Genomic DNA, 57,671 nt, shown 5'->3' with positions numbered 1-57,671 from the left:
GTGCGATGAAGGAGCACGAGATCGCGTCGGCCGTGCGAGGAAAGGCCGGACTGGAGGACGACGAGCACGCGACCGCGGCCACCAGGGCGACTTTGTCGGTGTTGGGGGAGCGGTTGAGCGGAGCCGAGTCAGGCGGCCTGTCTCCCGCGCTCGCCGAGGCGCTTCCCGTTGCCGACCAGGGCGCCACCTTCGGCGTGGAGGAGTTCTACCGTCGTGTGGCGCAGGTGGAGGACCGCGGCTGCACACACGACGGCGCCCGTGAGCACGCCCGTGCCGTGGTGGCCGCGCTGAAGGGCGGCGTGTCGCCGGGGGAGTTCGACGACCTGACCGCCCAGTTGCCGGCGGACTACCGGCAGGACCTGCTCTCGACGGCAGGCCTCGAGGGCCGGACCTGACCATGGGCTATTCCGGCACGTTGCTGTACGACGGCCGGCAGTGGACGCGGTGGCGGTCCGGTGACACACCGGACGTCGCCGGCCCCTGGCTGGTGGTCGACGTGCACGACAGCGAGTTCACGACGCTCGAATACCACCCGGAAGGGCCGGGGAGCGGTGTCGCTCACCTCGGCGACACGCCCGCTGACGTCACCGTCGACGTGCCCCGTGAAGCGCGTGGCCTGGCAGCGTGGTGGGCGGAGGTGCACGGCGAAACGGACGACGAAGCCGTGCGCCGAACCGAAAGCGTGATCACGGATTACCTCGTCGACCGGCAGGCACGGCGTGGCCACGACGGTGACGAGGTCGACGAGGGCGAGGTCTACGCGGAGATCAGGACGACGCGGCTGCTCGTCGCGCTCGGCCTGCCCGTGCCGGACGAACTGGTCCGCTGACGTCCGCGCTCATTTCCTGATCGTGCCGTCCGGGTTCTTCACGACGTGCTCCAGGCCGAGCCTGCGGGCCATCTCCTGGCCGTGGGCCTCGGCTTCGGCCTTGGTCGAGTGCCTGCTGGAGGCCCGCATGTTGCCGGCGATCCGGTTCTTCCACATGCCTTCCTGGTAATAGGTCTCGACCCTGCGCTTCATGCCCGTGTCTCTCCTGGTGGCCCGCGTGCGGATCCGGTCCACATAGGAGTTACCCCAAGCGCGGGCCGGCACACCGGCCAGTCGTGCAACCATCGCCGGACGGCCGAGACTGCGCGAACCGGACGCCGTCGACGCGTACGCCCGTAAGACCTTGCTCCGATGCTGGATGAACGAGCGTCGGCGTCCGTGGCGTCGGTCCGAGTCACGTGACGGTGTGGTTCCCGACCTGCCTGCCGCCGACGCTGATCCGTCCCTGCGGATCGGGCAGGCGTTCCGCTCACCGCGGACGAGCTGGTCAAGTTCGCCACCGTCTTCACGTACTGAGACAAGGGGCCCTTCGGCTTACTCCGCCTTGATCTTCCGCCGTAGCTCAATGGCTTCCGGTGAACCGATGCCGGTGAAGAGTTCGACTGCTTCCTGCCAGTGCGGCAGCGCGGACCTGGTTCCCTCGACCTGGCACACCGCGTCGCCCAACGTGCGCAGAGTCCGTGCGATCCCCAGGCGGTAGCCGGTTTCCCGGTGCACGGCCAAAGCCTGGCGCGCAAGGGAAACGGCCTCGGCGCCAACGGCGAGGGCGTTGAGCGCCAAGGCGGACAGAGCCTGGCCTTCGAGCAAGCGGTGGCCGGTCTCCAGAGCGCGGCTGAGAGCGAGGTTCGCCGTGGACGAAGCCTCGGCGTACGAACCCAAAGCGACGTTCGCGTTGGCGATGCCGACCAGCGCGTCGAGGTCGCTGGACAGGCCGGCGGTGACGGCGATCTGGTGTGCCTCGCTGTGGCACGCCAGAGCCGCCGAGGGCTCACCTTGGAGGTGGTGGACTGTGCCCAGGGTGTTCAGCGCCGCCGATTCGACGCGGAGGCTGTCGATTTTCCGCGCCAGCTCCAGTGCCTCGGTCGCGGTCTGCCGTGCCTCGCGGTATCGGCCTGCGTCGGCGTGGATCGAGGCGAGGCTGTCCAGGGCGCTGGCTTGGCCGAGGACGTCGTCGGTGCCGCGGTACAGGGCCAGGGCTTCGGTGACGTGCCCGGTGGCGTCGGTCAGCTTGCCGAGCAGCCGGTCCGTGTTGCCCAGGCACTGCAGGACCATCGCCGTGCCGCTGGGGGATTCCACCCGCCGCCCGGCCAGCCACGCCCGGCGGAACGACTCGGCGGCTTGCCGCAGGTCACCCAGCATCGCCTGCGCACCGCCGAGGTTCACCAGATCCAGCACCTGTTTGTGCGGCTGGTCCTGCCGGACGTTGATCTCCAGCGCCTCGGTGAAGCTGTCGATCGCCGCACGCAACCGGCCCGACTCCCGGTAGATGACGCCCAACGTGCCCAACGCGGTGGACTCGGCGTCCAGCCAGCCCGCCTGGCGCGCCAGTGAACGTGCCGCCTCGTGGTGTTCACGGGCTTGAGCGTGCCTGCTGCGGACGGAGTACGCGTCGCCCAGGCTGAGTTCGGCGGCACACGCCAGCATGGGATCCGAGGCGGCCTGCCGTGCGGCAGTGGCCACGGCAAGCCATTCGGAGACGAAGCCGCGGCCGTAGAAGTAGCCGCGCAGGGTGTCCGCGAGCAGGCACAGGGTCTGGTGGTGTCCTTCGCGTGCGCAGAAGTGGATCGCGGCGATCACATTGGGCAGTTCGCTGTCCAGCCAGCGCGAGGCCGTGCCGGTGTCGGGGAACTCGGTGACCACGAGTCCGGGCGGCGGCGCGGGCAGAGGCAGCCGGATCTTGTGCGGATAGAGCCTGCGGGCCGCGGCATCGGCGTTGTGGAGGTAATACGCGAGCAGGCGGTGGACGTCCTTGTCCGTGGCGCGTGCGATGGCGTACAAGCGAAGCAGGTCGTGCAGTCGGTACCGGCCGGGCGCGTGCCGCCGGACGAGGTGGGCGGCTTCGAGCCGGTCCAGCCCGGTCTCGGTGTCGGGCACCGGCAAGCCGGTCAGCACCGCCGCGACCGCTGCCGTGAAATCCGGTCCTGGCACCAGACCCAGCCGGCCGAACAGGTGCTGGTGGTCGGCGGTGAGCGTCCGGTACGACAGGTCGAACGCGGTCTCGACGGCGGCGCGTGAATCCTCCGGGATCGCCAGCATGCCCAGGCGGTTGCCCTCGTCGAGGGCACGCACGTACGTCTCGATCGGTTCCGTCGGACGGGCGGCGAGGTGCGCTGCCGCGATGCGCAGGGCCAGCGGAAGGTGGCCGCACAGCCGGGCCAGGTCTTCCGCCGCGCCGCGTTGGGACTCCACCCGTGACGTGCCGAGAACCCGGCTCAGCAGAGTGAGCGACTCCATGGGCGTCAACGTGTCCAGACGCAGCGGCACGGCGCTGTCCAACGCGGTCAGGCCACGCAGGTCGTCCCGGCTGGTGACCAGCACGGCGCTGCCCGCGGCCCCAGGCAGCAACGGCCGCACCTGGTCCGCTGAGCTCGCGTTGTCCAGGACCACCAGCACTCTGCGGCCCGCCGTCCGCGAGCGGTACAGCAGGACGGCTTCGTTCTCGTCGGCCGGGACCTGGGTCGGCGCGACGCCAAGGGCCCGCAGGAACAGCGCGAGCGCGTCCACCGGCCGCATCGGCTCGCTCTGGTGGTATCCCTGCAGGTCGACGTACAACTGCCCGTCCGGATAGCGCGTAGACACCTGATGGGCGCAGTGCACGGCCAGTGCCGTCTTGCCCGCACCGGCGACGCCCGAGATCACCGTGACGGTCACCGTTGTCGGAGCGCCGGACAGCAGTTCGGTCAACCGCCGTACCTCGACGGCCCGGCCGGTGAAACCCGCGGGCTCAGCGGGCAGATGCGAGGGCAGCGCGACGACCGGGCGAGGACGGGCGGCGGCGGGAGCGGCCAGGGAAGCGTCGTTGCGCAGGATGGCCACTTCGAGTTCGCGCAACGATGGACCCGGGTCTATGCCCAGCTCGTCGTGCAAGTGACGACGTGTACGGCGGCACACGTCCAGCGCCTGGCTGGACTGGTCACTGCGGTAGAGGGCTAGGGCGAGCTGTCCCGCGGTGCGCTCCCGTGCCGGGTCCACCTCGAGCCGCCCGGTCAGCACTTCGACCAAGTCCCTGTGCTGCCCCAGCCGCAGCCGGATTTCGGCCTGTTCCTCCTCCGCGTTCAGCCGCGCTTCCACCAGCTCGGCACACAGCTGACGCCGCACGAAGTCCGACGCCACACCGTCCAGGGGTGCTCCGCGCCAAAGGGTGAGCGCCCGGTCGTACAAGGCAACGGCATGATCGTCCTGCCCGGCGGCCCGCGCCTGCGCCAGCAACGCGGTGAAACGGTGGACGTCGACCAGCGCCGGGTCGACGCGCAGCAGGTAGCCCGAGCCTTCGCTGTCCAACGACACACCGTGATCGGGTCCGTCGGTCGCGGCCAGGACGGCCCGCAGCCGGGAGATCCGGCCGTGGATCGCGGTGCGTGCCGTGGGTGGCGGGGAGTCCGGCCAGGTCAGGTCCACGAGCCGGTCGAGCGGAACGGGCCGGTTCGGGGTGAGCAGGAGCACGGCGAGCACCAGGCGCTGTTTGGGTGGCCCGAGTTCCAGCCGGGTGGTTCCGCGGTACGCCTGTACCGGGCCCAGCAAGCCGAACTCGAACACCGGGCGCACTCCGCCAATCTACGCGACCACCGTGGCCACTTCACGAGAAGCCCAGGTCATCGGGGCCCTCGGAGGCTCATCACACCGGCAGGCGCGGAGCTTGACCGGATCATTGTCGAACACGATAATGACGATCGTTTCCATCTCAACGTGAGGATCGATCGTGAAGCGAGTGGCCCTGTTCGCCCTCTTAGCGCTGGTCGTGGGTTGCTCGGCCCCGGTGGCCCAAGGCGGTGCCCCTGAGCGGCGCGCCGAGACCCCGGTGATCGACCGGACCGTCCAGCCGCTGCAAGCAAGCCTGACGGTGACCGTCGGCGGCAAGCCGCTGACGCTGCCCAAAGCACCCGAACGCATCGTGTGCCTCAACGGGATGTGCGACGACGTGCTGACCGAGCTGGGCATTGTGCCTGCCGCGACAAGCAATCCGACGCTGCTGACGCACCCGGCGCTGCTGGGCGAGCGGGGCGCGGCCGTGCCGGTGGTGAAGGGCACGTTCGGGTCCGAGGACGTCGAAAGCATCAGTGCGCTGCGGCCCGATCTGGTGATCGGCCTGCCGGGCGTGCACGACGGGCTTCGCCCGGCGGTGGAGAAGTTCGCGCCGCTGTGGCTGGTCGAGCCGGCGACCTGGACGGAGTCCGTGGAATCCCTGCGGGCACTGGGCGCGCTCACCGGCCGGACGGACGCCGCGACCAGCGCCGAGCAGCGGTTCCGGGACAGGCTCGCGAGTGCTGTCGCCACCACGCACCAGAACAGCCAGGCGCAGCGGAAGGTGCTGCTGATGTACGGCAGCGCCGACTCGATCGGCGTGGACACCAGTGACTCGCTCAAGGGCCACCTGCTCGGCCAGCTGTTCACGTATCCCTTCCCCGCCAAGGGAACCGACGTCACGACCGCGAGCAACTACAGCGTCGAGGAGCTGCTGGCCAAGCAGCCGGACGTGGTGTTCGTGTACTCGTTGCTGTTCTCCAGCAACGACCGCACGTTGAGCGCCCAGCTCGCGGACAACGCGGTGTGGCGCCAGATCCCAGCCGTCCAGCAGGGACACGTCCACGAGATGCACGCGAAACTGTGGGGTTCCGGCCGGGGCACGCGCAGCCTCACCGCCGTGATCGACGAGGCCCTCGCCAAGGTCCCCGCGAATTGATCCGCGGTTTCCTGGCCGTCCTCGCTGTCCTGCTGATCATCGGCTCGCTCATGCTGGGGACCCCGTTCGTCGGGGTGAACCGGCTTTTCGCGGGCGGCATCGAGCACATCGTCGTCGTGGAACTGAGGGCGCCGCGGCTGTTGCTCGGGCTGCTGGCGGGCGGCGCGCTCGGCGTCGCCGGGCTGATGCTCCAGGAGTCGCTGCGCAACCCGCTGGCCGTACCGGAACTCCTTGGCGTTTCCGGTGGTGCCGCCGCCGCGGTGACCGTCTGTGTCGTTTTTGGACTCACCGTGCCGGGCGCGCCGCTGCTTCCGGCCGTGGCCGGGGCGGCCGTCGGTGCGGGACTGACATTGCTGGCGGTGCGGGGCGCGGTCGGGCCGGAGGCGACGTTGCTGATCGGTGCGGCCGTGAGTGCCGCGCTGCAAGCCGTCCTGCTGGCCGCGTCAGCCCTCGCGGACTCCCGTGATCAGGGCGTCCTGGTGCGGTACCTGCTCGGTTCCCTGACCGGGACGGACTGGGCTGACGTCCTGGTGGTGGGAATCGCGCTGGCCGTGGTCACGCCGCTCGCGGTCCTGTGCCTGCCTTCGTTGAAGGTACTGCGGCTGGGTGACGAGGCGGCGGCATCGGCCGGGTTGAACGCCGGACGCGCCCGGGTCGTGGTGCTCACGGTGTCCTGTCTGCTGATCGCTGTCGTTGTCGGGTTCTGCGGCCCGATCGCCTGGATCGGATTCCTCGCGCCGCAACTGGCCCGCGCGCTCGGGACGGCGTCGGCGTTCTGGTCGATGGTGTTCGGCGCCCTGCTCGTCGTCGCGGCGGACCTGGCGGCACGGACGGTGCTCTATCCGATCGAACTTCCGGTCGGTGGCCTCACCGCCGTCATCGGTGTCGCGGTCGGAATCCTTGTGCTGTCCCGCAGACGAAGGCGGGTGCCGGCATGAAGTGGCTCATTCCGATGGTCGTGGTCACGGCCGTGCTGGCGTTCGTCCAGTTGCTCACCGGGTCGTCGATGTCTCCGGTGACGGCATTGGCGGCACTGTTCGGCGGGGACGGCACCGAGCGGCAGATCATCGTCGAACTTCGGGCGCCGCGTGTCCTCGTCGGCCTGGGCGCCGGAGCGTGTCTCGGAGTGGCCGGCACGATTCTCCAGTCGACGCTCCGCAATCCCCTGGCGTCACCGGAAGTCACGGGGGTGGGTTCGGGCGCGATCCTCGGCGCGGTGGTCGCGACGACGATCGGCAGCGAGTCACCGATCGAGATGGTCGTGCTCGCCCTGCTGGGCGGCATGCTGGGCGGCGGAGTGCTCTGGCTGGTGGCGTCGCTGCGCGGCTCGGATCCGTTGGGGCTCGCGGTGATCGGCGTCCTGCTGTCGGCGATGCTCGCGGGCGCCACACTCATCCTGCTCACCGCGCGTCCTCAGTTGGCCGGCGCGATGACTCAATGGCTTGTCGGCAGCTTGAACGGGCGAACCTGGGAACACTGGTCGGCGTTGTGGCCGTTCCTGGTGATCGGCCTGGCGGGCGCGTTCCTGGTGACGGTCGTGCTCGGCGTTCTCGCCGTCGACGACGACCACGCCAAGGCTGTCGGCGTTTCGGTCACGCCATGGCGCATCGTGGTGTTGATGCTGGCCGTGCTGACGACATCGGTGGCCGCGGCGACCACCGGCGCATTGGTGTTCGTGGGCATGCTCGCACCGCACGCGGCACGTGCGCTGGTCGGTAGTGACCAACGGGTCGCTCTGCCTCTGTCCGCTCTCATCGGCGCGGCGACTGTGGCGGCGGCCGACATCGTCGCCCAGAACGCCAGTCTCCCGGCAGGCGCGGTCACGGCGGTCGCCGGTGCGGTGGTCATGATTCACGTGGCGAAGCGGACATCCGCGGCGACGGTGGGAGGTATGCGGTGATCGAGGCCGAGGACATCACTGTCCGCTTTGGATCCAGGACCGTCCTCGACGAGGTCTCGGTCACGGTGGAACGCGGGGAATGGCTGGCCTTGGTCGGCCGCAACGGATGCGGGAAGTCCACGTTGCTGCGCGTGCTCGCCGGTCTGCTCCCGCCTGCGGACGGTGTCGTGAGAATCCAGGGCGATCCGCTGAAGTCGCTGTCGCGCAGGGAGATCGCCCGCCGGGTGGCCATCCTGTCGCAGTCGATGCCGCCTGTCGGCGCGATGACCGTCAGCCAACTCGTCCGGCAGGGGCGATACGCGGTGCGCGGGCCGTTGGGCATGCTGGGCAACGGCCAGGATGCCGCGGAGCGCACGGCGATGGCCGACACCGCGGTGCTGGACCTGGCCGACGCCCAGGTGGATCACTTGTCGGGCGGGGAAAGGCAGCGCGCGAGGCTGGCGTTGGCGCTCGCCCAGGACGCTCCGGTACTGCTGTTGGACGAGCCGACGACCTACCTCGATGTCCGGCACCAACTGGAAGTGCTGGAGCTCGTGCGCCGGTTGCAGCGGGAACGTGGGCTCACCGTCGTCACGGTCCTGCACGATCTGAGCCAGGCCGCGCGGTACGCCGACCGGATCGTGGCGTTGCGCGACGGAGTGGTCCACACGCAGGGACCTGCCGACGAGGTCGTCGACGCCGGCCTGCTGCACGCGGTCTTCGGAGTGAAGGGACGGGTCTGGCTGGACGACCTCACCGGCAAGCCGATGTGCTCCTATGACGCCGCTTCGAGCTGACGCGGGGTACGACCCGTCTTCTTTTCCGCATGTGGATGAAAACGGTAACTGTTTTCGTTAGGCTGCTGCTGTGACACAGGACGCCACGCGAGTCGATCTCCGCACCGACAGGGACTTCCGGCGCTACATCGGGGCACGGGCGGTGTCACTGGTCGGGAGCCTGGTCTCCATCGTGGCGCTGCCGGTCCTCGTCTACCAGCTCACCGGGTCGTCCGCGTGGACGGCGGCGGTCGCGGCGAGCGAAGCGGCGCCGTACCTGGTGTTCGGGCTGGTGGCCGGTGCGGTGGCCGACCGGGTACGGCGCCGGGAACTGATGGTGCGCATGGAGATCGTCACCGGAGTCGCGCTGGCGAGCATCCCGATCGCCTGGTACAGCGGTGTTCTGACCGCCACGCAGGTGATCGTCGTCGGCTTTGTCGTGCAGACCTGCTTTGTCTTCTTCGACGCCGCCAACTTCGGCGCCTTGCCCACGCTCGTCGGCAAGGAACGCCTCACCTCCGCGTTCTCCACGCTCTACGCCACCACGACCTCCATCGAGCTGGTCGTGCCCGCCTTGGCGGGCGTGCTTGTCGCGTCGTTGGCCCCGGCGGCGCTGGTCAGCGTGAACGTGGTCACCGCGGTGGCCGCGGCGATGCTGGTCGCCGGTATCCGCGCTCCGCTGTCCGTGCCCACTCGCGGGAAGGTGGACATCGCCACGGGCCTGCGGTTCCTCTGGCAGAACAAGGTTGTCCGGACGCTGACGTTCGTGGGCACGACCCATGCCGTGGGGGCCGGGGCGTGGGTGGCGATGCTCGTTCCCTGGGCGGACAAGGTTCTGGGGATCGCGCCGTCGGGCGATGTCAGGCTTGGCGCGCTGTTCAGCTGCTGGGGCGTGGGCGGGCTGGCCGCGTCACGCCTTGTGCCGATGCTGAGCAGACGGTTCCGGCCCGCGCGGGTGACGCTGGGTGCGTTGCCGATCTCGCTGGTGTGCGGGCTGCTTGTTCTCGCCAGCTCGTACTGGCTCGTCGCGCTGCCTGCGGCCGTGCTGTGGGGCGCCGCTCATTCGACGGTCGTGCTCAACGCGATCACGTACCGGCAGCAGGAGATCCCGGTGGAACTACAGTCACGCGTCAACACCACGTGCCGGATGTTGTCGTGGGGCATCGGCCAGCCGCTGGGGGCCGCCTTGGCAGGCTTCGTCTCGGTGTCGGCGGGTCCCCGTGGCGGCCTCGCCGCGGGCTTGTGCGTGCTCGCGGCCGGCGTGGCGGCCGCGTGGATCACGCCCGTGCTGCGGCGTAACGCGTGATTCCCGGCTTGGCCTTCGTCCGGCCGACGACGCGACGCCCCTCTGGAGCGAGGCAGGCAGGGCCGAAGGCCACCCGCCCGGTCGCCTGATCAGGGGATTATCCGCCCCCGTTGCCTCCGTTGCCGATATTCTGGCAACAGAGGGAACATTGGCAACTGACGGCGGCGGAGGGGCGAGTGGAGGCCACAGCGTGCCGTATCGGGACAGCAAGGTGCTTGTGGACATCGGTGACGCTTCCGGGAATTCCTGTCAGATCGCAGCCGGTGTGGTCGCCGTCCCGCCCCGCACGAGCTTGGCTCACGTCGTCGTCGATCGACTGATCAGCACGCCCAGAGACGACCGCGATGTGCTCGTCCGGGCACTCGCCGGACTTCATCGCCGGCGACGGCTGCCTGGCCGCCATGGGTGTTGTGTTCGTCGTTGAGGTCATGTCATGGCGATCCGCGTCGTGCGGCGCCCAAGTCTCCGGGAACGAACTGCCTTCGAACGAGGTGCATCTGATGACGTACGTATTCGCCGCGGTGATGAGAGACGCGATGACGGAACGTCTTGCCGGGCTGGAAAGACTGGCGAGCAATGCCGACTTCGCCACGAGTGTGACACCCGCGACGACCGAGCTGGGAACCCTGGCCTCGGCCATGCGGGAGATCCTGGACCTGCATCAGCCCGACCGCAAAGGCCGGTGCCGCAGTTGCGCCGGGCTGCTGCGCAATCACAGGTTTCCCTGCCGTATCTGGCGGATCGCGCACCACCACCTGCTTATCCCCTCGCAGTCTTCGTTGCTTCACGCAGGGCGCTCGACGTGGGAAGCGTCGGATTCGGTGCCGTGGCCGACGAACACGTAACGGCTACGTGGCAGGACGAGACGTGGTAAGCCCCGTCCCACCACCCGTTTCCGTGGCGCCGCGATGGACGGGCCGTCAGCCGCCGACGTAGCCGGCGAGATGCTGACCGGTCAGAGTGGACCGGGCGGCGACCAGGTCCGCGGGCGTGCCCTCGAAGACGATCCGGCCGCCGTCGTGGCCGGCGCCGGGGCCGAGGTCGATGATCCAGTCGGCGTGCGCCATCACGGCCTGGTGGTGCTCGATCACGATGACCGACTTGCCGGAGTCGACCAACCGGTCGAGCAGGCCGAGCAGTTGCTCGACGTCCGCGAGGTGCAGGCCGGTTGTCGGTTCGTCGAGGACGTAGATGTCGCCCTTGTCGGCCATCTGCGCCGCCAGCTTGAGCCGTTGGCGCTCGCCGCCGGACAGGGTGGTCAGCGGTTGGCCGAGGGTGAGGTAGCCGAGGCCGACGTCGGCGAGGCGGTCGAGGATCTTGTGGGCGGCCGGTGTCCGGGCCTCGCCTTCGCTGAAGTACTCCAGCGCCTCGATCACCGGCATCGAGAGCACTTCGCTGATGTCACGGTCACCCAGCTTGTACTCCAGCACCGCCGGTTGGAACCGCTTGCCCTCGCAGTCCTCGCAAGTGGACTCGACGGTGGCCATCACGCCGAGCTCGGTGTAGATCACGCCCGCGCCGTTGCAGGTGGGGCACGCGCCCTCGGAGTTCGAACTGAACAGCGCCGGTTTCACGCCGTTGGCCTTGGCGAACGCCTTGCGGATCGGGTCCAGCAGCCCGGTGTACGTCGCCGGGTTGCTGCGCCGGGAACCCCGGATCGCGCCCTGGTCGATCACCACCACGCCGTGCTGATCCGCGACCGAGCCGTGGATCAGCGAGCTCTTGCCTGAGCCCGCCACGCCGGTGACGACGACCAGCACGCCGAGCGGGATGTCGACGTCGACGTCCTGAAGGTTGTGGGCGTCGGCACCCCGCACCTTCAGCACGCCGGACGACGCCCGGACCGACGGCTTCAGGGACGCGCGGTCGTCCAGGTGCTTCCCGGTGAGCGTGCCGCTGGTGCGCAACCCGTCCACAGTGCCCTCGAACACCACCTCGCCACCGGCGGTACCGGCGCCCGGGCCCAGATCGACGACGTGGTCGGCGATCGCGATCGCCTCCGGCTTGTGCTCCACCACGAGCACGGTGTTTCCCTTGTCCCGCAACTGGAGCAGCAGGTTGTTCATCCGCTCGATGTCATGCGGGTGCAGGCCGATCGTGGGCTCGTCGAAGACATAGGTGACGTCGGTGAGCGACGAGCCGAGATGACGGATCATCTTGGTGCGCTGCGCCTCGCCACCGGACAGCGTGCCCGCGGGCCGGTCGAGCGACAGATAACCTAGCCCGATCTCCGTGAACGAGTCGAGCAGGTGCTGCAGCTTGGCGAGCAGCGGCGCCACCGACGGTTCCTTGACGCTCCTGACCCAGCCGGCCAGGTCGCTGATCTGCATCGCGCAGACGTCGGCGATGTTCTTCCCCTTGATCTTCGACGACAGCGCCTCTTTGCTCAGCCGCGTGCCGCCGCAGTCCGGGCAGGTCGTGAACGTCGCCGCGCGCTCGACGAAGGCCCGGATGTGCGGCTGCAACGAGTCGATGTCCTTGGACAGGTACGACTTCTGGATCTGCGGGATCAGACCGGCGTACGTCAGGTTGGTGCCGTCGATCTTGATCCTGGTCGGTTCCTTGTACAGCAGGTCGTGCAGTTCCCGCTTGGTGAACTTGCGGATCGGCTTGTCCGGGTCGAAGTAACCGCAGCCACGGTAGATGCGGCCGTACCAGCCGTCCATGCTGTAGCCGGGAATCGTGAGCGCGCCTTCGTTGAGGGACTTGCTGTCGTCGTACAGCGCGGTCAGGTCGATGTCGTTGACCGAGCCCATGCCCTCGCAGCGCGGGCACATCCCGCCGAGACGGAAGAAGGTCGCCTTCTCCGCCTTGGTCTTGCCGCCGCGTTCGACGGTGATGGCGCCGCTGGCCTTCACCGAGGGGACGTTGAAGGAGTACGCGTTGGGCGAGCCGATGTGTGGCTTGCCCAACCGGCTGAAGAGGATGCGCAGCATCGCGTTGGCGTCGGTGGCGGTGCCCACTGTGGAGCGTGGGTTGGCGCCCATCCGCTCCTGGTCGACGATGATCGCCGTCGTCAGGCCTTCCAGCAGGTCGACGTCCGGCCGTGCCAGCGACGGCATGAAGCCCTGCACGAAGGCGCTGTACGTCTCGTTGATCATCCGCTGCGACTCCGCGGCGATCGTCGAGAACACCAGCGAGCTCTTGCCCGAGCCGGAGACACCGGTGAACGCGGTCAGCCTGCGCTTCGGGATCTCGACGCTGACGTCCTTGAGGTTGTTCTCGCGCGCACCCTGCACGCGGATCAGGTCATGGCTGTCGGCGGCGTGCGGCGCAGGCGGCCGCGTGGCCGCCTTCTTGGGCTTGCTCATCGTGTCTCCTTCTTCGTCCCCCTCGTCGCGGCGGCTCAGCCGGCCTGCTGAATACGGAGGAGGTTGCCTGCGGGGTCGCGGAACGCGCAGTCCCGGATGCCGTACGGCTGGTCGGTCGGTTCCTGGACCACCTCGGCGCCGTTGGCCTGCAGCCGCTCGAAGGTGGCGTCGACGTCCTCGGTGGCCAGGTTGACGCCCGCGAACGTGCCCTTGGCCATCATCTGCTCGATCATGCTGCGCTCGTCGTCGGTGATGCCGGGGTCGGCGGCGGGCGGCTGCAGGACGATGGAGGTGCCGGGCTGGCCGGGCGGTCCGACGGTGATCCAGCGCATCCCGTCGTACCCGACGTCGCCGCGGACCTCGAAACCGAGGACGTCGCGGTAGAACGCCAGCGCCGCGTCCGGGTCGTTGTGGGGCAGGTACGCCTGGGCAATGGTGATGTCGGTGCTGTTCATGGCGGCCACCCTAGGTGCGGGCGGATGGCCGCGCTTCTCGATTCCTGATCGGTCTGGTGACCTTCTTGGCGTCGCACGGCGGCATGCCCGCGGTCGCGTGCACCGCCTGCTCGCGGTAGCAACTGGGCGGCATGCCGACCAGTTCGGTGAAGCGGGTGCTGAACGTGCCCAGCGAGGAGCAGCCGACCGCGAAACACACCTCGGTGACGCTCATGTCGCCCCGCCGCAATAACGCCATCGCACGCTCGATGCGACGCGTCATGAGGTAGCCGTACGGCGACTCGCCGTAGGCACGCTTGAACTCACGGCTGAGGTGCCCGGCGGACATGTGCACGCCGCAGGCGAGCGCCTGGACGTCCAGCGGCTGCGCGTACTCGCGGTCGATCCGGTCACGCACGCGGCGCAGCAGCGCGAGGTCTCGCAGGTTCTGCGGTGTGGCGGGTTTGCTCGTCACGTGGCGATGGTGCCACACCGTCAGATCCCGCGGAGGGGCGTTGACTGGCCGTAGTCAGGCGGTTTCGCGCTTGCTGAGCGCGTAGCCCGGGATGAGCTGGTCGCGCAGTTCGAGCTTCTGCTGGCGGCCGTCGGCGAACGGGATGGCGTAGTTGACCACGCCGAGCCAGTCGCCTTTGACGGTGCGCCACCACCCGGAGACGTGGCCGTGCACCCGCCCGGTCATGTCGAGACCGTCCGCGACGGTGTGCACAGGCACGTCCGCGCTACGGACGTAGATGGCGTCGAGCTGCACCCACGCGGGCGTCACGATGGGTTGCCAACCGTGTAAGGCGTCGCCGCTGAAACGGGTGTACGGGCTGTTGATCACGGGATTGTTGGTCATGGTGCCGTCCGCAGCAAGGAGTGGTAGGGCTGGTCGTCGAACTCCGCGGAGAGTGCCTTGCGGCCGTGGGTGGTCAGCGACCACGTGTGGTCCACGATGGACTGGCCGGCGCACGACCGGCACGTGACGTGCAGGATGGTGCCGGTTTCGTAGATGCGGCACCCGTCGGTCGACAGGACGTGCCTGCCGCTGGGGCACCGGGTGGGGATGACGACTTGAAGCCCGTGCGCGGTGGTGCGGTACCGGGCCTGACCGTGCGGACGAGGAGCGTTGTTGCTGGTCATGGGGGTCGTCATGACCATGGATCGTAACGCCATTCGAACATATATTCGAGTCGGGCCGGTGTGTCGTGACCGGCCCGCTGGCCGATCGGCGTGTCGTGTCAGGGTAGCGGAGCGCGGGCCGCACTCAGGTCGGCGAAGAGGTCACCCAGCGTGTCGACCCGCTCCAGGACCTCGTCCGCGGTGAACGTCAGCGTGTCCCCGTTCTCGATCTCGGTCCACGTCAACGGGGTGGCCACGGTCGGCGTGCGGCGGCCGCGCAACGAGTACGGCGTGATGGTCGTCTTGGCCGGGTTGTTCTGGCTCCAGTCGATGAGGATTCGACCCTGCCTCAAGGACTTGGTCATCTTGGCGGTGACGTGGCCCGGTGTCTCGCGCGCGAGCCGCTCCGCGAGCGTCTTGGCGTAGGCGGACGGCGCGGCCGGGGAGTCGGTGTGGATGCCCGCGTACAGCTGCATGCCCTTGGAACCGGAGGTCGTGGCGAACGGCGTGAGACCGTCCGCGACGAGGATGTCACGCAGCCGCAGGGCAACGGCCGCGCAGTCGGCGATGGTGGTGCCCTCACCGGGATCGAGGTCGAAGACCAGCCGGTCGGGCAGGCCGCGTGTGCCGTCCGGGGTGACCGTCCACTGTGGTACGTGCAGCTCCAGCGCGGCGAGGTTGGCGGCCCACACCAGGGCGGGCAGATCGTCGATCAGCGGATAGTTGATCGTGTCACCGCCGCCGCGCGAGCCGCTGCCGGTCAGGGGCACCGTGCGCAGCCACGGGGGAGCGCCGCGGGCGGCGTTCTTCTCGAAGAACTGCTCACCGTCGACCCCGTCGGGGTAACGGATGAACGTCACCGGCCGGCCGGCCAGATGCGGCAGCAGGACCGGGGCGACCCGGGTGTAGTAGCTGATCACCTGGGCCTTGGTGAACCCGGTCGGATACAGCGGCTTGTCCAGGTTGGACAGCCGCATCCGGCGGTCGCCGACGCGGACGGTCACCCGTTGGGGTGGATCGGGGTCGCGCGGCTGGGCGCGCGGGGCGACGACTTCGTCAGGCGTGCGGTCGTGGCGCAGGCCGCGCCAGCTGGTGTGCCGCAACCGTCCGTCGCCGCGCGTGAACTGCCGGTACTCGACCTCGCCGACCAGCATCGGTTCGACCCAGCGTGCCCGCGCGACGTCCTCGCGCGGCGGAGTGGTGGCGAACGGGTGCGTGCGCCGTTCGAGTTGCTGCAACTGGGCTTTCAGGTCGTCGCGTTCCCGGTGGGAGAAGCCCGTGCCGACGTCGCCCAGGTACACCAGGTCGCCGGTGGCCGGGTCGTGCCCGCCGAGCAGCAGCCCGCCCAGGGTGTTGTCGAAGCCGCGCTGGCCGGGCCGCCAGCCGCAGATGATCACTTCCTGGGTGTGCGTGAGGGCGTGCTTGAGCCAGGCGTCGGTGCGGCGGCCGGGCACGTACGGCGCGGTGCGGTGCTTGGCGATCAGGCCTTCCTGGCCTTCCCGCGCGACCCGGTCCAGCAGTTGCGCCGGGGTGAGCCGGTCGGCGGAGAGCTGCTCGAACGTCACGGCGGGCACGATCGAGACGAGGTACGGGTCGGGCATGGGGATCTGGGTCAGCAGGGCGCGGCGCTGCTCGTACGGCTCGTCGAGCAGACCGCGGCCGCCGAGCTGGAGCAGGTCGAACACCAGATACCGGACCGGCAGGTCCTCGAACCGCTCGCCCGCCCGCAGTCCGTTCGCGTGCTTGCGATAACGGCCGCGCCGGTCCTGCATCAGCCCGAAATCGACCAGGCCCTCCTGGTTGTAGACCACGATCTCGCCGTCGAGCACGGCGGCACGCCCGTCCAGCGCCTCGTCGAGGACGCCGACGAGGTCGAGGAACTCGTCGGTGAAGTCGATACCGTTGCGGCTGGTGAGGATCGTGGTGCCGTCCGGGGCGACGCGCATCGCGGCCCGGTAGCCGTCCATTTTGTACTCGTACACCCACTCGGGACCGCTGCGCAGGCGCCCGCCGTCGGGCTTGGCCAGCATCGGCTCGACCCAGGCAGGCACCTGAGCCGGATCCCCGGTCGCTGATCGAGCCACGTGCAGACGGTAACTCGAATGGCCTAGAGCCGCCGGGTTATCCCAGGTAAATGGTGGTTTTGGCGGCCGGTCGGCGGCCGGGAGGGTCCGCTCGGAGCAAGGCTCGGCTCCGGATGACGGATGTGGTACGCCACCGCCCGGTTCTACAGTGGACGCCGGACGGCGTGGGGCGGAACTCGGTGGCGACAGCTGAAGCGGTGCGGGGCTCGGCGGAGCGTGCGCTGCTTCGGCAGGGCATGCGGTACGCCCTCTGGTTGCGGCTGGTCCTGGTCGCCGTGTCCAGCCTGGCTTCGCTTTTCCTCGCGTCCGCGCCGAACCAGGCCGTCACGGTCGCCGTTGTGCTCGGGCTCAACGCGTGGAACGTCCTGTACGCCTTCCTGAGGCTCCGGGGCACCGGGCCGTGGGTGATCCTCGTCGACGTCGCCGTGATCAGCGGCGTGTGCCTGAGCCAGGTCTGGACGGTCACGTCCGATCCACGCGCCGGTGGGACCTGGGTGCTCATCGCGATGGCGATCACGCTGATCACGTACCCCTGGCTGGTCGGCGGACGAGCGCTTGCCGTGATGACCGTGGTCGTCGTCGGCCTGCACTACGCCGGTACGTGGCTGGCCGATCCCGGCGGCTGGCTGGTCAGCGAAGCGGTCGTGGTGTGGACGGCGGCGGAAGTCCTGCTGTCGTGGGGTCTCTACCGGTTCGTCCGGCGCAGTGCCCATGCGGCGGACCGGATCGTCGAACGTGAGGAGAACGCGCGCCGGGAAGCCGCCGTCGCCGGTGCGCGACGTGCGGACGAGCGGGAGTACCTGGCTGCCTTGCACGACACCGCGTCGGCCACGCTGCTGATGGTCGGCGCCGGGGTGGTCGCGGGACGGCAACGGTGGCTGGCCGATCAGGCGAAGCGGGATCTGCGGGAGATCAGCGAGCCGGAGGTGGCGCCGACGGCCGACGTGAACCTGCTCGATCTGCTGCGTGAGGTGGCCGGGCACACGCCGCTGCGGATCTCCTGGCGTGGCGCGGAATCCGTCCGGTTGCCCGCCGTCGACGCCGTGTTGCTCAGCCGGGGTGTCCGTGAGGCGCTCACGAACGTCGTCCGGCACGCCGGCACCGATGCGGCCGAAGTCCACGTCAGGCTCGGAGACGACGCCGTCACGGTGGAAGTCGTCGACAGCGGCAAGGGATTCGCCGCCGACCAGGTCCCTGACCACCGGTACGGCGTGACGCGGTCGCTCGTGGAGCGGATGAGCCGGGCGGGCGGCAGCGCGGAGGTCGTCAGCCGTCCCGGCTCGGGCACCACCGTCCGGATGACGTGCCCGCTGCGGCGCACGGAACCCGCCGACGACGACGCGAAGATGATCGGCACGTCGTTCCAGCGGGGCCTGCGGTGGGGCGTCGTGGTGATGAGCCTGGCGATCCTGCTGTTCCTCGACCTGCCCCGGCTGCTGGCCAGCCGGGACGCGTACCTGGCGCTGTGGCCGCAGTACGTCACCTGGCTGGGCCTGCTCGGCGTGACACTGGTGGTCGCCGGGGCGACCTGGCGGAACAAGCCACTCGGCCGCTGGCGGTGGCCGTTGGTGGCTGTGGTGTTCGCGTTGTCCGTGCTCGGTGCCGTGTCCGTACGGCCGGAGTACCGGCTCGGGCCCGCGCACTGGTCCGAAGGCGACGCCGGGTGGCAGGTGGTGCTGCTCATGCTGGACAGCAGGGTGGTCGTGTTCGCCGTCGTGCTCGTCGCGCAGTACCTGATGACGTTCGGGCTCGCCGCGTTGGCCGGACAGGCGGCGTTGACGGTCGCGGGCGTCGTGAACGCGACCTGGGCCGTGCTCACCTACCAGTTGGCGATCGCCATGATCGCCGCGGTGCTGCGCGAGCTGGCGGTCACGTCGGCGAAGGTGGCCAGGGCCGAGGAACAGTTGCGCACGGCTGAGGCCGTCGCCCAGCAGCTGCATCAGGACCGCAAGCGGCGGTACGCGGAACTGGGGCAGACGACGGTACCGCTGTTACAGGGACTGGCGTCGGGTGATCTGGACCCGGCGGCGGAGCCGGTACGGCGGTCGTGTGCCGTGGAGGCGGCGAGAATGCGCCGCCTGTTCGCCGAAGGGTCCACAGTGGCTGATCCGCTGCTGCACGAACTGCGGGCGTGCATTGAAACGGCTGAACGTCTTGGCGTGCCGGTGTCCTTCGCCGAGCGGGGGAGCAGGCCGCGGTTGCCCGCGCAGGTTCGCAGGCGCCTGACCGAACCCACCATCGCGGCATTGTCGACCGCGCGGGGCAAGGCTCGGGTGACCGTCGCCGGTAACTCGGAGACGGTCACCGTCAGCGTCATCGCCGAATGCGAGCCGCCACCGTCCACAGTGGACAGTGACGGCGTCAGTGTTTCCGTTCTGCGGAACGGTGCCCGGTGGTGGATCCAAGCGACATGGCGATCGCACCCAGAATGAGCACGACAGCCACCAATGCCGCGCTGACCACCAGCGACGAACGGAATCCCCAGCCCGCGCCGATGGCGATCCCGCCGAGGACGGGACCCGCGGCCGCGCCGACGTTGAAAGCCGCGGTGGCGAATCCACCGGCCAGCGTGGGCGCGTCCGCCGCCGTGTAGAGCACCTGCGTGATCAGCGTCGAGCCGACAGCGAACGAAAGCACGCCCTGCACGAACACGAGCACCAGAGCGGCGATCGGATTGCCCGCTGTGAAGGCGAACAGCAGCCAACCGGCCAACAACGCCGTGGAACCAACGGCGATGACCTGAGTCGCACGGGTGTCGGCCAGCCTGCCGCCCAGTGTGACGCCGGCGAACGAACCGATGCCGAACAACGCCAACGACACAGGCACCCAGGCCGTGCCGAGACCGGCCACAGTGGTCATTACCGGTGCCAGGTAAGTGAACGTGCAGAACGTCGCACCGTTGACCAAGGCGCCCAGCAGCAACGTGACGAGCGAACGTGGCGTTCGCAACGCCCGCAACTCATGCCGGGCGCTCGGCGCCGACGGATCGGTGGGCGTCGCGGGCACGGCACGGAGAATCGCGATCACCGCGGGGGCGGAGATGATCGCGACGCCCCAGAAAGCCGAGCGCCAGCCCCAGATGCCGGCGAGCACGGCCCCGAGCGGGACCCCGGCGACGCAGGCGAGTGTCACGCCGCTCAGCAGCACCGAAGTAGCCCGGCCTTTGGCGTGGGGACCGGCCAGGCTCGCCGCGGTCGTCAGGCCGGCGGCCAGGAATCCCGCGTTCGCCAGTGCGGCGATCACGCGCGTGACGAACAGGACTTCGAAGCTGGTGGTGATCGCGCCGACCACATGCGCCAGCAGGAAGGTGGTCAGGAAGGCCAGCAGGGCGCGACGGCGTGGCCACCGCATGCCTGCCAGCGCGGCCAATGGCGCGCCGACGACCATGCCGATGGCGAACGCCGAGGTCAGGGTCCCGGCCGCGGGAACGGAGACGTGCAGGTCGGTGGCGATGCCCGGGAGCAGACCGGACAGCATGAATTCGGACGTTCCCTGGGCGAACACGGCCAGCGCGAGAACGTAGACGGCAAAAGGCATGAACAGGCTCCACACACGACATCACGGACAGGAAACGTGACGCGGTGGCCCGATGGCGGGTGATCAGGCCGGGCGATTACGCCGGGTGTTGACACAGCAGCCACCGGACGACCGGTGGCCTGCCTCTGTCTGCCTCGGGGCTGAGCACGTCGCGGACCCTAGCAACACCGTGGCCGCCGCGTCCAGCCACTTCCCGGCCTGCCGGATCGTCGGCCGCGCCCGGTTCACAGGTACAGCTGCACGGCGGCGATGAACAGCAGCAGCAGCGGGCCTCGGACCAGTTGGCGGATCAGGTCGGGCTGGACCATGCCGAACGGGGTGTCCACGGCGGCCCCGGAGTAGTCGGTCGGCGGCTGGGTCGCCCGGCGGTACGCGAAACCCACCGCGCCGACGGGCACGATGAGCGACGCGACCACGAAACCCGTGGCGGGGCTCGTGATCAGCGTCCACGCCACGGCTGACACCACCGGTGCGACGAGATGGACCAGACGCAGGCCCGCGTCGCTGCCGCCGAGGTTGCGGCGCAGTACCGCGGACCGGCCGATGTCGCGCAGGCCGGCGGCGAACGGGCTGACCGCGATCGTGCACATCACCAGTTGAACCGTGGGGACAAAAGCTTGCGGCAGCAGGCGATCCGCGGCGTACGGCGTGAGCAACAGACCGGCCCAGACCAGGAACGCTGTCCGGTTACGGGACAGCCGGCGGATGTCGGCGAACAACATTGCCTGGTAACCAGTTCCGCGGATCGGCCGGCTGGCGACCCGGCCGATCCGGCGCCACTTGCGAGCCGCGGCGATGCTGGTGAACATCGAGATGTCCAGCCAGCTGACCGAGACCCGGGTCGCGGTCAGGATCTCCGTGCCACTCGTGAGCGCGGCGCGGTCCAGCGTGCCGAGCGTCCGGTAGGCCTGGATGACCGCGATGACAGGAAAAATCACGACCGCGGCGACCACAACGGGAAGGTCGATGACCGGCGGCGTGACGAACACCGCGGCGGCGACCGTCAGGACGCCCACCGTTGTGAGCACAGTGGACACATCGCGGCCTTCGTTCCGGTTCGCCTGGAACAGAACACACAGCGCGACGATTCCGGCCGTCATGCCCGCGCCGAGAGACGTGCTCAGCAGTTTGCCGGCCGAATCCGCGCGCAGCAGAGCCGACGACGCCAGCCCGAACAGGCCACCGGCGACCGCGGCGGTCACGACCGTCCACCAGAACCTGCGGCTGAGCAAGGACTGGCGCCGCAACGGGGTGGCCAGCAGCCAGAACTGGAACGGGCCACCGGCGACGACCGGGCCGAAGACCAGCGACGCCCGGATCAGCAGCCCCAGCCCGAGCACCGCGCAGCCCACGAACAGCCATTGGGCGACCGGCAGGTTCGGCGGCACCGGCCCGGCAGGCGGCACGGCGATCATCCGGCGCACCGCCTGCACCAGAATCCCGCCGTAGATCAGGATTCCGAGCAGGACCAGGTAGACGTTGTCGCTGCGTTCCCGCCGGGCCTGCACCGGCCGCGACCGCAGCCGTGCCGCCCTCATCTCCCGGCGGATCGCCCGGACCGTGCTCATCAACCCAGCTCGATCCGCGTGTCCGCGACCGCCTCGACCAGGTCCGGATCGTGCGAGGCGAGCAGGATCGCGCACCCTTCGGCCTTCTCGTCCCGCAACTTCTCCGTCAGCCACGCCCGGCCGGCGACGTCCAGCCGCTGCTCCGGCTCGTCCAGCACCAGCAGCCTGCGTGGCCGCACCAGGCACGCGCCGAGCGTGAACCGCCTGCGCTGTCCGCTGGACAGCGTGGCGGGCAACTGGTCCCGCTGGTCCCGTAAGTCCAGTTCGGACAGCACTTCCTCGACGACCGGGCCTGGTTCGGCGACCCCGTGTGCCCGGGCCAGCAGCTCCAAGTGCTCGACGACGGACAGCTCGGCGAAGAAGTCCGCGTCGTCCAGCGCGCAGGCCATCGCCGCCCGCACGTCCGGGTCGCTTTCGGCGAGGTGCTCGCCCTCGAACAGCACGTCGCCCTCGTCCGGGATGTCCGCGCCGACCACACACCGCAGCAACGTCGTCTTGCCGGAGCCGTTCGGCCCGGTCAACGCCACCGCCTGGCCACCGCTGAGATCGAACGAGACGGCGTCGAGCACCACCAGGTCGTCGAACCGCCGGGTCAGCCCTTGGACTTCGAGCAGAGGTCGCACTCCGCCCAACATACCGTGGACCGGCTGGGAACGATCTCGGGTTTCGTCACCGCTCGGTGACGAAACCCTCACGGACCAGCCAGTCCCTGGCCACGACGGCGGGGTCACGCCCGTCGACGTCGACCTCCGCGTTGAGCTTGCGGATGGTGTTGTTGTCCAGCTTGGCGATGATCGGCGCCATCACCTGGGCGACCTGCGGGTGCGCTTCGTTGAAGTCCTTGCGCAGGGTGACAGTGGCGTTGTACTGAGGGAAGAACTTCTTGTCGTCCTCCAGCACGACCAGGTTCAGCGCCAGAATCCGGCCGTCGGTGGTGAACACCTCGCCGAAGTTGCAGTTCCCGGTCGACGTGGCGGTGTAGATCGTGCCCGTGCCGAAGACCTTCACCTGCACGGCGCGCGGGTCGAAACCGTACGTCGTGGCCACGCCGGGAAAGCCGTCCTGGCGGCTGACGAACTCGGTCTCCAGGCAGAACACGGCCTTCGACGGATCTTTCGTGATCAGCTCGACCATGTCGCTCGTGGTCTTCAGACCGTGCGTACGGGCGAACTCCGCGGTGACCGCGAAGGCGTACGTGTTGTTCACGGCCGAGTACGGCAGCCACACGACACCGTTCTGGGCGAGATCGGCGTCCCGGACCGCTTCGTACTGGCCACGTTCGTCCGGGATCGGCTCGGTGTTGCCGAGGTAGGAGATCCAGCCCGTCCCGGTGTAGTCCCACGACAGGTCGATGTCGCCGCTCAGCAACGCCTGCCGCGCGCTGTTGGACCCCTGGATGTTGGTCATGTCGCGCACGTCGGCACCCGCGGCGGTCAACGCCACTTCCGAGATGTAGCCGAAGATGTGGCTCTCGGTGAAGTCCTTCGACCCGACCGCTATGTCCACACCGGACAACTCGGGGACCGGCCTGATCGAGCCGGGGCCGACCTCGAAGGGCAGCGTGTACGTGGTTTCCAGGCCGCAGCCGGTGAGCAGCCCGGCCGTGGCCACCAGAGCGACCAGACGTTTCACCGCAATCCCTTCGGTCCGAGGTACGTCTCCGCGACGGTGCCCAGCCAGTCCACGAGCAGCGCCAGCGCGACGGCGAGAACGGCGCCGGTGATCAGCACCGTCAGCCGGGAGAGCTTGTAGCCGGTGTCGATGAGCAGCCCGAGCCCGCCGCCGTTGACGAACACCGCGAGCGTGGCGACACCGACCGCGTGCACCAGGGCGGTTCGCAGACCGGCCAGGATGAGCGGGACCGCGAGGGGCAGCTCGATCCGGCGCAGCACGGCGAACGCCGACATGCCGATCCCGCGTCCCGCGTCGACCAGCGCCGGGTCGATCTGCTGCAGACCGACCATGGTGTTGCGCAGCACGGGAAGCAGCGTGTAGAAGGTGATCGGCAGCGCGGCCGCCCACAGGCCTTCCCAGCCGGACAACAGGAAGAACAGCACGAGCACGCCGATCGCGGGCGAAGCCTGGCCGATGGTCGCGATCGCCAGGAACACGGGCGCCGCGGGCCGGGCCCACCGCCTGGTCAGCACGATGCCCAGCGGCACCGCGATGATCAGCACGAGTGCCGTCACCACGACGCTGATCACCAGGTGGTCCCACACGGCGTCGAGCAGGACCGGGCCGTTGATGCTCTGCCGTTCGATCGCGTCCAGATCACGCGTGAACGCCCACGCCAGCACCGCCGCGACCAGCACGACGACCGCGATCGGCTGGGCGAACATCCGCAGGCCGGTCGCCCGCTTCGTCTCCGCGGCCGCGGTCACGCGTTCTCCCGCAGCTCACGAACACTGGCCATCACGGTGTCGATGTCGACGAGACCCACGTACTCGCCGCGGGCACCGGTGACGACCGCGTTGCCGCCGTCGGTGAGGATCGCCTCCAGCGCGTCCTGCAGCGTGGACTCCCGCGACACCATGTCCCGGATCGGCCGCCGCATCCGCGGTTCACGAACATGCACCCACGCGACCGGCCGCCGCCGCGTGTCGAGCATCAGGGCGAAGCTCGCGCCGGCCTCCTGCAGGCTTCGCCGGATGTCGGCCGGTTCGTCCGAAGTGGACACGGTGACGGCCGCCTGGCTCAGTTGGACGTCCCGGACGCGCCGCAGGGTCAGCTGTTTCAGGGAAGCGCCCGCGCCGACGAACCCGGCGACCGTGTCGTCGGCCGGATTGGCCAGCACCGCTTCCGGTGTGTCGTACTGCAGAATCCTGGACTGGTCGCCGAGCACCGCGATCCGGTCGCCGAGCTTGACCGCCTCGTCGAAGTCGTGGGTGACGAACACGATCGTCTTGTGCAGCTCGGCCTGCAGCCGCATCAGTTCGTCCTGCAGGTTGCCCCGGGTGATCGGGTCGACCGCGCCGAACGGTTCGTCCATCAGCAGAACCGGCGGGTCGGCGGCCAACGCCCGTGCCACGCCGACACGCTGCTGCTGGCCGCCGGACAGCTGGCGGGGGAAGCGGTCACGGAACTCGGCCGGGTCGAGGCCGACGAGGTCGAGCATCTCCTCGACCCGGTCGGCGACCTTGCCGCGGTCCCAGCCCAGCAGGCCCGGCACGACGCCGACGTTCTGCGCCACGGTCATGTGCGGGAACAGCCCGGCCTGCTGGATGGCGTACCCGATCTTGCGCCGCAGCTGGTCCGGGTCGAGCTTCGAGGTGTCCTCGCCGCCGATGGTGATCAGGCCGGACGTCGGCTCGATCAGCCGGTTGATCATCCGCATGGTGGTCGTCTTGCCGCAGCCGGACGGGCCGACGAAGACCACGATCTGGCCCGCCGGGATGGTGATCGAGAAGTTGTCGACGGCGGGTGGCCTGCGGCCGTACCGCTTGGTCACCTCGGTCAACTGGATCTCACTGGCCACGGAGCCCCCTGGATGTGGTGTAACGGCCGATCAGCACGAAGATGCCGTCGAGGATCAGGGCGAGCACCACGATGCCCACCGTGCCCGCGATCGCCTGGTTGGTGGCGTTGGCGCTGCCCGCCCTGGTCAGTCCGGCGAAGATCTCCACGCCGAGCCCCGGTCCCCGCGCGTACGCCGCGATCGCGGCGATGCCCATCAGCATCTGCGTGGCGACCCGCATGCCCGCCAGGATCGCCGGCCACGCCAGCCGCAGCTCGATGCGCGTGAGCACACCGAGCCGGTTCATCCCGATCCCGCGGGCCGCGTCGGTGACCGCACCGTCCACACCGGCCAGGCCGACGATGGTGTTGCGGACGATCGGCAACAGCCCGTACAGCACGAGGGCGGCGACCGTCGGTGGTGCGCCGAGCCCGAGGACGGGGATCAGCAGGCCCAGCAGGGCGAACGACGGGATCGTGAGGATCGCGCTGGTGAGGGCGGTCGCGACGGCCGAGCCGAACGGGCTGCGGTACACCGCGATGCCCACGGTCACGCCGACGATCGCGGCCAGGATCGTGCACTGCACCACCGCGCTGACGTGCAACAACGACTCGCTCAGCAGTCTGCTCCAGCGGTCGCTGACGAACTCCCAGAAGCTCACGGCCCTCCCCGAGGTCCCTTGAAGATGCGACAAGGTCCCCGTGTGGACGTGGCGCTAAACATCGTAGTCCGAAGAGGAGCGAAGACGTGACCTATTCCACAGTGGACCACGGGATGTCCGGTCTTATGCGCTGTGGCATATGTATCCGGCCGTGTACTGGCAGTGACGGCTCACGCGAACTGTTCGACGAACCGTGTCATCCGGTCGGCGAACCCGTCCGCACCGCCGAACCACACCGCGACCGCGGCGGCCCCGGCCTCGGCGAACGCGTGCGTCTGCTCGACCGCCTTGCCCAGCCCCACCCGATCGCCGTTCCACGCGACCCGGACCGTCGGCCGGACCTCCCGGTCGGACAGGCCGCGCAGCCGGGCCAGGCGTTCGGCGAAGCCCGCGGGGTTCACCCCGACTGCCTGCCACTCGTCGGCCAAGGCGGCCGCACGGCGCAGCGCGGCGTCGCTCGTGCCGCCGACCATGATCGGGATGGGCCGCCGGGGGCGGGGCTGGAAAACACCGGTCTGGTAGCCGTAGTACCGGCCCTGGAAGGGGCCGCTGCCACCGAAGAGGTGCCGCAGCAGCGCGATCGCCTCGTCGGTCCGGGCGGCCCTGGTCCGGTAGTCCGCTCCGACAGCCGCGAATTCCTGTGCGTCCCAACCGATGCCGACACCGAGCGTGAGCCGCCCGCCGGAGATGACGTCCACAGTGGCCGCTTGCTTGGCCACCACGAACGGGTTGCGCATCGGCAGGATCAGCACTGAGGTGCCGAGACGGATCGTGGTCGTGTGCGCGGCCAGGTACGTCAACGTGACCAACGGCTCGTAGACACCGCCGTAGGTACTGCCGTACGGGGCCGGCGGCAGCAGGTGATCCGGCAGCCACGCTGCGCGATACCCGGCCTTCTCCGCGGTCGTGGCCAGCTCGGCGATCCGCTGCGGTCGCAGCGAGGGCGACTCGTTGGGCAACACGACTTGCAGCTCCATGATTCCTGCGACAGTACCCCGCGACTCCCAGTGCAGGACACGCTCACCGTGTGCAGCAGGTGCCCAGGTTGCTTACGGTCGTTCGCTGGTCCGCGAAACGCTCGGCGTGACAGTCGTGACCAGTCCGCGCGGCTGATCATTCCAATGTGGGCACTCGAACCGTACGGGCCGAGGTGAGGTACCTGGGGTCAGTCGGCGACCAGATGCCAGGGCTGGCCGTGTTCGGTGGTGATGGCGATGACGAGCCGTCCGGAGACGTGCGCTGACAGTGTGTCGTCGTCGTACTGGTACGCCGGTCGCAGCCGGGCGCTGACCTCGGGCGCCGGTGGCCTTTCGAGCACACCCAGCAGGAACGACCCCGACGGCGCGCCGAGCAGGTCGAGGGGCGTCCACGCGCCGCGGAGGGGCACGTCACCGACCTTCATCCCCGGATCGGGAGCGGTCGCGTACAGCTGGTCGGCGACGTCCTCGACGCGCCGGCCGACGCGCAGCGCGAGTTCGCGGGGCGAGCCCCGGTCGAAGTCCCGTTTGCCGACGCGCCGGGCCGGGCCGGCCGGGGTCTCCTGGCCGGCCGCGGGCGCGTCGAGCCGCTCCTGGTCGAACAGGTCGGTCTGGGTCGGCATCGGGGACGGCAGCGGCTGGCCGATCGGGCCGGCCATCCCCGGCAGCCGCCCCGATCGGGTGAAAAGGTCGACGGTCACGCCGGAGCCGGTGGCGTACGCCCACGACATCGCGAACGGGTACGTGCCGTGGTGCTGTGACCAGGGCAGGAGGCTGTTGAGGCGGTCGCGTTGCGGCACGGTCACGCGCGTCGGCGGCGCTTCCGAACGGCCGCGTGCCTCCCCGGCCAAGGTCAGGTTCGGCATGTCGAACAGCAGGTCGGGCCGGGTCCTGGTGGCGCTGACGTGCCCGGCCAGCGCGGTGGGCAACGCGCCGACATGGGCGTCCGGGTCCTGCCAGTGGTACGCGGCCTGCACGGTCGCGCTGAGCATGCCGAGCCCGATGCACTCGCTGACGAACCGGCGGATGTGCGCGGAGCTGGCCCGGAACGGATCTTCGCGCAGGCGCAGCGGCTGGCCGGGCTCGCTGTCGAGATAGCACAGCACCAGCCGCAGCTCGTGCTGTCGCGTCTCGTACCTGGCCGGTGGCACGAGGGCGTTCACGCCGACCACGTAGCTCAGATCGATCGGCAGCAGCCGGTCGGCGGCGACCCGGTGGATGCCGTCCACCTCGGGGTGCGGATCGACATGCGCCCGCCGTTGGGTCCAGGCGAACTGCCGCAAGGTGATCCAGGCCATCAGCGCAGGTTAACCACATCGGCCACCGGGAGAAAACCGCAAGACGGGTCCGCTCTCATGGTCACGCTGAAGTGGACAGGAGGCATGATCGATGCGGGTGCGGGTTCTGGTACTGGTGGTGGTGGCCGGGCTGCTGGCCGGTTGCGACGACAAGGCACCGGACGTCTACACCCCCGCGGCGCCTGAGCAGGCGAACCCCGCGCTGGCCGAGCGGTTCGCGCCGCTGGTCTTCCTGGCCGAGGGCGAACCGAACCTGCCGATGGACGCCACGCACTACGTCGGCAAGTCGTCGTTGTGGTTCGACGACGGATGTGATGACAGCGACGACAGGCTGGTGGCCGAGAAGATCGACCTGCGGCGACTGTCCGGCAAGACCGGCGCCTACGAGCAGCAGGCGAACTGCTCCAAGTCACGAAAGGTGACCGACGGACCGGACGGCTTCCCCGAGAAGAGCGGGTTCTACCTCAGGCCGCCCGAGTCCGCTCGCCAGGGCGAAGGGACACAGGCGCCGGTCTACTGGGAGTACCACGTGGATTCCGGCCGGGCCGCGTACGTCTACTGGTTCTTCTACGGCTACAACGACCTGACAGCGGGCAACAAGCACGAAGGCGACTGGGAACGCGTCGCCGTCCAGGTGAACGGCACCACGCCGGTCGGGGTCACCTTCTTCAAGCACGGCGGCGACCCGTGCATGGTGCCCTGGCAGGACACGCAGCTGGGCAAGAACGGGGACCATCCGCAGGTCTACGCCGCCAAGGGGTCGCACGGGTCGTACTCCAGCCCGGGCAACGAGTACCTCGCGGGTGCCGCCTTCGACCGCAGTTCGGCAGGCAGCCAGTGGAACACCTGGGCCACGCTGCGCCAGGCCGACCGGGAGCCCTGGTGGGGCTACCGCGGCACGTGGGGCTCGCCGAGTTCGCTGCCGGTGTCCGGGTTCGACGGTCCGGCCGGGCCCGGTCCCGGGCGGCTGCTGAAGAACGTCCTGACCGACAAGGTCTGCGAGGTGTCACAGCGGACCATCACGTCGCAACTGCCGGACGCGTTCGTCGGCGAGTGGGAGACGCGCGAGCCCGCGACCCAGAAACCGCCGGTGACGCCGTACCACATCCGCGCCAGCCTGCGGAAGGACAGGAGCACGGTCCACTACCGCACGACATGGACCGAGCCGGACCCGAAACTCGACTGCCAGGGCACGTGGTCGGTCACGGCCGCGCTGCAGATGGCCGTCGCGGTGCACGAGAAGATCACCGGCACGTCGCGGGGAAAGTGCGTCATCGAGGGATCGATCCGGCTGACGATCGAGGGGGACGCGGTGGGCGTGCTGTACGACAGCGGCTCCTTCGAGATGCAGGCCAAGCTGTACCGGCGCACCCGGACCGATCCGCCGCCACCTGCCGATGTGCCCGCCGACACGACCGAGGCGGCCTTGAAACGGTTCGAGCAGTACCTGCACGCGGTGGGCAACGAGGACCTCGGCACGGTCTGTGAGATCGCCGGGCCGGCCGCCAGGAAGGCCGAGGCACAGGGCTTCGGCACGTGCAGGCAGACGATGCCGGTGATGTTCCGGATGCTCTCGCCCGCGCAGAAGACCGCCCTGCGAACGGCCACAGTGGACACCAGGCAGATCACCGCGAGACCCGGCACGGTCGAGGTGCCCACGAAGGCCATCCTCGCCGGCGACGTCAGGTTCTCGTCGTCCACCCTCGGCGACTGCACCCTGACGTTCATGAACGGGCAGTGGTTCGTCACCGACTGACCGCCAGGGCCGGACGCCGCCAGCAAGTAACCGCTCGCCCGAATGCCCGCCGGACCGGCTGGTCCGGCGGGCACTCGCATGGCCGGGCTCACACGACCGGCGGGAAACAATCCGCCGCCCGGCCGGGTTCAAGTAGATGCAAATGCATATACTTCGCTGGACGGTGACCCCGGGTACAGCGGGGACGTGAGGAGGAGCCATGCAGTTCGGAGTGTTCTCGGTCAGCGACATCACGCGTGACCCGGTGTCCGGCGAGACCCCGAGCGAGGCCGAGCGGATCGACGCCATCGTGCGCATCGCCCAGAAGACCGAGGAGGTCGGGCTCGACGTGTTCGCCATCGGTGAGCACCACAACCCGCCGTTCTTCTCGTCCTCGCCGACGACCTTGCTGGCGCACATCGCGGCGACCACCAAGCGGCTGATCGTCACCACGGCGACCACGCTGATCACCACCAACGACCCGGTGCGCATCGCCGAGGAGTACGCGATGCTCCAGCACCTGTCCAAGGGCCGCGTCGACCTGATGCTCGGCCGGGGCAACACCGCGCCGGTCTACCCGTGGTTCGGCCAGGACATCCGGCACGGCCTGCCGCTGGCGCTGGAGAACTACAACCTGCTGCACCGGTTGTGGCGGGAGGACGTGGTCGACTGGGAAGGCAAGTTCCGCACGCCGCTGCAGGGCTTCACCTCGGTCCCGCGCCCGCTGGACGACGTGCCGCCGTTCGTGTGGCACGGCTCGATCCGCACGCCCGAGATCGCCGAGCAGGCCGCGTTCTACGGCAACGGCTTCTTCGCCAACCACATCTTCTGGCCGAAGGAGCACTACATCCGGCTCATCAACTTCTACCGGCAGCGCTACGCGCACTACGGCCACGGCAGTGAGAAGCAGGCCATCGTCGGCCTCGGCGGGCAGGCGTTCCTCGCCCGGAACTCGCAGGACGCGAAGGACCAGTTCCGGCCGTACTTCAACGAGGCACCCGTCTACGGGCACGGCCCGAAGATGGAGGACTTCATGGAGATGACGCCGCTGTCGGTGGGCAGCCCGCAGGAGGTCATCGACAAGACGCTGACCTTCCGCGAGTACTTCGGCGACTACCAGCGTCAGCTGTGGCTGATGGACCACGCCGGTCTGCCGCTCAAGACCGTGCTCAACCAGCTGGACCTGCTCGGTGAGGAGGTCGTGCCGGTGCTGCGCAAGGAGCTCGAGGCCAAGCGTGACCCGGAGGTCCCGGACGCGCCGACGCACGCCAGCCTGGTGAAGGCGAAGTACGGCGACACCCCGCCGCGTCAGCCGCGCCCGAACGCCAACCGCGGTGACAACGTGACCGGTGCCTCGCCGTACCAGGACAGCGAGCTCGAAGCCAGCTACCCGAGCCTGTGATGGCGAACGGTACCCGGCTGGCCAACACCGCGTGGGAGTCGTTGATGTCGGCCCACGCGGTGTTGATGCGGCAGTTCGCCGCGCAGGACATCTGGCGTGAACTGTCGATGCGCGAGTACGACGTGCTCTACCAGTTGTCGAAGTGCCCCGAGCCGCAGCGGATCGGCGAGCTGCACAAGCACCTGCTGCTCAGCCAGCCCGCGCTGTCGCGGATGGTCGACCGGCTGGTCGAGCGGGGCTTCGTCGAACGGCTGGCCGCCCCGGAGGACGGCCGTGGCGTCCGGCTCGCGCTGACCGACACCGGCCGGGACGTGCAACGCCGGATCGGCCGTCACCACGCTCGTGACGTCGCCCGCGCGGTCTCCGCGCGGCTGGACGCCGACGAACTCAGGCAACTGGAAGCGATCTGCCGCAAACTCGCTTCTCCGGAGGAATGATGACAACGTTCAACCTGGTGGTCGTCTCGGGCGGGACCAGCGACCCGTCGTCGACCCGGCTGCTGGCCGACCGCACCGCGCGACGCGTGAGCGCGCTCGCGAGCCAGCGGGAGCACGCCGTCACGGTGAAGGTCATCGACCTGCGTGAGCTGGCGACCGAGATCACCACGGCCCTGGTGTCGCAGCTGACCGGGCCGAAACTGACCGCGGCGATCACGGCACTCGGCGAGGCCGACGGCATCATCGTCAGCACGCCTGTCTACAAGGCGGGCGCGAGCGGCCTGTTCACCTCGTTCTTCCAAGTGCTGGACAACGACCTGCTGATCGCCAAACCGGTCGTGCTGGCCGCGACCGCCGGAACAGCCCGGCACGCCCTGGTCGTCGACGGCCAGTTGCGCGGCTTGTTCGCGTACATGCGGACCGCCACGGCGCCGACGTCGTTGTTCGCGTCCACTGAGGACTGGAGCGACCCGGCGCTGGCCAAGCGGATCGACCGGGCCGCCTTCGAGCTGTTGCTGTTCATGGAAAGCGGCTTCGCCCAGCAGGTCAGGGGCGAGTCGTGGCAGAGCTACCAGCACGAGTTCGGCAGCGCAGGCGGGACCGAGGTGTCCATCGACCTCGACTCCGACCTGATGCGCCTCGCCGCGGGCGGCTCCGCCACACCCCCTCCCTCCTCGTGAGTGTTTATCAGGGTTAGAACACCGATAAACACTCACGAGGGAGCTTCAGGCGGGGACCTTGTCCAGGAAGCCGTGCACGTGCTTGATCTTGCCGTCGGCCAGCACGATCACGTCGAAGCCGATGACGAGTTGGTCCTCGCCGAGCTCCCAGGTGAACCGGGCGATGTCGTGGTGGCCGTCGACCGGGCCTAGGGTGAAGCGCAGACCGCCGAACTGCTGCTGGACCGCCCCGATCATCTGGTCGATCGCCTCGTGGCCGGCGACGGCGGCGAGCGGGTCGGTGTAGGTGGCGTCCGATGTGTACACCTCTTCGACGATCAGCCTGCGTTTGACCGGGTCCGTCTCGTTCCAGACGTCGATGTACCGCTGTGCGATGCTCTCGTGTTCGTTCATGGCACAAGCATGTCCGTGCCGCGGCGGAGAGTCGATTACGTCGGACGTCATGGCACGCGCTACCGTGTTCCCGGCCGCCGACCACGATGTCCATTGAGGACTGAACGACAGGGATGGGTGCATGCCCGGATTGCGGCGAATGTTCGTCACGCTCGGTAAGACCAAGGCCTGGGCGGCGGTGGGCCGGACGCTCGCGCCGGTCGACCGGTGGCTGGTGCGTCTCACCGGCGGCAAGGTCGGCGTCGGCACCGCCGTGGGGCTGCGGACGCTGCTGCTGACCACAGTCGGCCGTACCAGCGGGCAGAAACGCCAGGTGCCGCTGCTGTACATCGAACGTGACGGGGGTTACGTCGTGATCGGCTCGAACTGGGGCGGTGAACGTCACCCGGCGTGGTCGTCGAACCTGCTCGCCGAGCCAGGCGCGGTGATCACCGTGCGCGGCAGGCAAGTGGCCGTCCGCGGCAGGCTGTTGACGGGCGCGGAACGCCGGCAGACGTGGAATGCTGTGGCGTCGTACTGGCCCGCGTACGACACCTACGCGGAGCGTGCCGATGGCCGGAAAATCCGTGTGTTCCTCCTCGAACCCGTGCGGCACTGATACGGTGTGGCGGCCGGCCCGGCACGGGCCGGTTCCGTGTGGGTACCAGGAAGCCGGTGTGAACCCGGCACGGTCCCGCCACTGTGACCGGTCCCAAGCCAGGGGCCGGGAGTCAGGAACTGCCCCGCACGGACGGCCCCAGCTGGGACGTGGACATCCCGGACGGAGTGGTGATGGTGCGTGCACGGGTTCTGCCCCTGTTAGTGGTTCTGGTCGTTCTGGGCACGAGCGGTTGTGGTGACGGCCGGCCCGCCGCGAGCGGCGCCGGGGTGACCGTCGAGAACTGTGGCAGATCGATCACCTTCGACCAGGCGCCCCAACGCGTCGTCGGCTACTACCAGCACCCGGTCGAGATGATGGTCGCGCTCGGATTGCAGGACAAGCTCGTCGGCCTGGCGTACCCGGACAACGATCCGCTGCCCCGCTATGCCGACGCCTACCGCGCGATCCCGAGGATCTCGGACAAGGACGCGTCCTTCGAGCAGGTTCTCGCGAAGACTCCCGACCTGGTCTACGGCGGTTACCACAGCACTTTCGACGACAAGGAAGGACGTTCCCGCGACGCCTTCGCCAACGCGGGCGTCAAGACCTATCTCAGTCGCGAGGAATGCCTTGACCGCCCGGTCACAATGGACGACCTCTACGAGGAAGTCCGCACTGTCGGCCGGATCTTCCAGGTTCCGGACCGGGCGGACGCCGTGATCGCGGAGATGCGGGACGGCATCACCCAGGCGGCAGAACGGCTTGGCACCGTGGAACCGCTGAAGGTGTTCGTGTTCGACAGCGGCGAGGGCACCGCGTACACCGCCGCGGGAACGGGAATCGGCAACGAGATCATCACACTGGCCGGCGGCCGCAACGTGTTCGCCGACGTCCAACGGGACTGGGCGGACGTGTCCTGGGAACAGGTGCTGCAACGCGCGCCCGACGTGATCGTGATCTACGACTACTACGGCACCCCTGCCGTCGACCAGAAAATCCAGTTCCTGCTCGGCAAACCCGAACTGGCGAACGTACCCGCGATCAAGAACCGCCGGTTCGCCACGTTGACACTGCAGGACACCGTGCTCGGCGTCCGCGCGCCGTACGCGGTCGGGAAACTCGCCGCCCAGTTGCACCCCGAACGCCGGTGAAAAGGGTCTCCTACCCGGCTGTCATCGCGTTCCTGGTCGTGATGCTGGTGATCGCGATGGTCGCCGGGATCGCGGTCGGGTCGGTCGCGATCGAGCCGTGGGACGTGATCACCGCTGTGCTGCACCAGATCGTGCCCGATCTGGTCGCCGCCACCGGCCCGGAGTACGTCGAGACAGTGATCACCACGACGCGTGGGCCGAGAGTCGTTCTCGGTGCGGTGGTCGGTGCGGGGCTGGCCACTGTGGGCATGGTTCTCCAAGCGCTGGTCCGCAATCCCCTTGCGGACCCGTACCTTCTCGGTGTCTCGTCCGGTGCTTCAGTCGGGGCCGTGACGTCCATCCTGTCCGGACTCGCCGTTTTCGGTGCGGCCACGACCTCGGTTCTGGCTTTCGCGGGAGCGCTGGGTTCGCTTCTGGTGGTGTACTTCGTCGCCCGCGCGGGCGGGCGAGTCACGACGATCGGGCTCGTGCTCGCCGGTGTGGCGGTGGCGTACGTACTTTCGGCGTTGACGAGCCTGATGTTGTTGCTTGCCAACAGTGCTCAGCAGTCCCGCCAGATATTGAGCTGGCTGCTCGGCGGGCTTGGCGGCGCCACATGGTCGTCGCTCTGGGTGCCTCTCGTGGCTCTGGGGGCAGGCCTTGGGGTGCTCCTGGCCAACGGTCGTGCGCTCAACCTGCTGTACGCGGGCGAGGACGCGGCGGTCGCGATGGGCTTGGACGTCACCAGGTTCCGGCTGGCGATGTTCGTGATCACGTCGTTGCTGACCGGCGTGTTGGTCGCCGTCAGCGGTCCTATCGGTTTTGTCGGCCTGATCCTGCCGCACGCGGTGCGTCTGGTCGTCGGCAGCGACCATCGCCGTGCGCTTCCCGCCGCGGCGTTGGCAGGCGCGTCCTTCCTTGTCCTCGCGGACATCGCGGCACGGACTGTCGCCTCACCGCAGGAGATTCCGGTCGGCGTCTTCACGGCACTGTGCGGCGGGCCGTTCTTCCTGTGGCTGGTTCGCCGTCAGGCCCGGCGTGGCGTAAGGACGACAGGATGATCACAGTTGATCAGGTCAGTGTGGATCTGGACGGCCGTCGTGTCGTCCAGCAGGTTTCTTTCGAAGCCGGGCCCGGTGAGGTGGTCGGCGTGGTCGGGCCGAACGGATCGGGCAAGTCCACGCTGCTGCGCGCCATGATCGGCATCATCCCGCCGGCGGCCGGGTCGGTTCGCATCGACGGCCGTGACGTCGCCACAACCAAGCCACGCGACCGTGCCCGCGCGCTCGCCGCCGTCCTGCAGGACTCCACCGGGGACTTCGACCTCACCGTGCGGGACGTGGTGATGATGGGTAGAGCTTGCTACAAGCGGGCTTTCGAACGTGACAACTTTCGCGACAGAACGGTTGTGGCGGAGGCTCTGGCCGCGGTCGGTGCGTCGGAACTGGCGCGGCGCCGGTTCGCGTTCCTGTCCGGCGGTGAACGGCAACGAGTCCTGATCGCCCGCGCGATCGCCCAGGAGCCCAGCGTGCTCATCATGGACGAACCGACCAACCACCTCGATCCGCGGCACCAGTTCGACGTGTTGGCATTGCCGCGGAAACTCGGCGTCACCGCCGTGATCGCGTTGCACGACCTGAACCTCGCCGCCCACTACTGTGACCAGATCCACGTGCTGGACCACGGCAGGCAATACCGCTCCGGCACGCCCGGCGAGGTCTTCAGCCCGGACATGCTGGCCGAGGTGTACGGCGTCACCGCGGCCGTGACCTCGCATCCGGTCACCGGACGCCCACACATCGTCCTCGACCCCTCGTGAGTGTTTGTCCGTGTTCTAACCCTGATAAACACTCACGAGGGGGCCGTCCATCCTTGAAGGGACTTCACATCATGACCGCACTTCCCACTCCGCGTACGCCGGACCCGATGGACGCACCGGCCGTGCGGTGGGGAATCCTGGCTCCCGGCTGGATCGCGCGGCTGTTCTGCACCGCGCTGCGGCAGGGCACGAAGCAGGAGATCGTCGCGATCGGCTCGCGTGACCACGGCCGGGCCAGGGCCTTCGCGGACGAGTTCGGCGCCGGGTCGGCGTACGGCAGCTACGAGGAACTGGTCAACGATCCGCAGGTCGACATCATCTACGTGGCCTCGCCGCACTCCGAGCACCACCGCCAGACCCGGCTGGCGCTCGAGGCGGGCAAGCCGGTCCTGGTCGAGAAGGCCTTCACGCGCAACGCCGCCGAGGCGCACGACCTGGTGAACCTGGCCAGGGCGAAGAACCTGCTGCTGATCGAGGCGATGTGGGCCCGGTTCCTGCCGCACTACGACGTCATCCGGCAGGTCGTCGAGAACGGCCTGATCGGCGATGTCACGGCCGTGTTCGCCGACCACGGGCAGCCGCTGTACCCGGGCGGGCCCGAGCGGCTCGCCAGCCCGGCCCTGGCCGGCGGCGCCCTGCTTGACCTGGGCGTGTACCCGATGTCGTTCGCGGAGTTCGTGCTCGGGCCGTTCAGCACGATCACCACGACCGGCACCCTGACCGACCAGGGCGTGGACAGCCAGGAGGCGATCACGGTCACGAACGCGGCCGGAGCCCAGGGCATCCTGCACGCGTCCATGCTGGCCCGTTCCGCGTGCACCGCCTCGGTCTGCGGCACCACCGGCCGGCTGGACATCGGCGGACCGTTCTACGGCCCGGCCTGGATCAGGATGTACGACCGGGACGACGTCCTGGTCGACCAGCACGAGAAGGTGACCGACGAGGGCCACATGGGACTGCGCTACCAGGCCGCCGAGGCCGCGCGCTGCCTCGCCGCGGGCCAGACGGAGTCCTCGGTCTTCCCCCTCGACGCCACCATCCGCGTCATGGAGGCCATGGACGAGGTCCGTGCCCAGCTAGGAGTGCGCTACCCCGGCGAGTAGCACGCCAGCACCCCGTGTCCACCACTCCGACACCCCGTGTCCACCACTCCGACACCGTGAGTTGACCATTCCGGCACCCCGAGATTCCCTGCGCCGGGCGCCACTGCGATCTCGGGGTGCCGGAACGTGTATCGCGGGGTGGCGGAACGTGTATCTCGGGGTGCCGGAAGGGGGATTTCGGGGTGGGGTTACTTGTACGGAACGGCGAAGATGTGGCTCATGTCGCTGTTGTGAGTCGTCGACGCTCCGCGCGCGTCCGGAAGGTTCCTCGCGATGCCGTGCACGCCGCCGCTGTACCCGGAGACGTGGTCGACCTTCACGTACGCGTTGAAGCGCGGGATGCACCCGGCGTCGGTCCTGATCTCGAAGAGCTTGTTCAACGGCACGTAGACGTGGTGCACGCTGTAGAGCATCGTCTTGGTGACGGCCGGGGTCGACGCGCTCTGGCAGACGGTGCCGTCGGCCTTCCACTGGTTGACGAACAGCGTGAACCTCGCCGTGGACGCGCCCGTGGTGCAGCCGGGGTCCGAGCACGGCTTGAGCACCTCGTAGTTGGTGTCGCCGAACACGCTGAGCCCCCTGAATCCCGGGGCGAGGTCGAACATCCCGGTCGCGGGGACCCGGAGGGTCGGGTTGGCCGGGTCGAAGTACACCGTCCTCGGGACGCTGCTCTGGATCGGTGTGCCCGCCGTGGTGTTGTCGACGGACTGGTCGGCGAACGAGAGCGAACCGCTAGCCAGGGTGAAGTACTCGTCGTCATAGCCCAGCGAGGCGGACCTGACCTGGGCTGTGCACGTCACGGTGCCCGTGACGTCCGGCTGCACCAGGTACCGGGTGGTCAGCTGGATGTCCTCCAGGTCGGGATATCCGGTGCCGCGTTGCAGGACGTTCTGGCCGATCACCATGTTCTTGCTGCCGCCTGCCCATTTGCAGACGACCTCGTTGTCCGCCAGCGACCGGCCGGTCGCCGAATTGAACCGCATCACCGAGACGATGTACGCCGTCTGCCCCGCGGTCATGTTCAGTGACACGGTGCCGACCGGGACGACGTTCTGGTCGAACCCCTGCTCGGGCACTCCCGGCGCCAGGATGGTCCGAGGGGTGAAACTGACACTCGTGGCAGCGGCGGCCGGGGAGACCGGCACCGCCAGCACCGCCATCGCCATGCCGAAGATCAGGGACAACGCCCTTCGCACGTGAGCCTCCTGTTGGGACTGGGCGGATCGAGGGGTACCGCCGAGGGGATTCGACCGGATCCGGCTTGCGCTTTCCTTCCGGGCGGGTGGAAGGGTTTGGGCACGGCCGGGTGCGGGAATGTCTCGCGGATGAGCCGAACGGTCATCTTCGACGTGGACGGAACGCTCGTCGACACCAACTACCACCACACGGTGGCGTGGTTTCGCGCGTTCCGCCGCCACGACGTGACCGTCCCGGGCTGGCGGATCCACCGTGCGATCGGCATGGGCGGCGATCGCCTGGTCGCGGCGGTCGCGGGGGAGCGGGTCGAGCAGGACCTCGGCGACGCGGTCCGCGACTCGTGGAAGGAGCTGTTCGACCCGATGCTCGACGAGATCGTGCCGTTCGACGGGGCCCGCGAGGCGGTGGCCGAGGCCAAACGCCTGGGCTGCCGGGTCGCGCTGGCCAGTTCCGGCAAGCCCGATCACGTCCGGCACTACCTGGACCTGCTCAACCTGGACGGCCTGGCCGACGACTGGACGAGCTCGCAGGACGTCTCCGACAGCAAACCCGCGCCCGACCTGCTGCGGGTCGCGCTGGAGCGGGTCGGCGGCGGCACCGCGATCCTGATCGGCGACTCCATCTGGGACTGCAAGGCCGCCGAGGAGTTCGGCGTCCCGTGCGCCGCCCTGCTCACCGGCGGCACCAGCGCCGCCGAACTGACCGGCGCGGGCGCGGTCGCGGTGTTCGAAACCCTCGCCGAGCTCCGGGAAGGCTTGCGTCCCCTCGTTTCAGGGCCGGCCGCCTGAAGTCCATTGTGGACTGAATATGGTCGTGTGTGTACGGATACCTTGACACTTCTGGCGATGTCTGATTCGCGGTGACCGGCGGGTTTCCGCTCCGCACCGGTGACCAGAGAGTTAGTGTGTAACCGCTGGGGGTGTCTTGAGGGGAGGCGCACACATGTCGCTAACCGGCGTGCACCGGGCGATCGTCGCCGTCGACGTGGAGGGGTTCTCCAGCCGGACCGACCTGCACCAGGCGGCGACCCGGCGCAACCTGTACGAGTCACTGGAACAGGGCTTCACCGAGGCCGGGATTCCCTGGCAGGACTGCGACACCAGTCAGGACCGGGGCGACGGCGTGCTGATCCTGGTGCCGCCGACCATCGCGCACGTCAACCTGGTCGACCAGTTGCCGCACCGGCTCGCCGCCGCGCTGCGCCGCAACAACGCGATCTACGCGGCGGAGGCGCAGATCCGGCTGCGGGTCGCGGTGCACGTCGGCAAGATCGACTTCGACGAGCGGGGCATCGCCGGGCACACGGTCAACTTCGTCTGCCGGATGCTGGACGCTCCCGTGCTCAAGGCCGTGCTGGCCGCGTCGCGCGGGGTGTTCTCGTTGATGGTGTCCGACTGGTTCTACCGCCAGGTCGTGCAGCCCGACCCGGCCGTGCGGCCGGACACGTACCGCGAGGTCTTCGTCGGGGTCAAGGAGGAGAACGCCACCCAGGCGTGGATCCGGGTGCCGGACGACCTGCTGTTGACCACGTCCGAACCGGGCCAGGCGATGGCCGACGTGGACGTGGAGATCCGCCGGTACACCCCGCTGCCGGACTCGGCCGGCCCGAACACCCTGCACGACGGCGAGGAACTGCGGGAGTACTGGGACTTCGGGCCGGAAGAGCTCGCGCCCGCCGCCGACTACCCGGCCCTGCCGCCCGCCGGGGTTCGCCCGCGGCTGCTGGATCGCCTGCAACCCTTGGTGCGCACGGTCGTCGGCCGTGTCGTGCCGGCGCGGACCCGGGTGGACTGGCACTCGCCGCGGGAACTGCCGCACGACGTGCCCCGTTTCAGTGGCCGCAACGCGGAGCTCGAGCGGCTGGAAGGCCTGGTCGACGCCGTGAACGTGGCCGTGATCGACGGACCGGCCGGTGTCGGGAAGACCGCGTTGGCCGTGCACTGGGCGCACCGGATGGCCGACTACTTCCCGGACGGTCAGCTCTACCTGAACCTGCGCGGTTTCGACCCGCACCAACGGCCGATGTCCCAGGCGGACGCGTTGCGCAAACTGCTTGGCGCGCTGGGGGTGAACGCCCAGCGCATCCCGGCCGATCTGGACGAGCAGACACGGTTGTTCAAGTCGGTCGTGGCCGGGCAGCGGGTGCTGATCGTGCTGGACAACGCGCGCAGCGCCGAGCAGGTCCGCAGGCTGCTGCCCGGTCACGCGACCTGCTTCGTCGTCGTGACCAGCCGCAACCGGCTGGAAGGGCTGATCGCGTGGGACGGCGCGGTCCGGGTCAACCTGGACGTGCTGACACCCCCGGACGCGATCGCCCTGGTCACCGAGATCATCGGTGACGCCCGGGTGGCGGCGGAGCCGGACGCGTGCGCGGAGCTGACAAAACTGTGCGGCTACATGCCGTTGGCGCTGCGGATCGTGGCCGAGCGCTGTGCCGCGCACGAGACCGTCCAGCTGGCCGACCTGGTCGGCGAACTGTCCGCGGAACACGACAAGATGCTCGACCAGCTGTCCAACGGCGACGAGTCGACCCGGACCGTGTTCTCGTGGAGCTACAACGCCTTGCACCCGGACGCGGCACGGCTGTTCCGCCTGCTCGGGCTGCATCCCGGCCCTGAGGTGAGCGTCGCGGCGGCCGGAGCGCTCGCGGACATGGCGTCCGCGCAGGCGCGGCAACTGCTGAACACGCTGGCCAGCGCGCACATGCTGGAGGAAGCCGGGCGCGACCGGTACCGGTTGCACGACTTGTTGCAAATGTACGCGGCCGAGTGCGCGATGGACTTGGAGTCCGAACAGGACCGTGACGAAGCCGTCCGGCGGGTGCTCAACTGGTACCTCTACAGCGCCGATGCCGCGGCACGAGTCCTGGCGCCGCAACGCCGCCGTGCCGCTTTGCCCAGGCTCACCAGCGGGCAGGAGCCGGCGTCGTTCGAGACGTACCACGAGGCGCTGACGTGGTTCAAAGCCGAACGCGCCAACCTCGTCGCCGCGACCCGGCAGGCCGAGCAGGCCGGGGAGTACGCGGTCGCGTGGAAGCTCCCGGCCGCGTTGCTGGGCTTCTTCAACCTGCGCAAGCACTGGGCGGACTGGATCAGCGTGCACAAGATCGCCCTGCAGGCCACGCGCAAACTCGGCGACCCGTACGCCGAGGCGTGGACGCTCAACAGCCTGGGCATCGCGTACTACGACCTGCGCTGGTTCACCAAGGCCGCGGAGTACTTCCAACGCGCGCTGCAGATCCGCCGTGAGGTCGGCGACCGCTACGGCGAAGGCAGCACGCTCGACAACCTCGGCAACACCCTGCGGAAACTGCGGCGTTTCGACGAGTCCATCGAGTGCTACCAACGTGCGCTGGCGTTGTTCCGTGAGATCAGCGACCGTTACGGCGAAGGCAGCACCCTGCGCAACCTCGGCGGTGCCTACCGTGGACTGCGGCGCCTGGACGAGGCCGTCGACCACTACCGGCAGGCGTTGCAGATCTGGCGTGAACTGCGGGAGCGCTACGGCGAGGGCAACACACTGTCCAACCTGGGCGACATCCACCGCACGCTCGGCCGGTCCGAACAGGCCATCGAGTGCTACGAACGTGCCCTGCAGATCTGCCGCGAGATCGAGAACGGCTACGGCGAAGGCGCGGTGCTGGACAACCTCGGCGACGTCTACGAGGACCTGGACCGCCACGAGGACGCGATCCGGTACTACAACCAGGCGCTGCGGATCTCCCAGGAGATCGGCGACCACTTCGCCGAGGGCAACACGCTCGACAACCTCGGCTGCGCGAACTACCGGGCAGGTGACTTCGAGTCCGCGTCACAGTTCCTGCGGCAGGCGCTTGTCCTGCGGCAGCAGATCAACGACCGCCGCGGTGAGGCCATCACCAGGCACCACTTGGGCGTGGTCTGTTACGCCACGGGCGAAGCGGTGGAGGCCCACGACATGTGGCGGCAGGCCCTGGAGATCTTCGACGAGCTGACCGAGCCGCACACGATCCAGATCAGAGTGGGCTTCGACATCGACGAGGAGACGGACTCGCCGTTCGAGACGTAGCGCCGGTGGCCGGAATCAGAGCCGCAGCCTGCGGCTCATGTCCGAGACGAACACGCCTTCGGGATCCACGGACCGCCGGATCTCGCGCCACTCCGCCAGCCGCGGGTACATCGCGGCGAAGGTCTCCGCGGACGTACGGGAGTCCTTCGCGGTGTACAGGCGGCCGCCCACGCCCAGCACCGCCTCGTCCAGTTCGTCACAGAACCGGCCGAGGCCGTCCTTGATCGGGAAGTCCACGCTCAGCATCCAGCCGGGCGACGGCCAGGACAGCGGCGCCTGGCTGGCCGCACCCATTCGCTTGACCACGTTGAGGAACGAGTAGTGGCCGGAGCGGGCGATCCGGCGGCAGATGACCTTGAACTCGTCCTCGCGTCCGAAAGGGACGGAGAACTGGTACTGCAGGAAACCCTTCCGGCCGTAGGCCCGGTTCCACTCGCCCAGCATGTCGAGCGGGTGGTAGAACCGCGTGAGGTTCTGGATCGCGCCCCGCGTGCCGCCGGACGGCACCGTGTGCTGCCAGAGCTCGTTCACCAGGCCGAAGGTCAGCTTGTTGGCCAGGCCGTTGGGGAACACGTCCGGCAGGGTCGCCAGCCGCGGCGCGTCGAACTTCAGCGGCTCGCCGCGCAGCTTGGCGGGCAACTGGTCCCGTTTCGCCAGCGAGCCACGGGAGAACGTCGCCCGGCCCAGCCTGCCGTCGGAGGACATCAGGTCCGGGACGGCCATCGAGTAGTCGTAGGCCAGGTCCGAGCCGTCGGTGAACAGTGCCAGCGTTTCGTCCAGGTCGGCGGTCCGGTCCGCGTCGACCACGAAGTAGGCCGTCTCGGTCTTCTTCATCCGGATCGTGGCGCGGGTGATGATGCCGGTCAGCCCGATCCCGGCGACGGTCGCCCAGAACAGCTTCGACTCGGGCGTGAGGGTGCGCACCTGGCCGTCGGCGGTCAGCAGGTCCATCGACACGACATGGTCGCCGAAGCTGCCCGCGGAATGGTGGTTCTTGCCGTGGATGTCGTTGGCGATGGCGCCACCGATGGTCACCTGACGCGTGCCGGGCAGCACCGGCACCCACAACCCGTGCGGCAGCGCGGCACGCATCAGCGCGTCGAGGCTCACGCCCGCGTCGACGTCGACAAGGCCGGAGCCGGGATCGATCGAGTGGATCCGGTCCAGCGCGGTCATGTCGACGACCAGGCCGCCCGCGTTCTGCGCCGGGTCGCCGTAGGAACGGCCGAGGCCTCGTGCGATGACGCCGCGCTCGCCCGCGGTGGCCACCGCACGCGCGATGACCTCGACGTCCGGTGTGGACAGGACCTCCGCGACGGTCGGGGCGGTTCGTCCCCAGCCGGCGAGCGTACGGCGCTGAGTCGTCACGTGATCATCGTAGCGAGATTCGTTTCGGTGAATCGATCGGGAAGACCGTGACGGCATTGCCGTCCGCTTCGAGGTTTTGTCATTCCCGATTTCATGACCGTGCACCGGGAAATTGCGGAAAGCCGCGGTAATTCGCCGGTGATCTCCGCCGCACTGGACGAATCGCGGACGACGATTCGGTTCCGGCCAGGTCGGCTGCCGTAGGGCGCTCAGGCGCGGTAGGCGGCTGTCGCGATCCGGACGAAGGACTGGATCAGCGGGTTCGTGTCGCCCTCGTTCCACGCGGCCACCACGCGGCTCGGCGCCATGTCGATCAACGGGACGGCGACCAGCTCGTCGGGCGGCTTGTGCCCGAGCGGGATCATGCCGACGGTGCCGTTCCAGATCACGGCCTGGAGGCATTCCTGGACGGCGCGCACCACCGGGCCCTCGCGGGGCTCGCCGCCGTTCCAGTACGACTGCCAGATCGGGTCGGTACCGCCGGGGAACCGGAACCAGCGCCGGTCGGCCAGGTCGGCCAGCTTGAGGTGGTCACGACGGGCCAGCGGATCGTCGGCGCGAAGCACCGCACCGACCGGATCGGCGCGCAGGTCGTGCACGGTCAGGCCGGTCTCGTCGAACGGCCCGCGGGTCAGGGCGACGTCGACCAGTCCGGCACGCAGACCGCAGGTGGGATCGGTCAGGTCAGCCTCGCGGATGCGGACCTCGACGCCTGGATGCCGTCTGCGGTACGCGGTGGCCAGCCGTGTCGCGCCACGGTCAGTGCTGTCGCCGAGGATGCCGACGGTGATGGTCGCGGCGCCGGCCACGCGCACCCGTATCTGGCCGGCCTGGTCGAGCAGGGCACGCGCTTCGTCCAGCAACGCCGACCCAGCCGGGGTGAGCGAGACGCCCGCGGCGGACCGGTGCAGCAGAACGGCGCCGAGGTCGTTCTCCAGCTGTTTGATCGCCCGGCTCAGCGGCGGCTGGCTCATGTGCAGGCGCGCGGCGGCCCGGCCGAAGTGGAGTTCCTCGGCGACGGTGACGAAGTAGCGCAGCGTCCGCAGCTCCATGACCGGCGAAGATACCCGTACGGTATCGGCGCCACCCGATCGGTCTTGGACGGCCGGGCCCGCTCGGCAGTGGAATCACGGCATGGAGATTCCCGATCCCGCCGTACGGACCGACGGCGCCCAGGAGATAGCACCGGACCTGCTCGTGCTCCCGAACCAGCGGGTCGACCTGGTGCCCAACATCGGCATCATCGGCGGCACGGACGCGGTCCTCGTCGTCGAAACGGGCATCGGTACCGCGAACGCCGAGCACGTTCTCGCCTTCGCGTCCGAGGTGGCCAACGGGCGGCGGATGTACCTGACCACGACGCATTTCCACCCGGAACACGCTTTCGGCGCCCAGGTGTTCGCCGGACAGGCCACGTACCTGGTCAACCGGGCACAGGCGGCCGATCTGGCCGGAAAAGGACCGGGATACCTGGAGATGTTCCGCGGCTTGGGCGAGTCGGTCGCCCGGCGTCTTGACGGCGTCCGGATTCCCAGCCCGGACGTGGTCTACGACGGCGGGTACGACCTCGACCTGGGCGGCCGGATCGTGCGGCTGCGGCCGACCGGCCGGGCGCACACACGAGGCGATCAGGTGGTCGAGGTGCCGGACGCCGGCGTGCTGTTCACCGGGGACCTGGCCGAGACCGGGCAGTTCGCCATCTTCCCGTGGTTTCCGCCGCACGACACGGATGTGTCCGGCGTGGGCTGGTTGGCGGTGATGGAAAACCTGGCCGCGACCAAGCCTCGGGTCGTGGTGCCCGGTCACGGCGACATCGGCGGTCCCGAGGTGCTTGCCGGTGTCCGCGACTACCTGCGTGAACTGCGTGACGAGACCTGGCTGCGGCGGGACTCCGCGATGGCGGAGGCCGAAATCGTCGCCGAGGTGCGGGCGGTGCTGACCGATCGGCATCCCGAGTGGAGCGGTCAGGAGTGGATCGAACGGGGCGTCGGATGCCTGTGCACCGAGTCCACCGAGGAGCCGGGTTCGTCCGTCCGATCACCAAGGGCGCCAGGGTGAACGCCGTCATGGCGGCTGGTCGGCACCGCCGGTGCGTAGCTGGGCGACGCGGAAGTCCAGGTTGCGGAAGTGCTCGGTCATCGCGAGCTCCGCGCGGGCCAGATCGCGGTCACGCACGGCGCTGACGATGGCGCGGTGCCGCTCCACCGTCAGGACCGGGTCGGGATCGGTCACGCCGAGCTGGTGGTTGACCCGGTGGAACACGTCCCAGAACGCCCGCAGCAGCTGGGTGACCAGCGAGTTGCTCAACGATCGGTACAGCAGTTCGTGGAACTGCCTGTCCTCCTCGGCGAAGGTCAGGCCGGACTGGGCGCGTTCGTTCATCCGGTCGGTGACCTCGTCGAGGGCGAGCAGGTCGATCTCCGGCACGGTGGCCGCGACCCGCCGGATGAGAGCGTTTTCGAGTGCTTCGCGCACTTCGACGATCTCCTCCATCGAGCGCAGGTCGCGGCCGATGTCGTGCAACGCACGGAAGGTCAGGCCATCGGCGAACGGGGCCAGCGACAGGTTGCCGACGTACGTGCCGTAACCGTGCCGGATCTCCACGATGTCCAACGCCTGCAGCGCTTTCAGTGCCTCGCGGATCGAGTTGCGGCTCACGCCCAGCGTCTCGACCAGCTCGGACTCGGTGGGCAACGGGTCGCCCGGCCGCAGCCGCCGGTCCAGGATCAGTCCGGTGATCTCGTCCCGGATCGCCTGGCCCAACCCGGCTGTCACAACAGCCCGGCCTCGTCCAGGTGCCGGCGCACCGCGGCGCGCTCGGCGTCGTTGAGCGGGATCATCGGCTTGCTGGTGGTCGCGTCGGCGATCACGCCCCGCAGCACCAGGCCCTCCTTGAACGCGCCGATCGCCGACGAGTACCGGCCGATCCGGCCGTCGCCGACGTAGATCAGCTGGAACAGGCGCCGCAGACGGGCCTGCTCGGCCCGTGCGGTGTCCCAGTCCTGCCGGGCCGCGGCTTCGTACAGCCGCACGTATCCGTGCGGGTCGACGTTGCCGATACCCGGTACAAGACCGTGCGCGCCGCTGAACAGCCCGAGGTCGGCGTTGGTCTCCGAACCCGAATAGCACAGGAAGCCCGCCGGGACACACGCCAGGACAGCGCGCAGCCCGTCGAGGTCGCCGCTGGAATCCTTCAGCCCGGCCAGGGTCTTGTCCGCGGCGAGCTCGGCCACCACCTCCGTCGGCAGCTTGTGGCCCACCGAGACCGGGATGTCGTACGCGACCAGCGGAAGGTCCACCGCGGCCCGGATGTCCCGGAAATGGCCGGGGAACTCCGTCGGGTGCGTCGGCGCGTAGAACGGGGCCGTGGCGACCAGGGCGTCCGCGCCGGCGGCCTTGGCCGCCAGCGCCTGGTCGATCACCCGCGGCGTGGTGGTGTCGATGACCCCGGCGAGCACCGGGACCTGGCCCGCGGCCACACCGGCCACCACTTCGAGCGCCTGCCGCCGCACGTTGTCCGGCAGGTAGGCGACCTCACCGGTGGAGCCGGTGACGAACAGGCCGTGCACGCCTGCCTCGATCAGGTACGCGGCCAGCCGCTCCAGCGACGCGACGTCGAGTTCGCGTTCCGGCGTCAGCGGTGTGCACACGGGTGGCACGACGCCACCGTTGAGCTGAGTCAAAGCCTCTCCTACTTGTGTTCGGCCAGCGAGCGCAGCGGGACCTGGGTGAACCTGATCGTCTCGTACGGCCCGGCGGCACCCGTCTCGTAAAGCACGCCAACGGATCCGCCGAGCTGGACGAGGTCGGAATAGGCCGCGGGCGCGTCCGACAGCTGGTACGCCTGCCGCCAGGACTGCCCGTTGTCGGCACTGACGCGGATCGCCATCGCCTTGCGGCTGACCGCGTCCGAAGGCCCGGAGAACAGCAGCAGGCCGGGACGCGTGGTCTGCAGGACACTGGCCTGCACCTTGGGGATGGTGAGTGTCGTTTGCGGACGGTACGGCGCGGTGAGCGTCTCACCGCCGTCGGCGCTGATCGCGTCCACCCGGCCGCCGAGCGTGCCTTGGTTGCGGCTGTTGAAGTACAGCCGTCCGTCGGGAAGCTGTGCCACCGTGGTCTCGTTCGACGCGATGGTCACGTCGGTGCGGTCCTCGGAGAAGCCGATTCGCCAGGTGCGGCCGCCGTCATCGCTGATGAGCGAGTGGCCGCCGTAGTACTTGGCTTCCGTGCCGACGTCGGCGGACCCGGCCGGCGGTGCGCTGGAGTGGTTGGCGGGGACGACAATGCGCCCGTCGCGCAACAGGATCGCGTGACCGGGCCCGGTGGCGTACCAGCGCCAGTCCGGCCTCTTGGTGGTCGAGGTGATCTCCTGCGCGGCGGTCCACGTGCGGCCGTTGTCCTTGCTGCGCTGGACGAACACGCGGCGCGAGTCCTCTGCGGACACCGTGCCGGACATTATCTGCCGTTCGGTCACCCGGCCGTTGCGCGTGGTCAGCAGCACGATGTCGCCGTTGCGCAGCACGACCGGCGCCGGATTGCCCGCGGTCGCGTTGCCATTGGCCGACACCACCGACATCGGGCCCCACGTGCAGCCGCCGTCGTACGAACGCTTCAGCACAACGTGGATCGCGCCGGTGTCACCGGCCGACTCGACACGTCCTTCGGCGAAGGCCAGCACCGCGCCGGACCTTGCCCGGACCACGGCCGGAATACGGAACGTGTGATATCCCTCGGTCCCGGACGTGTACGGCACCGACGAGCAGCCGCGCTGCGGTGCCGCCGCGGGCTGCGCTGCCGCGGCAGCGGGCTGCGCGAGGGCCGCCACGGCCAGCGTGGCGAGAACGATCGGCCGTAACTTCATGATCAGCCTCCGATTCGGTCGAGCGGCAGGCGCAACACCTGACGGTCACGGATGTCTGCGTTGGACAGTCGAAGCCGGTCGAGTTCGGCCGGGGACAACGCCCGGGTGTACAGCCGAACCTCGTCGAGTGTGCCGTCGAAACGCTGCAGGTAGTCCTGCCGTTCGCCGACGTGGATCTGGAACGACACCCGCTCGCTGAGCGAGCCCGCGACCGCCGGGCCGGACGCGACCTGGACACCGTCGACCCAGAGCAGCAGCTGTCCGGCGGACCGTTGCAGCACGACGTGATGCCACTGCTGGTCGTCGTAGGCCTGGGTGGTGGTGATCGACGCGCTGCCGCTGGGCGTGGTCATCCGTGCGACCAAGCGCTTGTTCCCTGGCTCGGCGCGCAGCCACAGCTGCGGCGCGGTGTTGCCCATCCCGCCGAGCCAGAACAGCGCCTGATCGCCCTTGGTTTCGCCGTAACGGAACCACGTGCTGAACGTCAGGTCGCCGTCGCCAGGAAGTTGTGCCTGGTCATACGGAACACGCAAGTAGTCGTCGACGCCGTCCAGGTCGAGGCCCGCACCGAACCGGCCACGAGTCAGGGCCGGTTCGCCGAGGGCATAGGCGTCTTTGTTGGTCCTGGAGACGTCCGGGGTCGTCGGGCCGGTCGGCTCACGCCAGCCGAGGTAGTCCTCGGTGAACCGGGCGAAGCGGATCTCGTCCCGGGCGTCCACCGGACCGCCTTCGTACATCAGGCCGATCTCGGTGTCACGCGCCCAGGGGCCGCTGATCTGGACCATGTCGGAGTAGCCGGACCAGTCCGACGTGATCCTGGTGCCCTGCTCGGCGTTCTCCCAGGTCCGGCCGTGGTCGTACGAGGACCTGATCATCATCCAGCGGCGCCGGTCGGTGTCCGACGGCGAGGAGTACAGGATGCGGTCCGGCTTGCCGAACCTCTGCAGCCGCAACACCGCACCCTGGACGGTCGGTGTCACCAGGTCGGGAATGGCCTGGAACGGCGTGCTGAACGTCTCGCCACCGTCGCGGCTGATCGCGAAGCTGCGGTTGCCGACGGCCGTCCCGCCCTGGTCGCGGGCACTGGCGTAGACCGAGCCGTCGGCGAGTTCGGTGACCGTGATCTCCTGCGGCTTCTGGGTGAACGGGCCGCCCGCCGGGAACGTGGTGCTGTCGACCGCGCCGACCTGCCAGGTCCTGCCGTGATCATCGCTGTAGACCAGAGCGGCGTCGTTGGCGACCGACTTGGTGGAGCCGTTGTCGCTGGTCTCGCCGCTCACGCCGAAGACAAGCCGTCCCGCGTGCTTGCCGCGGGTCAGCTGGATGCCGTGCACGGGTCCGGTCGCGTACCAGTAGTCCCATTGCGGCAGCTTGACTTGGCTGCTCATGTCGACGGGAGCCGACCACGTCACGCCATCGTCGTCGCTGTACTGCAAGTACGGCGTGCGTTTGCACGGGACGTCACAGGCCTTGTCGTCCGTGCGGCCCGCGTTGTACGTGGTGAACAGGAAGATCCGGCCGGTGACACTGTCCACAAGGGGCACAGGGTTGCCGTGCGTGTCGCCCTTGCCCTCGTTGACCAGTTGCATCGGCGACCATGTCTTGCCGCCGTCGGTGGACCGTTTCAGCACGACATCGATGTCGGCGGTGTCACCGCAGTTCAGCACGCGGCCCTCGGCGAACGCCAGCAGCGTGCCCTTCGCGCTGCGCACGATCGCCGGAATGCGGTAGCACCAGTAGCCGGGGTCCTGGGACGCCTTGAACAACACCTGCTGGTGCAGCGATGGTTCGTCGGCGGAGGCGGGTTGCGGCACGACCAGTGCCCCGGCTGACAGTGCCGATAACAGTGCGGACAACAGCAACGTCTTGCGCACAGATCGTCCTTCCTAAAGCACAGGGTGGATGCAGCGGTACGTGTGGCCGGCGCCCGCGGTGACCAGCGCGGGCAGTTCCGCCGCGCATTCGTCGGTCGCCTTCCAGCACCGGGTGCGGAAGTTGCAGCCGCTCGGCGGATTGGTCGCGGACGGAACCGGTCCGGTCAGGACGATCGGCTCCACGGCGTGCAACAGGCTCGGCGTCGCCGAGAACAACGCACGCATGTACGGGTGATGCGTGGCCTCTGGAACGGCCGCGGCCGGGGCTTCCTCGACGATGCGGCCGAGGTACATCGTGATGATCCGGTCGCTCATCTTCTTGACGGTCTGGATGTCGTGCGAGATGAAGACCATCGCCAGGCCGAGCCGTTCACGCAGGTCGACGAGCAGGTTCAGGATCTGGGCGCGTACCGACACGTCCAGCGCCGAAGTCGGCTCGTCGGCGACCAGCAACTGCGGCCGGAGAGCCAGGGCCCGTGCGATCGCGACCCGTTGCCGCTGACCGCCGGAAAGCTGGCCCGGCACGGCGTCGGCGACGCTGTCCGGCAGGCCGACCAGGGACATCAGCTCGCGTACCCGGTCGTCTCGCTCGGCCGGAGTGCCTTGTTTGTGCACGTCCAGCGGATCGCGAATGATCTTGGTGATCGGCAGCCGCCGGTTCAGCGCGGTCGACGGGTCCTGGAAGATCATGCCGATGTGCTTGCCGGTGAACCGCACGGTGCCCTGCGTGGGGCGTTGCAGGCCGACGATCACCTTGGCCAGAGTGGACTTCCCGCAGCCGGATTCACCGACTATGCCGACGGTTTCCCCGGCGGTCAGGGTCAGGTTCGCGTCGGTGAGCGCGTACACGTTGTCGTGCCCGAACAACCGGCGTGCCCGGATCCGGTGCACGACATGCACGTCAGAAAGTTCAAGCAGGCTCATGCGCCCTCATTTCCGCGGGGAAGTGGCAGGCGATCATGTGGTCCACGTTGTCGCCCAGCTTGGGCGGCGCTTCGGTGTGGCAGATCGCCCGTGCCGCGGGACACCGGTCGGCGAACCGGCACCCCGGCTCGAAGTCCGCGGGGGCGGGCACGACACCCTTGATCTGGGTGAGCGTGGCCTCGTTCTGCTCCAGCGACAGCACCGCGGACAGCAGGCCCCGGGTGTAGTGGTGCCTCGGCGCGCCGATGATCTGCGCGATCGTGCCCATCTCGGCGACCTGACCGCCGTACATCACGACCACCCGATCGGCCACTTCGGACACCAGCGCCAGGTCGTGGGACACCAGGATGAGCGCGAAACCGAGCTCCTCCTGCAACCTGAGCAACAGTTTCACGATCTGCGCCTGCACGGTGACGTCCAGCGCGGTGGTCGGCTCGTCGGCGACGATCAGCTTGGGGCTGCGGGACAACGCCATCGCGATCAGCACCCGTTGCCGCTGTCCGCCGGACAACTCGTGCGGATAGGACCGCAACGTGCGCTCGGGATCGAGATTCACCAGTTCCAGCAGCTCTTCCGGGGTGCGTGTGCCACCCCTGCGGGTGAACTGCTTGAGCTGCGAGCGGATCGTCATCGCCGGGTTGAGCGAACTGAGCGCGTCCTGGTAGATCATCGCGATGTCGTGACCGAGGTAGCGGCGCCGCTGCCTGGCCGTCAACGCGAGCAAGTCCTTGTGGTCGAAGCGGATCTGCCCGGACACCTGTGCGGTCGCCGGTTGCAGGCCCATGATCGACAACGAGGTCAGTGACTTGCCGCAGCCCGATTCACCGATCAGCCCCAGCACTTCGCCGGACCTGACCGTGAACGAGACCCCGTCGACCACGTTGACCCCGTTGTGCCGGTCGGGGAACGAGATCGTCAGGTTCGCCACGGCCAGCACGGTCTCCCGGTCCGACAGGTCACGGGCTCGCAGTGCCAGCCGTTCGCCGGCCTCGTGCAGGCCCGCGATCGGCCGGATCTCGGCCGGTTCCTCCGCCATCGCGACGGCTTTCGCGGCCCGGCCCGCCTTGACCTGCCGGGCGGACGGCGTCGCCCAGGCGTCGGAGATGCCTTCGGCGAACACGTTCAGCGCCAGGACCGTGACCAGGATCAGCAAGCCGGGGAACAGCGTGGCCCACCAGCCACCGGTCAGCACCAGGTCCTTGCCGTTGGCCAGAACCGACCCCCAGGACGGATCCGGCGGCTGGATGCCCGCGCCGATGAACGACAGCGACGCCTCGAACACGATCGCGTCGGCCACCATCACCGTGCAGAACACCAGGACGGGTGCCGCGCAGTTCACCGCGACGTGCTTGGCCAGGATGTAGGCGCGTTTGGCGCCGATGATCCGTTCGGCGGCGACGTAGTCCTCGCTGTACTGCGCCATCACGTTCGCACGCACCACACGCGCGATCGACGGTGTGTACAGGAAGCCGATCGCCATGATCAGCACTGGCAGGCCGCGCCCGAACACCGCCACGAGCACCGCGGCGAGCGCGATTCCGGGGAACGCCATGATGACGTCCAGTACCCGCATGATCACGCCGTCCGCCCGGCGGCCTGACGTGGCCGCGAGCGCGCCGATCAGCACGCCGGCCACCAGGGCGATCCCGATGGCGCCGAGACCGACCGCGAGCGACCAGCGGGTGCCGTAGACCAGGCGCGCGAAGATGTCCCGGCCCGAGGAGTCCGTGCCGAGCCAGTGCTCGCCGCTCGGCCCGTCGACTGCCGCGCCGGTCAGGTACGGGTCGTGACCCGCGATGACCGGGGCCAGAGCGGCCACGAGCGCCAGCAGCACGATGAGCGCGAGCGCGATCCACGACGAGATGTTGAGCCTGCTGAACCGGATTCCCGGGTTGCTCAGCCGCCTGGTGAGGCCGGGGCGCATCATGAGTGGCTCCGCAGGCGGGGGTTGGCGATCAGGTAGAGGACGTCCACGACCAGGTTGACGAGCACAAAACCGAGCGCGATGGTGATCACGAAGCCCTGCACCTTCGAGGTGTCGCCGTCGGTGACGGCCTGGATCATGTTCTGTCCCATCCCTGGCAGCGCGAACATCGTCTCGATCACCACCGCGCCGCCGAGCAGGTAGCCGATCCGCAGCCCCAGCACGGTGAGCGGGTTGACCAGCGCGTTGCGCAGCACGTTGCGGCCGACCACGACCACCGGCGGCAGACCGCCGCCGCGTGCCGTGCGCACGTAGTCCTTGTCCAGTTCCTCGACCATGGACGTGCGGATGATCCGGGTCAGCTGGGCGGCCACCGGCATGGCGAGCGCGACCGCGGGCAGCGTCATCGAGTTCAGCCAGCCGCTGAACGAATCGTTCATGCTGACGTATCCGCTGGTGGGGAAGAGGCCCTGGCCGACGGCGAGCCACTGGACCAGCAGCAGCGCGATCCAGAACGCGGGGGCCGCCACCCCGGCCAGCGACACGATCCGGATGACCTGGTCGGGCCAGCGGTCCCGGAACAGCGCGGAGATCACGCCGGACGGCACCGACAGCACGATCGCGATCACCAGGCCCATCAGCGTCAGCTGGACGGTCAACGGCAGCGCGGTGGTGATGATGTCGGCCACCGGCTGCTTGGTGATCACGCTGACCCCGAAGTCACCCTGGATCAGCTGCCCGAGGAACCGGAAGTACTGCACCGGCAACGGATCCAGCAGCCCGTTGTCCCGCCGGAACTGCTCCAGCTGTTCCGCGCTGGCGTTGGCGCCGTCGAACGCCGCCAACGCCGGATCGGTGGGGGAGAAGCGCATCACGACGAAGACGAACAGGGTGACCCCGAGCAGCAACGGCACGAGCGACAGCACCCGGCCGAGCAGCATCCGCAGGATGACCATCACAGAACCGGTTTGGCCTGGTTGAGGTTGATCCCCGGGTAGCCCTGCGCGCGGACGCCGGACAGCGCCTTGGGATCCCATGCGGTGCCGTTGTGCGTGAACACCATCGGGTACACCACCGCCTGGTCGGCGATCATGTCCAGGGCCTGCTTGATCAGCGGCTTGCGCTGCGCTTCGTCGGCCTGCGCGGTCGCCTGGTCGAGCAGGCCGAGCAACTGCTGCGCCTCGGGGCCGGTCCACTTGGCGTACTTCGGCGCGACGCCGGAACCCGCGTAGTAGTACCGGATCAGCAGGTCGGGGTCGTTGCCGAACTGCTCGGCGTTCTGCGTGGTCGCCACGACGTGGAAGTCGAACCCGCTGTCCAGTTTGGAGAACAGTGCCTTGGTGTCCTGACTGTCCAATGTGGTGGTCACGCCGATGGCGTCCCAGCCTTCCTTGATCACGTTCACGCAGTCCGCGACCAAGGTGGTGTTCGTCGTGGACAGCGTGACCTGGAGGTTGCTCACCCCGGCCTGTCGGAGCAGCTCCTTGGCCTTGTCCGGGTTGTAGCCGAAGTCGTTGGCGGCGGGCTGGGACGCGGCCATCTTCGGGTTGATGAAGCTCGTGCCGGGCGTGCCCTTGCCCTTGAGCCCGACCTCGATCATCTTCTTCTTGTCGATCGCGTGGTGCAGGGCCTGGCGCACGAGTTTGTTGTCGAAGGGCGCGTGCTGGGTGTTGAACATCAGCCACAGGTTGTTGCCGCCGTCGGCGAACTCGACCGTGCGGCCGTCCTTCTGCAACTGGTCGGCGTTGGCAGCGGGGATGTTCTCCACGATCTGGGCCGCCGGAGTCGCACCGGAGATCTTGGCGACCCGCGGCGAGGCCTCGACGATCGAGTTCCACAGCATGGTCTTGTACACCGCGGGGCGAGGCCCGTTGTACCCGTCGAACCGCTCGAAACGGGTGTGCGACAACGGTGCCTGCTCGACGACCTTGTACGGCCCGGAACCGACGACCTTGCCGGACACCGCGTCCTGCCACTTGCCGTCGAAGACGTGCTTCGGCGCGATCTTGACGGTCTGCAACCGTTGCAGCACATAGGGGAACGGCTTGTCGAGGACGAACTCGACCTTGTTGTCGCCGGTCTTGCGGACCTGGTTGAGCCATCCGGCGAGGAACGTCCGGACGAGCACGTTCTCCTTCGGATCGAGTGCCCTGGTGTAGGTGAAGACGACGTCATCCGCGGTGACGGGCTGCCCGTCGTGCCACTTGGCGCCGTCCCTGATCTCGAAGGTGAGGCTGGTGCCGGTGACGTCGGCGGGAAGGGCCTTGGCCAGCCCCGCGTAGGGCTCACGGGTGATCGGGTCACCCTCTACAAGGGACTCGTAACAGTGCAGCATCGCGGCCATCGAGAACGCCGACGCGGTCTGTAGCGGGTCCCAGGTCTGGTTGTTGCCGTACCCGATCACCGCGGTGATCGAGTCGGCCTTGTTGCCTGTGGCATTCGTCGAGGCCGGGCCGCCGCACGCGGCGAGCGTCGACGAGAAGGCAGCGGCCACACCGGCGAGACCGGTGAAGCGCAACATGTCGCGCCGGCTGAACGACTGACCAGTTCCGGACACCGCGCCTCCAGGGGAACGATTCGACAAGAGATGGGACATGGGATGTCCTATGAGTCGTGAACCATAGGCGCCGATCGGGACCAGGTCAAGACATCACGAAACGTGGCCGTCACACGAGGGACACCGTACGCACATCTACCCTCGTGAGTGTTTATCCAGGTTAGAACCCTGATAACCACTCACGAAGGGGGTGACATGCCACCCGACGCCACCGGGACCGAGCGGCGGCCGCACGTGCGGCGGCTGTACCTGTGGGCCGGGCTGGAGCGGCAGCAGGCCATCGATGCCGAGGTCGACGAGTACCGGCGGAACGTCGCCGCGATCAAAGCCGCTCAGCAAGCGGGACAGATCCGCGCCGACATCCCGGCGATCGAGCTGATGGCCATGGTGGTCGCGTTGGTGACCAGCTGGGACACCGCCTCCTGGTCACTGAAGGCGCCGCAGGCGGAGAACGGTCACGAGTCCTTCACCGGCCGCAGGGCCGCGGTGGCGGCCGCGGTCGCCGGACTCATCCAGCGAAGCGTTGACCATGACTGACGCCGACGGCCTGACCGTCGGGGAGGTCTCGACTCGTCTGGGCGTGACAGTCCGCGCGCTGCACCACTGGGACGAGATCGGTCTGGCACGGCCGTCGCTGCGCACGGCCGCCGGATACCGGCTCTACACGGCCGGTGATCTGGAACGCCTGCACCGCGTCGTCATCTACCGCGAGCTCGGTCTCGGCCTGGACAGTATCCGGTCCATCCTGGACGACTCAACCGCGGACGTGCTCGGCGCACTGCGCGCGCAGCGCACTCAGGTCGCTGAGCGGATCGATCGCCTCCAGCAGCTCAGCGCCGGACTGGATCGGATGATCGACGCCCACGAGCGCGGCATGCTGCTGACTGCCGAGCAGCAGGCCGCGATCCTGGGGCCGCAGTGGAACCCGGAGTGGCCCGCCCAAGCCCGTCAGCTCTACGGGAACACGACACAATGGCTGCAGTTCGCCGAACTCTCGGCTTCTCGCGGCCCGGAGGAATGGCAGGCCGTCGCCGACACCATGGCCGACCTCGACCGCGCTCTCGGGGATGCGATGGACGCCGGGGTCACCCCTGGCAGCCCGGAAGCGAACCATCTCGTCGAGCGGCACCGCGACGTCTTCGCTTCGTACTTTCCGCTCACCAGGCGGATGCAGGTCTGTCTCGGCCGCATGTTCGAGGCCGATCCGGGATTCGCGGCCCACTACGACGGCGTCCGCGCCGGTCTTGCCACCTGGTTCCGTCAGATCATCGACGCGAGCGCACGCGCCCACGGCATCGACCCGGACACCGCGACCTGGGAGTAGCGCCGGGCCCGCTAGGTGTTGCGGGTCATGAGGTTGTTGACGCCGGGCAGGGCCTGAGGATGGGGACGGGTCTTTCGGCGGCAGGATGAGAAGTACCACCAACTCGTCCGCCGAGCAGAAAGACCCGTCCATGCTCCACCGTAACGCCCCGCTGTCGGTAGAAGGCCGCCGCCGTCT

Annotated in this window: 52 protein-coding genes and 1 riboswitch; of the genes, 23 read left to right on the top strand and 29 right to left on the bottom strand. The window is 68.9% G+C overall.

The window, feature by feature from the left end:
* The first annotated feature begins 5 nt into the window (after window positions 1-5).
* On the top strand, window positions 6-395 hold the full coding sequence (locus GC106_RS36295) for a DUF2267 domain-containing protein (RefSeq protein WP_173139969.1): 390 nt from the start codon (window positions 6-8) through the stop codon (window positions 393-395).
* 2 nt (window positions 396-397) lie between these two features.
* Window positions 398-829, top strand: coding sequence for a hypothetical protein (locus GC106_RS36290; RefSeq protein WP_173139968.1), 432 nt, complete (start codon window positions 398-400; stop codon window positions 827-829).
* 9 nt (window positions 830-838) lie between these two features.
* Here the strand turns inward: GC106_RS36290 and GC106_RS36285 are convergent, their stop codons facing one another.
* Entirely contained in the window at window positions 839-1,021 is a 183-nt protein-coding gene (locus GC106_RS36285; protein WP_173139967.1) for a DUF2188 domain-containing protein, read from the bottom strand.
* Window positions 1,022-1,363: 342 nt separating this feature from the next.
* A complete protein-coding gene (locus GC106_RS36280; protein WP_173139966.1) occupies window positions 1,364-4,594 on the bottom strand; it encodes an AfsR/SARP family transcriptional regulator in 3,231 nt (1,076 codons plus the stop codon).
* A 154-nt stretch (window positions 4,595-4,748) separates the two neighbouring features.
* On the opposite strand from GC106_RS36280, the gene GC106_RS36275 reads away from it, so the two are divergent.
* The 6 genes from GC106_RS36275 to GC106_RS36250 all read left to right on the top strand — a co-directional run bounded on the left by GC106_RS36275 (window position 4,749) and on the right by GC106_RS36250 (window position 10,535).
* Complete coding sequence (locus tag GC106_RS36275; protein ID WP_312873170.1) at window positions 4,749-5,729, top strand: ABC transporter substrate-binding protein; 981 nt, start codon at window positions 4,749-4,751, stop codon at window positions 5,727-5,729.
* Window positions 5,726-6,667, top strand: coding sequence for an iron chelate uptake ABC transporter family permease subunit (locus tag GC106_RS36270; RefSeq protein ID WP_246367591.1), 942 nt, complete (start codon window positions 5,726-5,728; stop codon window positions 6,665-6,667). Before GC106_RS36275 ends, GC106_RS36270 begins: the two co-directional genes overlap by 4 nt.
* On the top strand, window positions 6,664-7,629 hold the full coding sequence (locus tag GC106_RS36265) for a FecCD family ABC transporter permease (protein ID WP_173139965.1): 966 nt from the start codon (window positions 6,664-6,666) through the stop codon (window positions 7,627-7,629). The genes GC106_RS36270 and GC106_RS36265 overlap by 4 nt, the downstream gene beginning before the upstream one ends.
* Window positions 7,626-8,405 (top strand): ABC transporter ATP-binding protein, encoded by a 780-nt coding sequence (locus tag GC106_RS36260; RefSeq protein WP_312873168.1) that lies wholly within the window; start codon window positions 7,626-7,628, stop codon window positions 8,403-8,405. Before GC106_RS36265 ends, GC106_RS36260 begins: the two co-directional genes overlap by 4 nt.
* A gap of 70 nt (window positions 8,406-8,475) precedes the next feature.
* Entirely contained in the window at window positions 8,476-9,690 is a 1,215-nt protein-coding gene (locus tag GC106_RS36255) for an MFS transporter (protein WP_173139964.1), read from the top strand.
* Window positions 9,691-10,190: 500 nt separating this feature from the next.
* Window positions 10,191-10,535, top strand: coding sequence for a hypothetical protein (locus GC106_RS36250; protein WP_173139962.1), 345 nt, complete (start codon window positions 10,191-10,193; stop codon window positions 10,533-10,535).
* 75 nt (window positions 10,536-10,610) lie between these two features.
* Here the strand turns inward: GC106_RS36250 and GC106_RS36245 are convergent, their stop codons facing one another.
* The 6 genes from GC106_RS36245 to ligD form a co-directional block, all read right to left on the bottom strand.
* Window positions 10,611-13,001 (bottom strand): ATP-binding cassette domain-containing protein, encoded by a 2,391-nt coding sequence (locus GC106_RS36245; RefSeq protein ID WP_173139961.1) that lies wholly within the window; start codon window positions 12,999-13,001, stop codon window positions 10,611-10,613.
* Between the two features lie 35 nt (window positions 13,002-13,036).
* Complete coding sequence (locus GC106_RS36240) at window positions 13,037-13,456, bottom strand: VOC family protein (RefSeq protein WP_173139960.1); 420 nt, start codon at window positions 13,454-13,456, stop codon at window positions 13,037-13,039.
* Window positions 13,457-13,466: 10 nt separating this feature from the next.
* Window positions 13,467-13,910, bottom strand: a complete 444-nt coding sequence (locus tag GC106_RS36235) for a helix-turn-helix transcriptional regulator (protein WP_173139959.1) — start codon at window positions 13,908-13,910, stop codon at window positions 13,467-13,469.
* A gap of 54 nt (window positions 13,911-13,964) precedes the next feature.
* Window positions 13,965-14,294, bottom strand: a complete 330-nt coding sequence (locus GC106_RS36230; RefSeq protein ID WP_217281408.1) for a hypothetical protein — start codon at window positions 14,292-14,294, stop codon at window positions 13,965-13,967.
* On the bottom strand, window positions 14,291-14,590 hold the full coding sequence (locus tag GC106_RS36225) for a hypothetical protein (protein WP_173139958.1): 300 nt from the start codon (window positions 14,588-14,590) through the stop codon (window positions 14,291-14,293). The genes GC106_RS36230 and GC106_RS36225 overlap by 4 nt, the downstream gene beginning before the upstream one ends.
* Before the next feature lie 86 nt (window positions 14,591-14,676).
* Window positions 14,677-16,587: a DNA ligase D gene (gene ligD / locus GC106_RS36220; protein ID WP_173140093.1), complete on the bottom strand. Its 1,911-nt coding sequence runs from the start codon at window positions 16,585-16,587 to the stop codon at window positions 14,677-14,679.
* 233 nt (window positions 16,588-16,820) lie between these two features.
* Between ligD and GC106_RS36215 the strand changes: the two genes are divergently transcribed.
* Window positions 16,821-19,073 (top strand): sensor histidine kinase, encoded by a 2,253-nt coding sequence (locus GC106_RS36215; RefSeq protein ID WP_173139957.1) that lies wholly within the window; start codon window positions 16,821-16,823, stop codon window positions 19,071-19,073.
* Here GC106_RS36215 and GC106_RS36210 read toward each other — a convergent pair.
* The 9 genes from GC106_RS36210 to GC106_RS36170 all read right to left on the bottom strand — a co-directional run bounded on the left by GC106_RS36210 (window position 19,003) and on the right by GC106_RS36170 (window position 28,136).
* Entirely contained in the window at window positions 19,003-20,178 is a 1,176-nt protein-coding gene (locus GC106_RS36210) for a Cmx/CmrA family chloramphenicol efflux MFS transporter (RefSeq protein ID WP_173139956.1), read from the bottom strand. The two genes, GC106_RS36215 and GC106_RS36210, sit on opposite strands and share 71 nt — an antisense overlap.
* Before the next feature lie 224 nt (window positions 20,179-20,402).
* Complete coding sequence (locus tag GC106_RS36205; RefSeq protein ID WP_173139955.1) at window positions 20,403-21,746, bottom strand: DUF6297 family protein; 1,344 nt, start codon at window positions 21,744-21,746, stop codon at window positions 20,403-20,405.
* Window positions 21,746-22,369 carry a heme ABC exporter ATP-binding protein CcmA gene (gene ccmA / locus GC106_RS36200; RefSeq protein WP_312873166.1) on the bottom strand — a complete coding sequence of 208 codons (624 nt, stop codon included), beginning with the start codon at window positions 22,367-22,369 and terminating at the stop codon, window positions 21,746-21,748. Before ccmA ends, GC106_RS36205 begins: the two co-directional genes overlap by 1 nt.
* A gap of 46 nt (window positions 22,370-22,415) precedes the next feature.
* Window positions 22,416-23,378: a glycine betaine ABC transporter substrate-binding protein gene (locus tag GC106_RS36195; RefSeq protein WP_173139953.1), complete on the bottom strand. Its 963-nt coding sequence runs from the start codon at window positions 23,376-23,378 to the stop codon at window positions 22,416-22,418.
* Window positions 23,375-24,085: an ABC transporter permease gene (locus GC106_RS36190; RefSeq protein WP_173140091.1), complete on the bottom strand. Its 711-nt coding sequence runs from the start codon at window positions 24,083-24,085 to the stop codon at window positions 23,375-23,377. The genes GC106_RS36195 and GC106_RS36190 overlap by 4 nt, the downstream gene beginning before the upstream one ends.
* 38 nt (window positions 24,086-24,123) lie before the next feature.
* The gene (locus GC106_RS36185; protein ID WP_173139951.1) at window positions 24,124-25,221 is read right to left on the bottom strand and encodes an ABC transporter ATP-binding protein; all 1,098 of its coding nucleotides are present in this window, start codon (window positions 25,219-25,221) and stop codon (window positions 24,124-24,126) included.
* Complete coding sequence (locus GC106_RS36180; protein WP_173139941.1) at window positions 25,211-25,861, bottom strand: ABC transporter permease; 651 nt, start codon at window positions 25,859-25,861, stop codon at window positions 25,211-25,213. The genes GC106_RS36185 and GC106_RS36180 overlap by 11 nt, the downstream gene beginning before the upstream one ends.
* Window positions 25,862-26,031: 170 nt before the next feature.
* Entirely contained in the window at window positions 26,032-26,838 is an 807-nt protein-coding gene (locus GC106_RS36175) for a TIGR03619 family F420-dependent LLM class oxidoreductase (protein ID WP_173139939.1), read from the bottom strand.
* 188 nt (window positions 26,839-27,026) lie between these two features.
* Entirely contained in the window at window positions 27,027-28,136 is a 1,110-nt protein-coding gene (locus GC106_RS36170; RefSeq protein WP_173139937.1) for a hypothetical protein, read from the bottom strand.
* 97 nt (window positions 28,137-28,233) lie between these two features.
* Here GC106_RS36170 and GC106_RS36165 point away from each other — a divergent pair, with 97 nt between their 5' ends.
* From GC106_RS36165 to GC106_RS36150, 4 genes are all read left to right on the top strand, one after another.
* The gene (locus tag GC106_RS36165; protein ID WP_173139935.1) at window positions 28,234-29,892 is read left to right on the top strand and encodes a hypothetical protein; all 1,659 of its coding nucleotides are present in this window, start codon (window positions 28,234-28,236) and stop codon (window positions 29,890-29,892) included.
* Between the two features lie 199 nt (window positions 29,893-30,091).
* A complete protein-coding gene (locus GC106_RS36160; RefSeq protein WP_173139934.1) occupies window positions 30,092-31,273 on the top strand; it encodes an LLM class flavin-dependent oxidoreductase in 1,182 nt (393 codons plus the stop codon).
* Window positions 31,273-31,710: a MarR family winged helix-turn-helix transcriptional regulator gene (locus tag GC106_RS36155; protein ID WP_173139932.1), complete on the top strand. Its 438-nt coding sequence runs from the start codon at window positions 31,273-31,275 to the stop codon at window positions 31,708-31,710. The genes GC106_RS36160 and GC106_RS36155 overlap by 1 nt, the downstream gene beginning before the upstream one ends.
* Window positions 31,710-32,390, top strand: coding sequence for a CE1759 family FMN reductase (locus GC106_RS36150; RefSeq protein WP_246367589.1), 681 nt, complete (start codon window positions 31,710-31,712; stop codon window positions 32,388-32,390). Before GC106_RS36155 ends, GC106_RS36150 begins: the two co-directional genes overlap by 1 nt.
* A 45-nt stretch (window positions 32,391-32,435) precedes the next feature.
* Here the strand turns inward: GC106_RS36150 and GC106_RS36145 are convergent, their stop codons facing one another.
* Window positions 32,436-32,783, bottom strand: coding sequence for a nuclear transport factor 2 family protein (locus tag GC106_RS36145; RefSeq protein WP_173139928.1), 348 nt, complete (start codon window positions 32,781-32,783; stop codon window positions 32,436-32,438).
* Window positions 32,784-32,904: 121 nt separating this feature from the next.
* Between GC106_RS36145 and GC106_RS36140 the strand changes: the two genes are divergently transcribed.
* From GC106_RS36140 to GC106_RS36120, 5 genes are all read left to right on the top strand, one after another.
* Entirely contained in the window at window positions 32,905-33,381 is a 477-nt protein-coding gene (locus GC106_RS36140; RefSeq protein WP_173139926.1) for a nitroreductase family deazaflavin-dependent oxidoreductase, read from the top strand.
* A gap of 20 nt (window positions 33,382-33,401) precedes the next feature.
* A riboswitch (cobalamin riboswitch) is annotated at window positions 33,402-33,505 on the top strand.
* A complete protein-coding gene (locus tag GC106_RS36135; protein WP_446684954.1) occupies window positions 33,465-34,514 on the top strand; it encodes an ABC transporter substrate-binding protein in 1,050 nt (349 codons plus the stop codon). (Overlaps the previous riboswitch by 41 nt.)
* Window positions 34,511-35,554 (top strand): FecCD family ABC transporter permease, encoded by a 1,044-nt coding sequence (locus GC106_RS36130; protein ID WP_312873164.1) that lies wholly within the window; start codon window positions 34,511-34,513, stop codon window positions 35,552-35,554. Before GC106_RS36135 ends, GC106_RS36130 begins: the two co-directional genes overlap by 4 nt.
* Window positions 35,551-36,312 (top strand): ABC transporter ATP-binding protein, encoded by a 762-nt coding sequence (locus tag GC106_RS36125; protein WP_173139922.1) that lies wholly within the window; start codon window positions 35,551-35,553, stop codon window positions 36,310-36,312. Before GC106_RS36130 ends, GC106_RS36125 begins: the two co-directional genes overlap by 4 nt.
* A 71-nt stretch (window positions 36,313-36,383) precedes the next feature.
* Entirely contained in the window at window positions 36,384-37,415 is a 1,032-nt protein-coding gene (locus GC106_RS36120) for a Gfo/Idh/MocA family protein (protein ID WP_173139920.1), read from the top strand.
* Between the two features lie 188 nt (window positions 37,416-37,603).
* On the opposite strand, the gene GC106_RS36115 is transcribed toward GC106_RS36120, so the two are convergent.
* Window positions 37,604-38,611: a hypothetical protein gene (locus GC106_RS36115; RefSeq protein ID WP_173139918.1), complete on the bottom strand. Its 1,008-nt coding sequence runs from the start codon at window positions 38,609-38,611 to the stop codon at window positions 37,604-37,606.
* 129 nt (window positions 38,612-38,740) lie between these two features.
* On the opposite strand from GC106_RS36115, the gene GC106_RS36110 reads away from it, so the two are divergent.
* Window positions 38,741-39,400 (top strand): HAD family hydrolase, encoded by a 660-nt coding sequence (locus GC106_RS36110; protein ID WP_173139916.1) that lies wholly within the window; start codon window positions 38,741-38,743, stop codon window positions 39,398-39,400.
* A 154-nt stretch (window positions 39,401-39,554) separates the two neighbouring features.
* A complete protein-coding gene (locus GC106_RS36105) occupies window positions 39,555-42,659 on the top strand; it encodes an ATP-binding protein (protein ID WP_173139914.1) in 3,105 nt (1,034 codons plus the stop codon).
* A 15-nt stretch (window positions 42,660-42,674) separates the two neighbouring features.
* Here GC106_RS36105 and dprE1 read toward each other — a convergent pair whose 3' ends face one another.
* On the bottom strand, window positions 42,675-44,027 hold the full coding sequence (gene dprE1, locus GC106_RS36100) for a decaprenylphosphoryl-beta-D-ribose oxidase (RefSeq protein ID WP_312873161.1): 1,353 nt from the start codon (window positions 44,025-44,027) through the stop codon (window positions 42,675-42,677).
* Between the two features lie 209 nt (window positions 44,028-44,236).
* Window positions 44,237-45,079, bottom strand: coding sequence for a LysR family transcriptional regulator (locus GC106_RS36095; protein WP_173139911.1), 843 nt, complete (start codon window positions 45,077-45,079; stop codon window positions 44,237-44,239).
* Between the two features lie 82 nt (window positions 45,080-45,161).
* Between GC106_RS36095 and GC106_RS36090 the strand changes: the two genes are divergently transcribed.
* On the top strand, window positions 45,162-46,085 hold the full coding sequence (locus GC106_RS36090; protein ID WP_173139909.1) for an MBL fold metallo-hydrolase: 924 nt from the start codon (window positions 45,162-45,164) through the stop codon (window positions 46,083-46,085).
* Between the two features lie 6 nt (window positions 46,086-46,091).
* On the opposite strand, the gene GC106_RS36085 is transcribed toward GC106_RS36090, so the two are convergent.
* From GC106_RS36085 to GC106_RS36050, 8 genes are read right to left on the bottom strand one after another with little or no spacing between them, the layout of a single operon-like run.
* On the bottom strand, window positions 46,092-46,802 hold the full coding sequence (locus tag GC106_RS36085; protein WP_312873160.1) for a FadR/GntR family transcriptional regulator: 711 nt from the start codon (window positions 46,800-46,802) through the stop codon (window positions 46,092-46,094).
* A complete protein-coding gene (locus tag GC106_RS36080) occupies window positions 46,799-47,710 on the bottom strand; it encodes a dihydrodipicolinate synthase family protein (protein ID WP_173139907.1) in 912 nt (303 codons plus the stop codon). Before GC106_RS36080 ends, GC106_RS36085 begins: the two co-directional genes overlap by 4 nt.
* A gap of 8 nt (window positions 47,711-47,718) precedes the next feature.
* Window positions 47,719-48,891 carry a sialidase family protein gene (locus tag GC106_RS36075; protein WP_173139905.1) on the bottom strand — a complete coding sequence of 391 codons (1,173 nt, stop codon included), beginning with the start codon at window positions 48,889-48,891 and terminating at the stop codon, window positions 47,719-47,721.
* 2 nt (window positions 48,892-48,893) lie between these two features.
* Complete coding sequence (locus GC106_RS36070; protein WP_312873159.1) at window positions 48,894-50,765, bottom strand: exo-alpha-sialidase; 1,872 nt, start codon at window positions 50,763-50,765, stop codon at window positions 48,894-48,896.
* Window positions 50,766-50,777: 12 nt separating this feature from the next.
* Window positions 50,778-51,689, bottom strand: a complete 912-nt coding sequence (locus GC106_RS36065; RefSeq protein ID WP_173139904.1) for an oligopeptide/dipeptide ABC transporter ATP-binding protein — start codon at window positions 51,687-51,689, stop codon at window positions 50,778-50,780.
* Window positions 51,676-53,616: a dipeptide/oligopeptide/nickel ABC transporter permease/ATP-binding protein gene (locus tag GC106_RS36060; protein ID WP_173139902.1), complete on the bottom strand. Its 1,941-nt coding sequence runs from the start codon at window positions 53,614-53,616 to the stop codon at window positions 51,676-51,678. The genes GC106_RS36065 and GC106_RS36060 overlap by 14 nt, the downstream gene beginning before the upstream one ends.
* On the bottom strand, window positions 53,613-54,569 hold the full coding sequence (locus tag GC106_RS36055; RefSeq protein WP_217281406.1) for an ABC transporter permease: 957 nt from the start codon (window positions 54,567-54,569) through the stop codon (window positions 53,613-53,615). The genes GC106_RS36060 and GC106_RS36055 overlap by 4 nt, the downstream gene beginning before the upstream one ends.
* Window positions 54,569-56,170 (bottom strand): ABC transporter substrate-binding protein, encoded by a 1,602-nt coding sequence (locus GC106_RS36050; RefSeq protein ID WP_312873156.1) that lies wholly within the window; start codon window positions 56,168-56,170, stop codon window positions 54,569-54,571. Before GC106_RS36050 ends, GC106_RS36055 begins: the two co-directional genes overlap by 1 nt.
* Before the next feature lie 195 nt (window positions 56,171-56,365).
* Here GC106_RS36050 and GC106_RS36045 point away from each other — a divergent pair, with 195 nt between their 5' ends.
* Both GC106_RS36045 and GC106_RS36040 read left to right on the top strand, forming a co-directional pair.
* The gene (locus GC106_RS36045; protein ID WP_173139896.1) at window positions 56,366-56,707 is read left to right on the top strand and encodes a hypothetical protein; all 342 of its coding nucleotides are present in this window, start codon (window positions 56,366-56,368) and stop codon (window positions 56,705-56,707) included.
* Window positions 56,700-57,494, top strand: a complete 795-nt coding sequence (locus GC106_RS36040) for a MerR family transcriptional regulator (RefSeq protein ID WP_173139894.1) — start codon at window positions 56,700-56,702, stop codon at window positions 57,492-57,494. Before GC106_RS36045 ends, GC106_RS36040 begins: the two co-directional genes overlap by 8 nt.
* The last annotated feature ends 177 nt before the right edge of the window (window positions 57,495-57,671 follow it).

This window comes from Kibdelosporangium persicum (assembly GCF_013280595.1).
Lineage (GTDB): Bacteria > Actinomycetota > Actinomycetes > Mycobacteriales > Pseudonocardiaceae > Kibdelosporangium > Kibdelosporangium persicum.
The sequence above is the reverse complement of the archived record's forward strand: the minus strand, read 5'-3'. Positions and strand labels throughout refer to the sequence as shown.

Bases quoted from the DNA above. Each gene is read 5' to 3' on its own strand.
- GC106_RS36110 (WP_173139916.1), top strand. From the start codon at position 38,741: ATGAGCCGAACGGTCATCTTCGACGTGGACGGAACGCTCGTCGACACC.
- GC106_RS36240 (WP_173139960.1), bottom strand. From the start codon at position 13,456: ATGAACAGCACCGACATCACCATTGCCCAGGCGTACCTGCCCCACAAC.
- GC106_RS36140 (WP_173139926.1), top strand. From the start codon at position 32,905: ATGCCCGGATTGCGGCGAATGTTCGTCACGCTCGGTAAGACCAAGGCC.
- GC106_RS36295 (WP_173139969.1), top strand. From the start codon at position 6: ATGAAGGAGCACGAGATCGCGTCGGCCGTGCGAGGAAAGGCCGGACTG.
- GC106_RS36205 (WP_173139955.1), bottom strand. From the start codon at position 21,746: ATGAGCACGGTCCGGGCGATCCGCCGGGAGATGAGGGCGGCACGGCTG.
- GC106_RS36065 (WP_173139904.1), bottom strand. From the start codon at position 51,689: ATGAGCCTGCTTGAACTTTCTGACGTGCATGTCGTGCACCGGATCCGG.
- GC106_RS36265 (WP_173139965.1), top strand. From the start codon at position 6,664: ATGAAGTGGCTCATTCCGATGGTCGTGGTCACGGCCGTGCTGGCGTTC.
- GC106_RS36175 (WP_173139939.1), bottom strand. From the start codon at position 26,838: ATGGAGCTGCAAGTCGTGTTGCCCAACGAGTCGCCCTCGCTGCGACCG.
- GC106_RS36095 (WP_173139911.1), bottom strand. From the start codon at position 45,079: ATGGAGCTGCGGACGCTGCGCTACTTCGTCACCGTCGCCGAGGAACTC.
- GC106_RS36230 (WP_217281408.1), bottom strand. From the start codon at position 14,294: ATGACCAACAATCCCGTGATCAACAGCCCGTACACCCGTTTCAGCGGC.
- GC106_RS36290 (WP_173139968.1), top strand. From the start codon at position 398: ATGGGCTATTCCGGCACGTTGCTGTACGACGGCCGGCAGTGGACGCGG.
- ligD (WP_173140093.1), bottom strand. From the start codon at position 16,587: ATGCTGGCCAAGCCCGACGGCGGGCGCCTGCGCAGCGGTCCCGAGTGG.
- GC106_RS36160 (WP_173139934.1), top strand. From the start codon at position 30,092: ATGCAGTTCGGAGTGTTCTCGGTCAGCGACATCACGCGTGACCCGGTG.
- GC106_RS36090 (WP_173139909.1), top strand. From the start codon at position 45,162: ATGGAGATTCCCGATCCCGCCGTACGGACCGACGGCGCCCAGGAGATA.
- GC106_RS36040 (WP_173139894.1), top strand. From the start codon at position 56,700: ATGACTGACGCCGACGGCCTGACCGTCGGGGAGGTCTCGACTCGTCTG.
- GC106_RS36105 (WP_173139914.1), top strand. From the start codon at position 39,555: ATGTCGCTAACCGGCGTGCACCGGGCGATCGTCGCCGTCGACGTGGAG.
- GC106_RS36045 (WP_173139896.1), top strand. From the start codon at position 56,366: ATGCCACCCGACGCCACCGGGACCGAGCGGCGGCCGCACGTGCGGCGG.
- GC106_RS36225 (WP_173139958.1), bottom strand. From the start codon at position 14,590: ATGACGACCCCCATGACCAGCAACAACGCTCCTCGTCCGCACGGTCAG.
- GC106_RS36125 (WP_173139922.1), top strand. From the start codon at position 35,551: ATGATCACAGTTGATCAGGTCAGTGTGGATCTGGACGGCCGTCGTGTC.
- GC106_RS36245 (WP_173139961.1), bottom strand. From the start codon at position 13,001: ATGAGCAAGCCCAAGAAGGCGGCCACGCGGCCGCCTGCGCCGCACGCC.
- GC106_RS36250 (WP_173139962.1), top strand. From the start codon at position 10,191: ATGACGTACGTATTCGCCGCGGTGATGAGAGACGCGATGACGGAACGT.
- GC106_RS36150 (WP_246367589.1), top strand. From the start codon at position 31,710: ATGACAACGTTCAACCTGGTGGTCGTCTCGGGCGGGACCAGCGACCCG.
- GC106_RS36170 (WP_173139937.1), bottom strand. From the start codon at position 28,136: ATGGCCTGGATCACCTTGCGGCAGTTCGCCTGGACCCAACGGCGGGCG.
- GC106_RS36285 (WP_173139967.1), bottom strand. From the start codon at position 1,021: ATGAAGCGCAGGGTCGAGACCTATTACCAGGAAGGCATGTGGAAGAAC.
- GC106_RS36120 (WP_173139920.1), top strand. From the start codon at position 36,384: ATGACCGCACTTCCCACTCCGCGTACGCCGGACCCGATGGACGCACCG.
- GC106_RS36145 (WP_173139928.1), bottom strand. From the start codon at position 32,783: ATGAACGAACACGAGAGCATCGCACAGCGGTACATCGACGTCTGGAAC.
- GC106_RS36075 (WP_173139905.1), bottom strand. From the start codon at position 48,891: ATGAAGTTACGGCCGATCGTTCTCGCCACGCTGGCCGTGGCGGCCCTC.
- GC106_RS36190 (WP_173140091.1), bottom strand. From the start codon at position 24,085: ATGTTCGCCCAGCCGATCGCGGTCGTCGTGCTGGTCGCGGCGGTGCTG.
- GC106_RS36210 (WP_173139956.1), bottom strand. From the start codon at position 20,178: ATGCCTTTTGCCGTCTACGTTCTCGCGCTGGCCGTGTTCGCCCAGGGA.
- GC106_RS36155 (WP_173139932.1), top strand. From the start codon at position 31,273: ATGGCGAACGGTACCCGGCTGGCCAACACCGCGTGGGAGTCGTTGATG.
- GC106_RS36055 (WP_217281406.1), bottom strand. From the start codon at position 54,569: ATGGTCATCCTGCGGATGCTGCTCGGCCGGGTGCTGTCGCTCGTGCCG.
- GC106_RS36060 (WP_173139902.1), bottom strand. From the start codon at position 53,616: ATGATGCGCCCCGGCCTCACCAGGCGGCTGAGCAACCCGGGAATCCGG.